Source organism: Ascidiimonas meishanensis (genome assembly GCF_037782385.1).
GTDB lineage: Bacteria > Bacteroidota > Bacteroidia > Flavobacteriales > Flavobacteriaceae > Ascidiimonas > Ascidiimonas meishanensis.
In genome coordinates, this window is record NZ_JBBEXD010000007.1 from 1 (window position 1) to 57671 (window position 57671).

Below are 57671 nucleotides of genomic sequence, written 5' to 3' on the forward strand. Positions count from 1 at the left end.
GATAATTTGATATTAATAATTGATACTAAAAGATGGAGGGTTATTGTAAGTCTGGGGGAACTTAGAATTAGTATACTTTGTTATAGTGTTATCTAAGCATATGGATTAAATTTTAAACTCCTTCTTGTTTATTTATTTATTATTCTTATTTAGTGTGCAGACCTTATTGCTACTGCGCAAGGTTTTCTATATGCGTATTATTTCCCATACCTCTATCAATAAAGTATTGGTATGCATTGAGCAATAAAGTCTTTCGAATGGCATATATGGAAGAATCATGCGAACTTCTGTTGGCTGAATTCTTATCGTTTAATACAGTTTTATTTGTCATTGGATTTTCTTTTAAGTAAGAACTTGTGTAATTCTTAGTCTAAAGATAATACAACAAAAAGCATGTTTTATAAACCATTGTTTTTAATGAATGAACTAATGTTTTGGGAAGTATATTACTATAAATATTGTTCATAAAAGTAGTGTAACTATTGTTCATAACACTAATTTACTTAGTTTAAACAACTGTATATCAGCAATTTGAATTACTTTTTTTATTTGTAGGAAAATTTACAATAGTATACATCATTTTCTTAGCGAACTTGGTGGTAAGCCAAATTCTTCAGTAAATGATTTGGTAAAATAACTTGGATTATTAAAACCTACTTCGTACGCAATTTCGGAAATACTCTTATTGGTACGTTCTAAAAGGTGCTTAGCTTTTTGAAGTCTGAGAGAGCGAATAAAAATGGAAGTAGATTTACCGGTGAGAGCTTTTATTTTATTGTGAAGTTGAGTGCGACTCATTTCCATATGTTCACATATATCGTTGATATTATCTAATTTTTTTGAATCTTTATTTAATACCAAAGTTTCTAATTTTTGTATAAAGTTATCTTCTTTACGTATTACTGTATTCTCTGATAATAATAGGGATGTTTGAGATTTATATCGCTCTTGGAGTAGTTTACGTTGTTGTACGAGTTTTTCTAGAATAATAAGCAGTTCTTCTTTGTTAAAAGGCTTAATGAGGTAGGCATCTGCACCTTTTTTATAGGCTTCAATTCTTGCATCATCATCTGGTTTAGCTGTTAAGATAACAATAGGAATATGGCTTGTTCTAGGATCGTTTTTTAAAATTTCTAATACTTTGTAACCATTAACACTAGGCATCATTAAATCACATAAAATAACATCTGGAACTTCTTCAATAGCTAAGTCAATTCCCTCCTGTCCATCTTGTGCAGTAAAAAGATGCCAAAGTTCATTTAAACAAGTAATAAGATATTTTAGAACGTCTTTATTGTCTTCTATAATTAACAATTGTAATGCTTCTTTGGTACTGGATAGTGATTTAGTATTAAAATCATCACCAATTTCTAAAGAGCTGTTCTGAATGATTTCTAATTCTTGTTTTGTATGAGATAGAACCGGAGCTAGAGGCGCATTATTTTGGATAGGTAAAGTAAGTGTAAAAATACTTCCTTGCGCTATTTTACTACTAACGGTGAGACTTCCTTTAAGTAAATGCACAAGTTCTTTTGTAACCGCAAGACCAATACCAACGCCATCTATATTAGTGTTATCATTGTTTTCTACTTTATAGAATCTATCAAAAATACGGGGTAGTTCTTGATTGGGAATTCCTTGACCAGAATCAACTACTCTAATTTGCAACTCATCTTTAAGTTCATCTACTTGTAAAAAGACATCCTCTCCTGGTTTACTGTATTTGATTGCGTTAGAAAGCAGATTAGAAAGAATCATTGAAAGCTTATTTACATCGTAATCCATGAATAACTCTTCCGTTATACAAACAAAATGTACTGTAATATCTTTGGTTTTTGCATACGTATCAAAACTCTCAGAAATATATTTTATGTAATCAATAATATTACCTTGAATAAGGTCAACATTCATTTTACCAATTTCTAGTTTTCTAAGTTCTAGTAATTGATTCACTAGATGGAGCATATTTTTGCTATTTCGGTCTATTAGATCAAAATACTCTTTATAATTTCCTTTTGTTTGTTCTCGTAATTCTTTATTCATGCCAGAAATGACAGTTAATGGTGTTCTAAACTCATGTGTAATATTAGTATACATAGTTCTTTTAGCTTCATCCAGTTCTTTTAAGCGTACTGTTTCTAATTGATTTATCCGATAGCGATAGCCAATATAAAGAAGACTGAGTGCAGCAATTATATAAAAACCATAAGCCCACCATGTACCCCACCATGGCGGTAATATGGTAATTTCTAGAGATTTTCCTTTCTCATTCCAGACACCATCATTGTTAGTTCCTTTAACCCGTAAAGTATAGTCTCCAGGGCTTAGATTAGTAAAAGTGATTTCATTTCTGGTACCAATTTCTACCCAGTTATTATTATAACCTTCTAGCCAGTATGCATATTTGTTTTTAGATGGATTTGTATAATCTAAGGCAGCCATTTTTACAGAAAAATCTCTTTCATTATACCTGAGGTCAAGACTATTTTTATAATTAACTCCTTGAATTTCAATAAAGTCTCCGTTAGTATTATATTTTTTAAATTCTATTAATACAATAGGAGGGACGTTTGAGTTATTTTTTATAGCATTTGGATCAAAAAAGTTTAGTCCAACCGGGCCTCCAAAATACATTAAACCAGCTATATTACTTTTAAATCCCGACTGAACATTAAATTCAGATTGCTGAAGTCCATCCTCAGATTGATAGTTCCAAAATATTTCATTTTTCACATCAAATTTAGAGATACCATCGTTTGTACTTACCCATAAATTTCCATCTTCATCTTCTAAAATCTTATAAATTGTGTTGCTAGGTAAACCACTTTCTAAATTATAGCGTTTAAAGGTATTTTCTGCCATATTATATTTAAATAACCCGCCAGTGGTACCTATCCAAAGAACATCGCGTTCGCTTTGAAAAAGGCAGGAAACCAATTTTGCATCAGGGTCAAAAATATTATTTGGTTCATAATTCACCTTAATGAAATTCCCTGTCTTCCGATCTAAACGATGCAATCCTTCTGCATAAAACCCTAACCAAAGATTATGGTTAAGATCTTCGTAAATGGCGCTAACAACAGGACCGGGAATGGATTTATCATTTTTCGGGTTATATGGATAGGTTGTATAAGTTTCGGTTTCAGGATTAAATGCCGTTAGTACTCCTATGGATGCTAACCAGATAATCCCATCATGAGCCTCTTTTACAATATGAAAAGAATTGGAGCCTGTCTGATTACTACTGTCTAGACGATTTGCAAAAACTTTAAATTTATTGGTTTTAGGATCCAAACGAATAAAGCCATTACTTCTGGTACCTAACCAAATATATCCTTTTTTGTCTTGAGTAATATGCTGTACTCTAAGGTCACTATTATTTATATTTAAATAATCTGATAATTCTTCAAAAGATGTTACAGTACCAGTTTTGGGATCTAACTTAATCAGGCCCATTTTGGTAGTGCTTATCCAAATAAAACCATCTTTATCTTCAATAGTAAAAGAAAAGGAATCAGTTCTTGGGTCATTTGGATTTTCAAAAAAATTACGCTTATATTTAAATGGATTCGAATTTATACTATAATGAATCAGACCATTTTCCCAGGTGCCCACCCAAAAAGACCCTGTATTATCTTGTAATAAAGTAAAAGCTTGATATTTGGTAAAATTATTTTTAACAATAGATTCATTATTTGGTAATTTCAATGCACCTGTATCTGGATCAAACATTACCAATCCATAAAACTCAGTTGCCAGCCAGATTTGACCAGACTTGCCATGATAAATAAATCTGGTATTGGGATTATTTTCATCTATATTGATATATGAGTTTTGAAAATAACGTTTTACGTCTCCTGTTTTAGGATTTATACTATTAATGGAATATCCACTAAATAAGCACCATAAAATACCATTTTGAGCTACGGTAACTTGATTAATATTGTTGGAGCTTAGGCTATTTGGGTTAGATTCTTCATTACTAAATAATTTTTCTATTTTTTTAGTAGTAGTATTTAATAGTTTGAGTCCTGTATTAGTAGCAAGCCATAAATTATCTTCATTATCACTAACTATATCATTCACTATAACAGGTTTGTCATTATTACCTATTGAAATCTGTTCAAAAATATCTTTTGAAGAATTGTAGAGCTCAAGCCCCTTTTGATGCCCAATCCAAATGCGATTAGCCTTGTCAATATATACGACCTTAATAGCATTAGAGCTAATTTGTGTCGTATCTTTTTCTCGTTGTATATACCGTTTAAATTTGTCGGTTCTGGGATCATATTTACAAACTCCTCCTGCAATGGTTGAAACCCATATATTTCCTTCTTGATCTTCAGCTAAATCACTAATAAAATTATTAGATAAAGAAGTTGAGTCCATAGGATTACTTCTAAATACTTTGAAAGAATTACCATCATACCTGTTGAGGCCTCCTTGTGTGCCTACCCAAATAAAACCATTACTATCCTGAACAATAGTACTAATTGTTATTTGTGACAATCCATCTTTTTTATCAAGTACCTTAAAGTTAGAAGTAAATTGTTGGCCTAAAACAGTAGAGGCCGTTAAAAATAAAAAAGCATAAAAGAGTATCTTTTTATTCATTTTTAGATGTTTTATTAATCCTAAAAAACATGGTTTGCTAAGTAAGATATTTCGGAAAAATAATCATTTTCTTAGAGAACTTTTATGAATTCCAAATTCTTCTGTAAAAGAATTGGTAAAATAGCTAGGATGGTTAAAACCAATTTATATAATTATTTGGCTATGAGTGCTTTACTAAAAGCTCTAAGTATTATTTAGTTGTAACATTATATATTTATTTTTTTTACTTTCATAAAATTTGATAAACTATACTTAGATGAAACGTAGTATAATATATGAAAAAATTAGCAAGAATCACTACTTTCTAAGTGAACTCGGAGGAATTCCAAATTCTTCTGTAAAAGACTTGGTAAAATAACTAGGATTGTTAAATCCAACCTCATAGGCAATTTCCGATATGCTTTTATGGCTATGTTCTAAGAGATACTTTCCTTTTCGAAGCCTTAATGATCTAACGAAAATAGAAGTTGACCTTCCGGTTAATGCTTTAATTTTATTGTGCAGCTGGGTTCTGCTCATGGCTAAATCTTTACATAGTTGGCTAACATTATAAGAACGTTTGGTGTCTTCATACAAAATTAGTTCTTCCAGTTTTTTCATAAAAATATCCTCTTTGCCTAGTGTTATACCGTCAGAAAAAATAAGGTCAGTTTGTGATTGATATCTTTGTTGTAATACTTTACGCTGGGCTACTAATTTTTCTAGAATAACATGCAATTCGTCTTTATTAAAAGGTTTAAGTAGGTAAGCATCTGCACCCTTTTTATATGCCTCTATCCTTGAATCATCGTCTGCTTTTGCCGTTAGAATCACAATAGGAATATGGCTGGTTCTGGTATCATTTTTTAGAATATCTAGTACTTTAAATCCGTCAACATTTGGCATCATTAAATCACATAGAATAATATCTGGCACTATTTTAAAAGCTTTGTCAATTCCTTCCTGTCCGTCTCTGGCAATATCAAGACTCCAAGTGTCTTTTAAACACATAGAAAGATAGTTTATAATAGCGGTATTGTCTTCAATTATCAGCAATTGTAAAGTATCTTCTGGTGAAGAGTCTATTATTTCTTTAGTGAGATCAATAGAATCTTTTTGAATACTTTCTAAGTCCATCTCTTGCAACTTTGGAGATTGAACCAGAGGATGCTTATTTTGAATTGGTAGGGTGAAGGTAAAAATGCTACCTAGTTTATTTTGACTACTTACGCTAATCTCGCCCTCTAGTAATTGTACCAATTCTTTGGTAACTGCAAGACCTATACCTACGCCATCAATATTATCATTTTTATTGCTTTGTACTTTATAGAATCTGTCAAAGATATAGGGTAATTCTTTTTCTGGGATGCCCTCTCCCGAGTCAACCACCCTAATTTGTAATTTATCTTCAATTTGATCAATTTGGAGGTAAATATCGCTATCGGGTTTACTGTGTTTTATAGCATTGGATAATAAGTTAGATAAAATCATTAATAACTTATCAGGATCGTAATCCATGTTTAATTCTTCTGAAATACATACAAAATGGAGCGAAATCCCTTTAGTTTTAGCATAGGTTTTAAACGTTTCAGCGATGTATTTTAAATATGCTATGATATTACCCTGAATATAATGAACCTTCATTTTACCAATTTCCAATTTTCTGAGTTCTAGCAATTGATTCACTAGATAAAGCATATTTTGGCTGCTACGGTCAATAAGGTCAAAATGCTCTTTATGCGCTCCTTGAGCATAGTTTCGCAATTCTTTATTAATACCAGTAATAACGGTTAATGGTGTTCTAAATTCATGCGTGATATTAGTATACATAGTTCGTTTTGCAGCATCTAATTCTTTAATTCGAATATTTTCTAACTGATTAATTCTGTATTTATACACTGCGTAAAATAGACTTAAAATTATGATAGCATAAAAGGAGTACGCCCACCAGGTAAGCCACCAAGGTGGGAGGATAATTATTTGTAAAGATTTTCCCTCTTGATTCCAAATACCATCATTATTAGATCCTTTCACTTTTAAGTTATAGCTTCCCGGACTAAGATTTGTAAAGGTGACCTCTCTTCGGGTACCAATTTCTACCCATTTGGTATTATAGCCTTCAAGCCAGTAAGCATACTTATTTTTGGCAGGGTTTGTATAATCTAATGCGGCAATTTCTATGGTAAAATCTCTTTCGTTATAAGGTAGCTTTAGATGATTGAGGAAATTTATGCCTGGTAAAGTTGTGAAGTCACCTTTAGCAGAATGTTTTTCAAAATTGGTGATTACTATTTTAGGAATATGGGGATTGTCATGTATCTTTTTAGGATCAAAAACATTAATACCTTTATTGCCGGGAAGATAAATAGAGCCGTTTTTTTTATTTATGGAAGCGGACATGGTTTTAAATATACTCTGCTTAAGACCATCGTTTTTGTCATAAACTTTAAATGTTTCGGTTTTCGGATTGAATTTTGCGAGACCTTGATTAGTCGGGATCCAAAAATAGCCTAAATCATCTTCTATAATTTGATGAATGGTGGTATCTGGTAAACCCTCATTTAAACCGTAATGGGTAGAAGTTTTTTCTTCAATATTGTATTTAAAAAGCCCCCCAAAAGTTCCAATCCATAGCATGTTTTTTTGATTTTGATAAATACAGCTAACCGCAGAAGCTTCTGTGTTATTAATTCCTTTTATCTCATAATTTATTTTAGTAAAGGTATGTGTGTTTTTATTTAATTTGTAGAGTCCAACATCTTCAAAGCCCACAAAAAGATTTTGATTTTGGTCTTCATGAATAGTACTTATTGAATAGCCTGGCAGCTTAGCATCAGGTTTAGCGGCTACCCAAAAATCATAAACATATTGGAGGGAGCCCCCTTTTTTTTGTGGTTTATACCCAGCTAGGCGTCCTTCAGTTAAAATCCAGATAATCCCATCTTTATCTTCTAATCCATTTTGAAACTTGATTCTTATTGGGTTACCTTCCCAATCCTGAATTTTAGCATTATCAAAATAGCTTTCTTTAGTTTTGATATCTAAAAATGCTAATTCTCCTTTAAGAAATAGCCAAATATTACCTTTTCTATCTTCAATTATGTACGTAATTGCTTTATCATCATCACCTTTGTAAAAGTTTGAAGACAAATTCTTAAAAGCCTCCCACTTACCAGTTTCTGGGTTGAGTTTTATCAAACCCTCACTTATATCTTCAAACCAAAGGTAGCCCTTGCTGTCCGTTAAAATTTTATTGGGTACAAAATCAGAATAATCGTTAGATTTAGTTGTTTTTTCTTTAAGATTATAGTAAAATTCAAAAGGTTTGCTTTTGGCACCAAAATATGTTAATCCATCATTATTACCCACCCAGAGCGATTCGGCATTATCTTCTAATAAGGTGGTAATGTTCTTTATGGGTGGATAATTCGTATATTCAAATTCAGGTTTTAATGCAGTTGTTTTTTTTGTTAAAATTTTTAGCCTTGAATCTGATGACAGCTTGCTTAGAATTTTTCCGGTTTTAGTTTTGAATATTAAATAATGGCTATCAAAGTTTTTGGAGAGATTTTTTTCATTGTTTTCAACCAATAAAGGTTTTTTATCTTTATCTACGTAGGCAATACCAGAACCGCCAGCAAACCAAATTTTACCTTCATTATCACAGACTACGCTTAATACTTCAGGGTAACTATAAATTAATTTATTCCCTTTGGGGTTAATTACATATGATTCTTCATTTTTCAATGTTTCAGGGTTAAAACATACCAGTCCTGCTTCTCCGGTTCCTAACCAAAGTTTACCATCTAAATCTTCTGCAATAGAACCGGTTCGGTACATTTTTTTATTATCGTTATTTTCTGGTGGGTGCAAAACTCTTTCAAACTGGTCTTTTTTTGGGTTGTAAAGATCAATACCTTTGCGGTGTCCTGCCCATATTCGTTGTTTGCTATCTATGAAAACAGTGAAAACAGTATTTTCACTTATTAGGGTTGAATCTGAGGGAGTTTGTGTGTATCGCTTAAAATTTTCTGTAAGTGGGTTAAATTTTGAAATACCTCCACCATCTATAGCCATCCAAAGTTGTCCTAAAGAGTCTTCAGCGATAGAGTTAACCCAATTGCCTGAAATTGATGTGGGATCTTCTGGTATATTTTTATATGAAACAAAATGGTATCCATCGTATTTAAGTAATCCCGTTGAGGTTCCTGTCCAGATAAAACCCTTGGTGTCCTGAAATATTGAGTAAACCTGCTGATCTAAAAGTTTTGTGTAGGTTTTGTAAACTTTTTGTTTTTCCACCAATTCTTGAGCTGTAACGGCCCAAAAATTTGTTAAAATAAATAGAAAGGCTAGTATTTTTTTAAACATTTTAAATTTCTCTTTAAAAGTAAAAACATAACAAGGCTTATTTGTAACGAATTTAAAAGATACTTTTTAAAAGCGAATTCTAAAATGGTTTACGGATATTTTAAAATAATTTTTTGTTAAAAAATAATATTTAGTTAACTCTTTGATAGTCTTGTAGCATTTTTAGAGTTATTCCGAAATATTTTGAACTCATTTCTATAAAGCATTGGTGGTCTTTGATTATTGTTTTAGCAGGCTTTTACGATAGTCCATTTTCACTACAGAATACGCTATATGTTCATTTAAACTTTAATTTCAGTGCTATCCATACAAACCAAAAAGTAGCGTTGAATTTTGATTTCACACACTATATTTTAAATAACAATTTACTAAAAATTATAATATTAGATTATATTTCAAATAGTATCATTTTCTTAAAGAACTTGGCGGTAAACCAAATTCTTCGGTAAAAGACTTGGTAAAATAACTAGGATTGTTAAATCCAACCTCGTAGGCAATTTCCGAAATGGTTTTATGGCTATGTTGTAAAAGATATTTTCCTTTTTGGAGCCGTAGAGATCTCACAAAAATAGAAGTAGATTTGCCTGTTAATGCTTTGATTTTATTATGCAGTTGGGTACGGCTCATCCCCAACTCTTCACATAATCGGCTAATATTGCTAGCGCTTTTTGGTTCATTGCTTAATACTAATTCTTCAAGTGTCTGTATAAAATTATCTTCTCTACCAAGTTTAATACCATCAGAAAAAATTAAATTACTTTGTGATTTGTACCTTTCTTGTAATAGTACTCGTTGTTCTACCAATTTTTTTAAAATAATAAGCAACTCTTCTTTATTAAATGGTTTGAGAAGATAGGAGTCTGCCCCCTTTTTATAGGCTTCTATTCTAGATTCATCATCTGCTTTTGCGGTTAGAATCACAATAGGAATATGGCTAGTTCGAGTGTCATTCTTTAGAATCTCCAACACCTTGAAACCATCAACATTTGGCATCATTAAATCGCATAGAATAATATCAGGCACCATCTCAAGAGCCTGGTCAATTCCTTGCTGTCCGTCTCTGGCAATAGCTAAGTTCCAGGACTCATCTAGGCAAGTAGAGAGATATTGAATAATATTTTTATTATCTTCTATGATTAACAATTGTAAGGCTTGCTTTGATTTACGAGTAATCTTATTAGTCTTGGGATTTAGTTTATTTTGATGACTAATTTGAATATTATCTGAGTTAAAATCTTGAATGCCCTTGGGAGTAATAATTTGCGCTTTATTTTGGATTGGTAAGGTAAATGTAAAAACACTTCCTTGCCCCATTTTACTACTTACTTTAATTTCACCATTGAGTAATTGAACTAATTCTTTAGTAACCGCCAAACCAATACCAACACCATCTATATTATCTTGTTGTTTATTTTGAACTTTGTAGAACCTGTCAAAAATATGGGGAAGTTCATTTTCTGGAATTCCTTTACCGGAATCTACTACTCTGATTTGTAAGTGGCCATTTAATTCATCAATTTGAAAGTAAATATCACTGCCCTTAGGGCTATATTTGATGGCATTAGAAAGTAAATTAGATAAGATCATCAATAATTTATCTGGATCATAATCCATTATTATTTCCTTTGCTATACATACAAAGTGAAGTGAAATATCATTTGTTTTTGCGTAAGATTCAAAGGTTTCTGAAATGTATTTAAGATAAGGAATAATATTATTCTGAATGTAATTAACTTCCATCCTTCCAATTTCAAGCTGTCTTAATTCCAGCAATTGATTTACCAAATGGAGCATGTTTTTACTACTACTCTCAACTAGATCAAAATATTCGCTATAATTTCCTTCGGTTTTTTCTCGGAGTTCTTTATTAACGCCAGATATGATAGTTAAAGGGGTTCTAAATTCATGAGTAATATTAGTGAACATGGTTTTTTTAGCTTCATTAAGCTCTTTTAGCCGAATAGTTTCCAGTTTATTTATTCTATAATGGTATATGATATATAGTATACCTAGGAACACTAAGATATACAAGGAATATGCCCACCACGTTCGCCACCATGGTGGAAGAATTGTAATTTGAAGAGATCTCCCTTTTTTGTTCCATATTCCATCATTGTTGGAGCCCTTTACTTTTAGCGTATAGCTTCCGGGACTTAGGTTAGTGAAGTTCACTTCTCTTTTGTTGCCCGTTTCCATCCAATTATTATTATACCCTTCTAACCAATAGGCATACTGGTTTTTGGTAGGGTTTGTATAATCTAAAGCAACTATTTTTACCGAAAAATCTCTTTCATTATAGGCAAGTTCAATTTGGTCTGCATAATTTATACCGGGAACATTAATAAGATCACCTTTAGTAGTGAACTTTTTAAATTCCGTTAACATTATAGGAGGTACATTCTTATTACTTTTTATAGCTTTTGGATCAAAAACATTTAGTCCTTTTGTACCACCAAAATACATCAATCCGGTAATAGAACTTTTATATCCAGCTCTAATATTATACTCAGATTGCTGGAGACCGTCTTCTGCAAAGTAGTTTTGAAATATACCAGTTTCAGGATTAAATTTTGAAATACCACTATTAGTACTCATCCAAAAATTTCCTTCATCATCATCCAATATATCATATATCAAATTATTTGCTAAACCACTTTCTGTATTGTACTCAATTGTTGAGTTTTCAGTTATATTATATTTAAATAGCCCTCTAATTGTTCCTATCCACAAAATACCTTTCTTATTTTGAAAAAGATAGGAGATTGGAGGGTCTTCAGAAATAGAATTACCTTTCGTTTTGTCATTAACTTTTGTGAAGCTACCTGTTTCTCTATTAAGCTTGTGTAGGCCTCCGGCAATAAATCCAATCCAAAGATTATGTTCAAAATCTTCGTAGATAGCACTCACCATATTGCCGGGTAAAGAATTAGCATCTTTAGCATTATAGGAGTAAAATTTCACCTCTTCTGTTTTTGGATCGAAGCATGTAAGGTTTCCGATGGAGCCTAGCCAAAGTTTCCCATCATGGGCTTCCATGATGATATGAAAAGAGTTGGATTTTAGTTCTGTCTGTCCATCTAGACTACTGAAGTAGGTTTTGAATTCCTTGGTTTTAGGATTTACCTTAATAAATCCAGAATTTCGTAATCCCATCCAAATATTTCCATTTATATCTTTTGCAAAATCATGAACCCTTAATTTTTCTATCCCTAAAGAGGTTTGAATCTCCTTAAATTCATCAATATTGCCTGATTTTGGATCTAGCCTAAATAAGCCTCTCTTATCGGTGCTTATCCATAAATAACCATAGTCGTCTTCAATAATATTTCTAAAAGAATCGGTTCTTTGGTCATATGGTGATTCAAAAAAGTTTGGTTTATATCCAAAAGAATTCGCATTTAGATCAAAATGTAAGATTCCATTTCCAATGGTGCCTACCCATAAAGAACCATTTCTGTCTTGAATAATTGTATTTGCTCGATATTCAGATTGAGGATCAATAATACTAGATTCATTATAAGGAGGTTGAATAGTTTTATTTTCTTTATCTAGCCTAACCAGTCCCTTCACCTCAGTTGCTAACCATGTATTACCAGATTTGTCATGATAAATATATCTAGTTTGTGGATCAATTACCGCCGAATTTTCATTGGTTTTTTGAAAATACCTTGTTATGATGCCACTTTCAGGGTTAATGCTATTTACAGAATATCTTGAAGCAATAATCCATACAAGACCATCTTGATCTAATGAAACTTTGGTAACCCTATTATTACTTATACTATTAGAATTGGAGGGGTTGTGTTGAAATATTTTTTCAACTTTCTTAGTTTGGGGATTTAAAAGTTTAAGTCCAGATGATGTTGCGAGCCAAATACCAGTATTTATACTGCTTGTTATAGCGTAAACATCATTAGATTTTTTAGGGTTACTTTCAATAGAAATATTTTCAAATGCATCTATGTTTTCGTTATAAAGATCAAGCCCATTTCTATGACCTGCCCAGATTCTATTTTGCGCATCAATATGAATGCTATAAACTACATTTTCGCTTATGCGAAAAGCCTCATTTGAGTCATACATGTATCTCTTAAACAGATTGGTGCGTGGATCATATTTACAAACCCCACCACCAAGAGTAGCAACCCAGATATTTCCTTTTTTATCTTCGGCAATACCATTTATTAGATCATTAGATAACGTGGTTGAGTCTTTGCTATTGCTCCGAAATATTAAAAATTCGTTTCCATCATAACGGTTGAGGCCACCCTGTGTTCCAATCCAAATAAAACCGTTGCTGTCTTCAAGTAACGTATTTACTCTTACTTGTGATAAGCCCTTTTCTGTGTCTATTTTCTTAAAATTAGACTTAAACTCTTGGGCAAATAGCTGATTTATAAGTAATAGTGGTAGTATGAACTTGAGTATGTTTATTTTCATAATAATAAAACATTTAATTCCCTTGAATATTTTTATAAACAGAAGTAAAATTATATTTGTACTATTTTCTTAAAGAACTTGGGGGCAATCCGAATTCTTCTGTAAAGGATTTGGTGAAATAACTGGGGTTATTAAACCCAACATCATATGCTATTTCTGAAATACCTTTATTAGTATGTTCTAAAAGATATTTTCCTTTTTGAAGTCGTAAAGATCTTACAAAAATAGAGGTAGACTTTCCAGTAAGCGCTTTTATCTTATGATGAAGCTGAGTTCTACTCATTCCTAAATTTACACATAATCCGTGTATACTATTTGAATCTTTTGAATCTTCACTGAATACAAGCGATTCTAATTTTTGAATAAAAAGATCTTCTTTGTGTATTTCTTTATTGTCAATAAATTTTAAAGATGTTTGCACTTTATAATGTTCCTGTAAAAGTTTACGTTGTTCTACCTGTTTCTCCAGAATTATTAATAATTCCTCTTTATTAAAAGGTTTAAGAAGATAAGAATCTGCCCCTTTTTTATATGCCTCAATTCTTGATTCATCATCAGCTTTTGCAGATAGAATTACTATAGGGATATGACTGGTTTTGATATCATTTTTTAAAACCTCCAAAACTTTAAAACCATCAACATTAGGCATCATCAAATCACATAAAATAATATCAGGGATGTTCTCAATTGCTTGGTCAATACCTTTTTGACCATCATTTGCTATTTCAAGATTCCATTTTAAACGAAGACAATTCATTAAATAATCTACAATATTTGGGTTGTCTTCAATTATTAAAAGATGCAATGCATTTTGAGATGCAGGTATAATCTTAGGCTTTTTAAAATTTTTCTGAATATTAAAATCTTCAAATACTTTTGTTTTTATGGCCAATTTGGTGCTCTCTATCGCTAATGGGGCATTTTTATGAATAGGAAGGATAAGTGTAAAAATACTTCCTTGTTCTATTTTACTACTAACATTAATTTCGCCTTGTAGTAATTCTACTAGTTCTTTGGTTACAGCAAGACCTATACCAACACCGTCTACATTGTCTTGGTCTTTATTTTGAATTTTGTAAAATCTATCAAAAATATGAGCTATTTGCTCTTCAGGAATTCCTTTGCCTGAATCTATTATTCTTATTTTAATTTGATTAGGGAGTTCGTCTATTTGAAAGTAAACATCACTTTCTGGCGGACTGTATTTGATAGCATTGGAAAGTAGATTAGAGAGGATCATTAAAATTTTATCAGGATCATAATCCATTACAATCTCCTCTGTGATGCAAACAAAATGCAGCGAAATGCCTTTTGTTTTGGCATAGGCTTGAAAAGTCTCCACAATATATTTGAGATAACTAATGATGTTATCTTGAATATAGTCTATTTTCATTTTGCCAATTTCAAGCTTTCTAAGCTCAAGTAATTGGTTCACCAATTGGAGCATATTTTTGCTACTTCGTTCAATAAGATCAAAATAGTGATTGTATTCGCCTTTAGTCTGTTCCCTTAGCTCTTTGTTTATTCCTGAAATAACAGTTAGTGGGGTTCTAAATTCATGCGTAATATTTGTATACATGGTTCTTTTGGCAATGTCTAATTCTTTTAGCCGTTTAGTTTCCAACTTATTTATTCTATAGGTATAGATGCCATATAACAGGCTTAGAAACGCAAATGCATATAAGGTATATGCCCACCATGTTCCCCACCATGGGGGTAGGATGATTATCTGTAAAGACTTTCCTGTCTCATTCCATATACCGTCATTATTAGATCCTTTCACCCTGAGTGTATAACTTCCAGGACTGAGGTTTGTAAACGTAACTTCACGTCTGGTTCCAATCTCTACCCAGTTGGTATTATAGCCTTCTAGCCAATACGCATAATGATTTTTTACTGGGTTGGTAAAATCTAAAGCAGCAATTTCTATGGTAAAATCCCGCTCATTAAAAGGAAGCTCAAGATCATTTAAATAATTAATGCCCGCTACAGTAGTAAACTCTCCTTTTGCATTGTGTTTTTCAAAATTGGTAAAACCAATCTTTGGAATATGTTGGTTGCTTTTTATTTTATAGGGATCAAAAACGGTAACTCCTCTTTTTCCTGTTAAGTATATAAGGTTTGAAAAATCGCTTTTAAAGGAGGCCTGCCAATAAAATGAATTTTGCCCTAGACCATCTTTTTTATTGTAATTTTTTAATGCTTCAGTTTTAGGAGTGAATTTAGTTAACCCCTTATTGGTTGTTAGCCAAAGATTACCTAATCCATCATCCAAAATATCTTTGATATATGGATCAGGCATATCACCATTAACACCGTATTGTATAGATGTTTTTGTATTTGTATTGTATTTAAATAAACCGCTTGCTGTGCCAATCCAAAGTATGTTTTTTTGGTTTTGATATAAACTTAAAACTTGTTTTGCATTGGTATTATTGAGTCCGGGTATTTCATAATTGATTTTTGTGAACTGATGTGTTTCAGTATCTAAAGTGTGTAATCCTTCATCTTCATAACCAACAAATAAATTCCCAGATAAATCTTCAAATACGATGTTTGTGTAATAACCAGGCATTGGGTGCGCACCGTTAAGATTCATTCCGTAATGCCTATAGTCTTGATCAATCCATCCCTTTTTACCTTGCCCTATTAAAAAGCCAGAGTTGACGGGTATCCATAGCACTCCATTTTTATCAAAAATTCCTCCTTGATAGTCGACCATGGCTGGGGATCCATTATTTTTGACAATAAATGAATCAAAAATTTGGTATTTGCCAGACTCTGGGTTTAAGGAAATAATCTGTCCGTGTAGAAATAACCAAATGTTACCATCACTATCCTCTGTGATATCATTTAAGGAACTACCAATTTCTTTTTTTATAAATTTTGAAGATACCTTAGGGTACGTTTTTTTCTCTCCATTTTTTGGATTAATAGACATGAGACCTTCGTCATGATCTTCAAACCAAATTCTGCCCTTGCTATCTTCAAAGAGAACATAATAGGATGATGGTAATTTTTTTGTAGTAGCCGTCTTTTTTTTAAAATTCGTGTAAAAAGAAAAAGGTTTTATATGGGCACCTGTATAAATAAGTTTATTACTTCCTAGCCAAAAAGATCCGGCATCATCTTCTAAGAAAGAAAGAATACTTATGCCCGTCTCAAGCTTTAGTTGTTGCTCTATTATAAAATTATTTAGAGAATCTTTTTTAATTTCCTTTAGGTTACCATTAAACACTTCATGAAAAAAAATCCTTCCAGAATTTGATTTAAACAGATGATATTTATTGCTAATGTTGTTTTTATGATCTTCAAGGGCATTTTTAAGCAGTACAACTTTTCCTTGAGAATTAGTATCTACATAGCCAACTCCGGAATTTCCAGAAAACCATAATACCCCATTATTAAAGACTACAGATTTTATACTTTCACCAGAATCACTATTTTCAATAGTTTCTTCAGATAGGGTGTGATATTTTTCTATTTGCATAGAGTGCGTATTGAACTTTACTGCTCCAGAACCATCAGTGGCTAGCCATAAATTCTGCTCTTGATCTTCACAGATGTTTAATGTCCAGTAAGCGTAGCGATTTTTTGGCAGCTTTGGTTCTAATACTCGTTCAAAACGGTCTTTTTCTGGATGGTAAAGATCTAATCCTTCCCAGTGACCTGCCCAAATTCTATTTTCACTATCAATAAAAATAGAACTTACATAATTATGACTAATAAGCGTAGAATCTGTTTCCTTTTGTAAATAAGACTGAAAGGTTTCGGATATAGGATTAAACTTAGATACCCCTCCACCTTCAGTAGCAACCCATATGTTTCCTTCTTTGTCTTCTGCGATCGCATTAATGCTATTATTAGAAAGACTAAGGCTATCATTTGGAAGATTAGTAAAGGAGACAAATTTATTGCCATCGTACTTATTTAAACCAGACTGGGTGCCTATCCAAATAAAACCTTTCTTATCTTGTAAGAGACCAGTTATATAATCTCCAGATAGACCATCTTCTTCACTAAATACAGTTTGATTTGTATTAAAGTTTTGGCTAATTGCGAAAAATATACCAAGTAAGAATAAAGTAAAGACCAATACTACCTTTTTCATACATGCTCTTTTAATAGATTAGAGATTAGGGCAATCTAAATACTTGAGAAAGATTTACTTTTAAAAATACCTTTTTTGTTTGAATTAAAAAACTAAACAAGCAGTGTTTAATGTTTTTTAAACATATAAGAGGATAAATGTTTGTAGAATCCTATGATTAATTATTGAAGAAATGTTCTTTCAAATATAAATAACGCTAGAGATGAAAAACTTGCTTCTGTAAATTCAAATTCTTTCTATGGGTGCAGGACGTTTTCTAAGTGGCTTAATTTCAAATACCAATTTTCTTTTATAATTGATAAGTGGTTTTTCTATAAACCAATAAGATAAGCTTGCTAATACAAATACGAAGAGGATAGGCAAGGCAAAATCAATAATAGTAACAGGTTGAGAGTCCAACTGATTTTTGGTGATGCCCCACCAAAAAAAGATTGGATAATGATATAAATAAATTCCGTAGCTTATTTTTCCAATAAATGCAATTGGCTTATTATTGAATAAGTCATTAAAGGAGCTTTTCCTGTTTTCCTGCAATAAAACAAATATGAATAACAATAGAGAACAAATAGAAAAAAAGAATAATAAAAGTGCTCTTTTGGGAATTAGAGATCCAAAAACACCTTCTACAGAAATAATTGCCAGAAGATAAAAGATTATTCCAGTAAATAGGATTAGATAATTTTTCTTTTGAGATTTGATATTTCTCACTTTGTATTCATGAAATGCAAGTAAAGAGCCCAATCCTAGAGAAAGTATTCTAAACTGCGTTCCCATATAAACCATACTGTCTGCAACCTTTTTCTCAAAACTAGAATAGACAAGTATTAAAGATGCTGTAACTATTAATACAATGATAGGTAAAGTATATTTTTTTAATTTTTCTAAGGAACAAAAATAGATCAGTAAGGGCCAGAGCAAATAATAATGCTCTTCAACTGCTAAAGACCATGTATGTTCCAAGGGATGTAGTATGTCGTGAAATGAAAAATAGTAATTAGATCCGTAGACGGCAAGGTACTCCATGCCTTTCCAAGAAAATAGAAAACCACATATTATAATGGCTAAATAATAAATAGGAAAGATTCGTAAAGCTCTTTTAATATAAAATGACTTCAAAGAGAATCTTTGTTCTTTTTTTTCTTTAATTATAATTCGGGTAATTAGAAAGCCACTTAAAATGAAGAAAATATCCACTCCAAGATAGCTCAACTTTAAACCATCAATCATGTGAAAAATAGCTAGACCTATTTCTGTATTTGATAACCTAGGCATATGAGCCAATACAATCATCAAAGCAGCATATCCTCTTAAGCCATCCAGAACACGAATCTTCATACTATTTAGTTTACTTAAAAGTGACTAACTTTTATTTAACGCCCAAATTAAATACTTTATTTAGTTAGTAAACATAAAATGAAATCTAAACTGCACTAACTTTTTTGATTTACCCCTATTTTTTTAAAGATAACTTTTATATAGTAACTAAAAGTTTTAAGAGAATGTTTAAAGTACTTTAAAAAAAGCCGGTATTTGTCTATTTATAAACTGCATGTAATAATTGTATTGCAATTTTAGATCAAAAAACATATCCCATATACGTTAACAAAAAATTGAATTGTTAAGATCAATGACAAATACCGACTAAGATCGGTCTACAAGCAATGATAAGGTACAATAACCATTGCTTGAAACCTTTGCTGAACCTTATAAACAGTTGTAAGATAGTAACTATAGGTAATAAATTGATGGTAATAGTAATAACCGATATATAATTACTAAAAGGTGGTTACATATTTTAATAAATGAAATTTGTTCTTTAGAAAGAACTTATTCCGTTTCATTTTATTTACAGAAATATCAAACCTAGAATAATGTTTAAACAATCAAAAAACATGTATTTGAATAGAATTCAAAAAATGAAAAAAGCGATATTTAAAAAAAGGTTATTTTAGATTTAGAAATCTGTAGAGCGAGTTGATTCTTCGTTTTGAAATTGGCAAGTATTTTTGAGTAGTCATTTTCAAGTAGTTTCCATCTTTTTTATGAATGTTCATAGCAAAATCCATATTTACAAGTAGGGAATGATGAATTCTGAAAAAGTTATTATTGTTTAATAATTTTTCATATTCTCCCAGATTCTTGCTCGCAATTTTAGAGGTTTTGTCTTTTAAATGAAAAACGGTATATCTTCCATCCGATTCTAAATAGACTAATTGATCAATCGATATTATTTCTACATCTTCCATAGAAGGTATTGCCAAAAACTTTAATGGAGCATTATTTTCGGGCAATTCATTTTTACTAGATGCTAATTTTCGTAATTCAATATTACGTTTCGCTTTTTTTAAAGCAAGCATTAAATCTTCTGCTTTGAGGGGTTTTAAAATATAATCTGTTGCCAGATGCTTAAACGCTTCAATAGCATATTCCCTATGAGAACTCGTTACAATAATTTCAACTTCATGCAAATTGGCCATTTTTTCAAGAATTCTAAACGAATTTTCGCCGTTTAGATTCATATCTAAGAAAATAATTTCGGGTTTAACTTCTTTCAGAAATTTTTTTGCCTCCTCAATAGATCTGGCAGTACCTATAACAGTGATTTCCTCAAAATATTGAGACAAAAGCAGTGTCAAAATATCAATATGATCCTGTTCATCTTCCACTATAAGCGCATCAAATCCTACCATATAAAATTATAAGTTTCTACAAAACCAAATATAACAAAATATTTAAAGCAAGGCTAAAACAGTGGTGCCTTTTCCAAGTATACTTTTTACCCTTATTTCTCCTTTATGAGTAGCGGCGAGTTCTTTACAAAGAATGAGGCCCAAACCTGAACCCGGTTCATTAGCAGTTCCTTGCTTTGACGTCATTTTAGTTAACTCGAAAAGGTTTTTCATAGCAGCTTTAGAGATGCCAATTCCATTGTCATCTACCTTGAAAACTAATAATGTTGAGAGTTTTTTTGCACTTATGTGTATGGTGCCATTTTGTGGAGTATATTTAATAGCATTATTTATTAGATTAGATAAAATAGATGTAACGATGTTTTTATCTAAACTTCCCGTTAGTTCTTTAGGGCATCTATTAATAAGTTTTATTCTTTTCTGTGCAGCCAGTTCTTCATAGATACTAATAGATTCATCTATAAGATTCTTTGCATTTAAGGTTTCTTTATTGACTGTAATACCTCCTTTTTGCAGAATAGCCCAAGACAATAGATTTTGAGTTAGTTGATAGTTCTTATGGGCGGCTTTATGTAAAGTGATAACATACTTTTTTATCTCGTCTAGGGTTAAACTATCAAAGTTATCAGTCAAAATATCTGCATAACCTAGCATAATGTTGTAAGGCCCTCTAAGGTCATGCGCAATAATAGAAAAAAAACGTTCTAAAGAAGAATTAGCAGCATTTAGTTTATTATTTAAATCTTTTTCAATGTCCAATGAACTGGCAATTTCATTACGTTGTTGATTTACTATTGAGTTAGTATGGCTCAATTCTAACGCAAATCTCTGATTTTTTTTATAGGCAACATAAATAAACATAGCCACAATGCATAGTGCGGCAAGAATAACCAGTAAAAACATACGTAAATTTTCTGCCCTTTCTAGTGAATATTGTTTTACTTTATTATCCTGTTTTAGCTTTTGATTTTCTTTAAGGTTGGTTTCTGATTTTTGTTCAGACTGTAACTCCAAGTCGTAATAAATAGTACTAGAGGTATAGGCAAGGCTATTATCAAGTACGGTGCTTTCTTCAATAAAAAATTTATGTAAATCTTGAGTTTCCTTTTTTGTGGAAGATAAATTTACCCAGCTATTTTCCAAATATGCAGAGTTCTTTATATAAGAAGCATGTAAAGAAGTATATATTAGTAAAAGGATTAATAAGATATTGTTTTTCATTTTTAAAGACAATTAACTTGGGGCACAGACCTTCAAAAGAAACTATTTTTTGTATTAAGAGTATGATGCCAATAATAGAGATTTAATATTTTTGACATACATAAGGCTTAATAATTTAAAAGCATACATGTCTTATGAGACTAACTTTTAAGAATTTTCATAACAAATAAATGTTGTTTTGCATACTACTCAACGGTGGTTGTTTTTCTTAACCAAGTGTTTTGAAATAGTGTTTTGTGTTTCATCATATAAAACTACATTTAAAAAATAATCAATATTATGCAGTGGTATCATTTAGGTATGGCTCGTACTCTTTTTTTAGTGATTTAATAACAATAGTAAGATGGTTTTCAACTGTTTTTGGTTTGATTTGCATAATTTCTGCAATCTCTTTAACCTTATAATTCATTATTCTTTTTAAATAAAATACTCTTTTCTGTCGTTCGGGCATTTTATCGATAGATTTCATAATTCTATCTTCTAGTAGAAAATCATTTCTTAAAGGGTTTGTTGGTACTTCACAATCCAGGGAATGATGTTTTATTTTATTCTTTTTTAGTTGATTGTAAGTGCTAAATTTAATCGCTTGATATAAGAATCCCAGTTTATTATTTATTTTGTCATCATCGTTCTGATATCTTGAATGAATAGAAACAAAAACATCCTGTGTAATATCTTGAGCCATATCTTCGTCTCTACATATCTTAAATGCATATTGTTTTAAAAGATCGTAATTGTCCAAAAAAAGTTCACAAATGTTCTTATTCTCCATTAACAGTTTTTTAATTGGAAATTTTCTGGTTGAAAAAGCCTCCAAGGGGATCAAACAAGTTTTAGACTAAGATATTAAAATTAAATATAATAGGGATAATTTAGTAAAATAAATGAATAGTAATAAGTGGGATTAAGTGTTGAGAGGATGGTCTAATATCTTAATAACTGAATTTTGAAAATTTTAATGGCTAAAAGCTTAGTTTATTTCATTTTTTAGAGAATATTACATCTTATTTATTTTAGATGTAGGCAACAAAAATATCAGGCTGTATTCCATGACTATTGGAAAGGTAATTGCATATGAGAAAACAAAGCTATAAATACAAACCTGATATTTAGTTATTATTATTATGACTAAATGGACGCAAATTCAATTTGTCAATTTTAGATATTCACATAAATTCTTGCTTCCCAAGGTCTTAATGAAATTGTTGAGTTTTCTATGTAAGTCTTAGTTTCTGAATAATTGGACATAATTAATTTATAATCTTGATAAATTACGGATAAGTTATGTGATATTTTTACATCAGACATATTAAGAATTACAAGATGTGTTTTACTCAAACCGGTTCTTGTATACGCAAACAGACTTGTGTGATCTGGAGCTATATCTTTGTAATTGCCATAGATTAAATCATCATTGTTTTTTCGAAGTGCTAACAATTCTCTATAAAAATGAAAAACAGACGTAGTATCTGTTAATTGGTTTTCTACATTTATTTCCTTATAGTTAGGGTTAATTATAAACCAACTTTTATTACCATTAGTGAAACCTGCTTGGCTATCTTTAGACCATTGCATGGGAGTTCTACTGTGATCTCTACCAGATTTATTTAGTTCTTCTATATACGTTTCAACTTTTACACCACTTTTAAGAATTTGTGGATAATTTCCTTTCACTTCTACATCATCAAATTCTTCAATAGATTGAAATTCATAGTTAGTCATACCTATTTCTTCTCCTTGATAAAGAAAAGGGGTCCCTTTTTGTGTCAAAGTTAACATCGCTAAAAGCTTTGCAGACAATACGCGGTATTGTGGGGAAGTACTTCCAAATTTGCTTACACTTCTAGGGTTATCGTGATTATTTAGAAAAACAGTTGGCCAATGGAAATCGTCACAAGATGCTTGTTGAGTAAATAATTTTTTAAATTCCGGCAAAGTCCATTCCTTTTGTTTCCAATTATCTCTGCCAACACGCACAATATCAAATATAAAGGCTAGATTAATTTCTTCGTTTCTTTCGTCTGTTATTTCCACAGCTAATGTATCACTTACTCCAAAAGCTTCACCAACCGTCATCACATCATATTTAGACAGCACCTCGGCATTCATTTCTTTTAAAAATTCATGTAATCTGGGGCCGGATGCATATACGGTTTCAGGATATTTTAATTGATAATCATTCATTTCAGGAAAGGATTGATCTTTAGAAATTAAAGTAATAACATCCATTCTAAATCCATCAACACCTTTATCAAGCCAAAATTTCATAATATCATACACTTCTTCTCTTAGCTTAGCGTTTTCCCAATTTAAGTCTGGCTGTTTTTTAGCAAAACAGTGTAAGTAGTATTCATTGGTGTTACTATCTTTTTCCCAAGCAGAGCCACCAAAAAAAGAAGGCCAATTATTAGGTGCTTCATGTTCATTTCCAGGTTGCCATATGTAGTAATCTCTATAAGGGTTGTTTTTAGATGATTTGCTATTCTTAAACCATTCATGTTCATCACTTGAATGGTTTACTACTAAATCAATAATAAGTTTGATATCATTTTTTTTAAGTATTTGTAGCATTTCATCAAAATCTTCCATGGTACCAAAAGCTTCCATCACTTTGCGATAATCACGAATGTCATAACCATTATCTGCATTTGGAGAATCATAGTGAGGACTCAACCAAACAATATCTATACCTAGCGTTTTTAGATAATCAATTTTGGAAATTATTCCTCTTAAATCTCCAATACCATCATCATTAGAATCTTTAAATGACCTAGGATAAATTTGGTATACTACTTGCTCTTTCCACCAAGTTTTTTTAATGTTTTTCATAGTTGTGATCATAAGATTTGATTGAACTCTATGCGTTCTCCATTTGGACCTAAAATATTGAAATATCTACAGCCGTTCTTCCAAAAAGGAAGGGAAACAGGTTCATTTTCGAGAATATTGAATTGTCGTTGTTTCAAATTATCAAATACATGGTCTACATCTTCTACATCAAACGCTATATGATCTATTGAACCAGCCGTACGTTTTTTTATTTCTGGCAATTCTGAATCTGGGAGTCTATAGATTTCAATTAGCACCTCACCACTCTTCATCATTACTACTTCTCCTTTTTCTCCATTATACTCAAAAGAAGAAGACATCACTTTTTCGAAACCAATACTTTTATAAAATTCCTTGGATTTTTCTAAGTCAATAGTAGGGATACCAACATGTTGTATCTTTTTGATTGCAATATTCATTTTATACTAAGATTTACAGAGTAGCTTTATATTTTATTGACTAAGACTAGTGTCTAAATCAACTTTTTTTGAAATGCGTAAACAAAGGATTGCAGCAATTACCCAGCAGACCCCGGCCAAGACTAATGTATTTCGTGGGTCTCCTTGCAATAAGCTGTCATAGAACAAGGGTAAAGATAGCATCATTAATATTTGAGGAATACAAACAAAAGTGTTAAGTAGCCCCATATAAACGCCCATTTTTTCTAGAGGAACACAAGCAGAAACTATAACATAAGGAAGGGTAGTTACCGCAGCAAATCCAATACCCATTAAAAAGCACAATACAAAAACTAAATTAATATCTCCGGCTATTTGCATTCCTAAAAACCCAATAGCACCTATAGCAAGACTAAAAGAATACGTTTTTCTGGAGCCAATACGTTTAATAATGGCAGGCATCAGAAAAGCTATAATCATAGGAGACACATTAAAAATAGAACTCGCAATTCCTCCCATAGATACTCCTTCGCTAAATCCCGAATAGCTGGAATCTGGAGCACCATAGATATGTCTGGCTATTGAAATTGATAAAAATTGCCACATAAGAGGCATCGCTGCCCAAACCAAAAGTTGGACCCACCATAGTTGTTTCATTACTAGCGGCATAGATTTGATGGCTTCAACTATTTCAGAAAACGAATGTAAAAAACCATTTCTTTCGGCTTTATTCCGCTTAAATTCTTCCAAATCTTCAGGAGGATATTCCTTTGTTGAATAGCCGGTCCATAAAATAGAACTTACTATTACAATTGCACCTAATATAAATGCATATTTAACGAAATCAGGAACGGTATTGATCTCAGCGGTGGTAGAAAAACCAAGTTTAGTCAATATAAAAGGTAAAAACCCAATAAATAAACCACCAATTCCCACAAAAAAGGTTTGCATAGAGAAACCAAGTGATTGTTGTCTTTTTGGTAAGATGTCTCCAACCATTGCTCTAAAGGATTCCATAGAAGAGTTAATTGAGGCATCTAAAATCCACATTAGACCAGCAGCCATCCAAACGGCAGAAGAATATGGCATGGCTACTAGTGCAATACCTGCAATAATAGCCCCAGCAGTAAAATATGGACGTCTGCGCCCCCATTTGCCCCAAGTGTTATCACCCATAGCCCCTATAATAGGTTGTACCACAAGCCCAGTAACTGGTCCAGCCAGCCATAATAAAGGTAGATTATGCTCATCTGCTCCAAGATACCTATAAATAGGACTCATATTTGCAAGTTGAAGCCCCATCCCAAATTGTATTCCCAAAAATCCAAAGCACATATTCCATATTTGAAAAAAGCTTAAGCTTGGTTTTTCTTCTGTAGCCATAAAATTGTATTTAAACGTTTAAACTGTTGATTCCTATTATTTATTTTTAGTAACTTGATTGATTCTATACTACAATTAATTCACCTTTCAGTATTTCTTGAATTGATTTTTGATTTGAATTGGTGATTTCAGATATTAAAAAATCTACCGCTTTTTTACCCATTTCCTCCAAAGGTTGTTTAAAATAAGATATAGATGCAGGGAAAATTTCATAGTATTCTACCTCATCAAATCCCATAATTTGAATCTTTTCTGGGACTTTTAATTTATTTTTGGTAGCGTATTTTAATCCAGAAAGGGTAAAAATATTGGTTGCAAATAGCAAAGCATCTATGTCAGGATTATCTTCTAATAATTCAGTTAGGGCTTTAGAAATGTTAGCGTCAATATCTGAGATACATACTTCTTTAATTTTACCATCTTTATTTAAGCCATTGGCTCGGCAAGCTTCTATAAAGCCTCGTTTTCTCTCCTGTAAATGGTAATAGCCTGTTTTTTGTGTAATAAATCCAATATTTTTCCTTCCATTCTCTATAAGTTTACTAACACAGGTAACAGTGGAATAATAATTATCATTTGCAACATAATTAAAAGAAAGCGAAGGAAAATATCTGTCAATTAATACATAAGGAATGCCTTGACTCTTTATGGCTTTAATTTCTTCAATGCATCCTTCACAAGGAACAATAATTAAACCTTCAACTTGATGTTGTGTAAACGTATCAATTAAATGCCTGAATTTTTCGAGGTCTTCATCCATACTGCCTATTAGTAAGATATAGTTTTGTGATCTTACATTGTCTTCAATAATGCGGGCAATTTGAGCAGAAAAGGGGTTTGCTAAATCTGCAAGAACAATTCCAATCGCTCCGCTTTTTTTAGTTTTCAAACCTTTGGCTAGCGGATTTGGACGATAATTAAGCTTTTTAGCTATAGCTCTTATCTTATGAGCAGTTTCTTTTTTAATTCTATCCGGATGTCTATTGTTTAATACATAAGAAACCAATGCAATAGATACTCCTGCATCTTTTGCAATATCACTAAGTTTTGGGTTTTTTCTAGGAGTCATATATATTAATTGATGCAAACATAGTAAAATTTATTTAAACGTTTAAACAACATTTACAGGTAATGATAATTTCATTATTAAAACAATACGGAGTCTCTAAAATTCAATTATTCTTTTACTCTTAAAGATCTTAACCCACACTCTTCTTATTAAATAATCAAGTCCTAATAGAATTAATTTGAAAGAATTTTTTATCAAATAAAAAGGTAAATAAACTCAAAGTAGGAAGGGTTTCACGCGAGATTACCGAGAATTGATTTCACACATTAAGTCTAAAAATTTACATTTTCTTTCTTTTTCAATTAGGGGTAAAATGATGGTTTTAGTACTTAACTACAAATGAAGCTTATTGAATAACAAAATAGGCGTCAAAATAAAATTTCGGTTACATAAAAGCGGGATAATTAAAATAATAAAAACAATTTAAAATAAGTAGTTATGGTAGGAGATATCGAAAATCAATTAGGTGCAGGGAGCGTTCCCGAGGTCACTGATGCTGTAAGGCGCATGTTTGAGCTGGAGAGGAGAATAATAGAAGCAAAATATCCAGGCGATGCTGAAAAAGTAGAGGCAACCTTGAATAGATATATTCAGAGATATCCAGAAATGGAAAAAAAGCTTAAAGAAGATATTTATGGAAAAGATGCATTCAATATAGAATTGGTAGTGCCTGATCTTATACACGAAGCACAATTGTCAGAATTTTTCGGAACTGTTTTAGATAAATATTCCAAATTCAGCACAGAGGCAATTGAGAAAGATTATATCAACACGCCCAAAGCTTGGTTTGAATCGAAGTCTAATAGAGCGCGTTTAGTATTGGCTGAAGCTACTAATTTTAATCTTAAAGAAATTGCAGCTGCAGTAATAAATGCGAGTCCGTTAGAACGGGTAGTAGCTGTAGGATTAGAGGTAGGAGAAAAGCAAGAGGCTTTTAAAGAAGCATTAATAGAAGAGTGGCAAATAAAATTTGAGGCTAAAGGAGATGAATACCAAGCTAAAGTAATGAATGCTTTAAGTGAAATCACTCAAAAACCTTTTACAGCAAATCTTGCAGACTATGACATACAAGATTTAATGGGACCTCATACTTTTACTAATAATCAAGATATCTCATTGGGAAATTTGAATCGGGAATTAGGAAGTAGTTTTCATTCAAAAATTGATGAAGTTATTTTGCTAGGGAACGAGAATAAGTTAGCAGCAGAGTTGCCAATCCTTTCAGAAAAGATTGGAGCACAGCAGTATTTAGCTTTAAAAGCTTCTGCTTTTTCACTTAGAAATAATTCTCCATTTTGGACTGCGCACCTGAGAGCCGAGCACGAACCTCTAAAAGTGCTTACCTCCTCCAAAAATCCAGAAGCTATCCTTTCTCCCGGAAAATTTGATATAAATCCAGATTTGGATCGAATTTTTAGAGAAATGGGGATTAAGCATGGATTAAAAGAGAAGGAAGTAAACTTTTTAAAGAACTTGTTTCTGGACAAAAGTTTGTACATGAATAACTTGAGTCCTCAACTGTATGCTACAACTATAACCAAAGCACAATCAGGTATCAATGGAAAAGGTGCCATTGTGGTAGGAGAAGCACTTCCTTGGGCCATAATAGGTAGAATTATAGCAACTGCATTAGGTGCACGATTTGCAGTAAATGCTACCATGATAGATACTGCCAATGATATGCATCAAGAGCAGCAAGAGCACAGACTAGGCTATAAAAATATGTTTACAGAACTAGTAGTAAGCGCTCAAAATAAAGGTAATGAACCAGAAGAATCATTTGAAGGTTCACTAGACCAACTTTTTTCTACCTATGCAATGACTGAAAAGTCTGACACAGTTTCGTTACTGGTAGATATAGCAGAAGATCAAAGAATTGTTGCTTTAAAGCATGCCAATTTAGGGAATCAGAAAAATGAATTCGGTATTAAACTTTTAAAGCCTCAGCCTTTAAATTTTGCATACGCTGTAATTGCAACAGGAGTAGGACTTGCAGCTAGTTTTTCGACGTTTAGTCCATCGGTAGCTTTTCCACTGGTTGGTACAGGAATGTTTGCAGGAGCTACCTCACTTTTAGCCAAATCTTTATTTGCGCAAAAAGATGCAAATGTTGAATTGGCGCATTGGCACAGAGCTTCTGCTACGGGTAGACAATTCTCCAAAAATGTTCAAGATGTAAGAGATCATCTGATAAAGGAAAAAACAGCAGGACTCATTCCTAGCGAAGCTCATGATGAAAAATTCGACCTCGTTAAATTGTTGGAAGAAACTCTTGTTAAACTAAGCGGGGAGGAGCTTGCAACATATGGAGATCGTTTGGAGGCTATTATAGAAAGTGAAAAAGCAAAAAGGGGTTCTTATGCCGAAGAAAAAACAGAAGAGCCAGGAGAGTACCAAGAAATGGAACCACTATTGGGACCTTCTTCTGAAAGAACTCCAGAAAAAACAGAAGAACCAGGAGAGTACCAAGAAATGGAACCACTATTGGGACCTTCTTCTGAAAGAACTCCTTCAATGTTAGAAGAAGTCCTTCCTGAACCTCGCACAGTGGCTGAAGTTACTGCTCCGGCATTAGAAGATACCTCCACAGAAGTAGGTATACCCGCTACTTTGAGATCTTCAAGGAGTGAAGGTGATCTTGCTACGTTAACGGAATTAGGCAAAGTACCTACTCCTGCAACTGGTTCTCCTAAAGTAACTTCAGAAACAGATAGAGCGAGAAGGTCAAAAACAACAAAACAAAAACCTTCCTTTAGTAATTAGAGTTTAACAAAACGAATTAAATAAAAACATAAATAATTTAAATTGACAAAAATGAGAAATAAAGCAGTTTATATTGCCACTAGTGCAATGACAGTTGGAGTTCAAGAAAGTAAAACAACTCCAGGAACTTTTGATGTAGCTTTAAAATCTGGAGGCGTTGCTCCAGGAATTGATAAAGCAGTTCCAAAAGAAGATGGATTTTTAAGAGCAGGTTGGCTAGGTATCGCAGAAAGTCCAGGTGATCCTCAAAAAGAACAGGGTATGAATGATGCTCTAAATCAATGGGGGCAACAAAATGGATTGGGCGCTAACGAACTAGAAATGTTATTTGTAAATCAAACTCGTTTCAAAAGTTTTTATACAGGTGCTACCAATGGAAAACTATGGCCTCTAATTCACAGTATGCCTGAAAGAGTAAGCCAGAGAGGTTCTTTTAATAGTCATAATGAGGTTAATAAAGCCTATACTGCAAAATTACTTGATAAAATAAATCAAGATATTGCGAATCCAGAGAAACCAGAAATTCAAAGTTATGATGATGTAGTGGTTTGGGCACATGATTACCATGTATTCTCTGTTCCAGGGATGTTAAAGGAAGCCATTGCTCAACAGGAAGGACCAGATGTGCCTACAGGAGAGATTAATGTCTCATTTTTTCACCATGAGCCATGGCCAAATATTGCACCAGGTAAAGCACCAGAAGGAGCAAATGATGGTAAAATCTATACAGGTCTTAAGGCAACTGAAGATGCTATGTTTAAGGAAATTCTAACCAATTTAATTGAAGCAGATACCTTGGGTTTTCATACACAAGATGACGCAGATAACTTTGTTAAAACTATTGAGAATTTTGGAGTGATAACAGATGCTCAGGAATTAAGTGAATTAAGAGATAAAACTTTTGCAAATCCAATAGGAATTCCTAAAGAAAGACTTAATCAGGAGCTGCATCATGGCGCAGATCATATTTACGAAGGTATCCCAGCTCAAGTTGGAGCAAATGAAAGTGCATTTTTAACAAATTTAAGGGAGGCAACAGCAAAAATTCCAGCAGATCATCCAGACCAAAGATTATTAGATGCTAAACAAAGGATTTCAGATCCTAATGTACCGCCTACCCTTCATGATTACCAAAGTGTGATGGAAGGTAAGTTTTTTGATCCTCACAAAATTCATATTGGTTCTGTGCAGCGATTTGATTATACCAAGGGAATTAGTGAATTTCTGGATGCTTACAAAGGCTTTTTACAACAAAAACAGGAAGAAACTGGGCAAAACCCTGGTCAGAAGTATCAGTTTAACTTAGTCACTGGAAGAGGGAGATCAAGCCCGATACCTGCTTACAATGAGTACCAAGAAGAAGTTGTTGCCAAAATTGAAGCACTAAATTCAGAATTTCCAGGAGCTGTACACCACTATCAGAATGGTATTAACAATGCAGAACTCCCGCTTTTTGGAGCTATGAATGATATAAAACTGGCGGCATCAATAAAGGATGGATATATCTTGTCTGTAGCCGAAATGATCAATGCAAGAGAACAGGTACTGGAAAGAGATGACGCTGAAGGACTTATAACCAATCTACCATCTGGTATCATTATTAGTAATGGTGCCGGTATTGCAGAAGATCTTGGAGGCTTGGAAAGAACCTCAAACTTAGCTACACTCTCAATTGTTGAACCAACACCCCCTGCCTTAGAAGCAGCCCTTGGTGCGCAAGTTGAAAGAATAGAAAGAATGAGAGAATTACGTCGGGATCATCCAGAAGTAATTCAGAATGTCCAAGACTTACGAAATATTTCTTCCCTTATCACTAATGCAGATACTGAATTTGGTCAAACAGCTTTTAACATGATCTCGGCTAGTATAAAACCAACGGGTCTGGCAGCTTTAGCGGCAAAACCTAGAATTAATAAATCTATTCAAAGAGCAAAAAGAAAAAAGACTCGTGAGGTAGAAGGAAAACGTGCAAAAGCAAAAATGGTAGGTATTTAAATAAATATTCATTTTAGTAAAATGAGTTAAGTTGATGGAAGAGTAAGGGCTGAACATACTGTTTAGGTATGTTCAGTACCGCACTCTCTTCAAATAAACGAGCTTAAAATAACTAACTAAAAGAAATTAAAATTTAATCTGAGATTAAAACCTAATAACACTAAAGAAATTATAGTATGAAAAAATCAGCTGAAGAATTTAACGCAACCCCCACAAAAAAGTGGGCTGTTACAGACAGCGATGGAACGATGACCCCTTTTGTTCCTTTGCAAATGATGCAAGAAGCAAAGCCATCTAAAGAATATTTAGAAAACCTTAGACAAGCAAGTTTTGCCAATCCAGAAATGGGGTTTATGATTCTTACCGGAAGAAAAAATGGTGAAGCAAATAACTTTTATGGAGAGGCTTTAAAACCTGATGAAGATGGGAGAAGACCAAAAATAGTAATTGCATCAGAAAATGGAGCATTTATGCAGTTTAAGCCTATTGAGTCAGATGAATTGATGATTCCTGCAACTACTGATGGAATGAATGAATTTGCAAAGCCTATGTCTGAAGAACTTAAAGAAAGAGTTAGAAGCATTATGTCTAATGCAGCAGGTTCCCATTATACAGAAGATAGTAATGATACTTCCGAAAGCAAGTGGATTAGAGCCGAAGTAAAGACCTATGGATTTACTGCACACTACCGTGAACCAAGTAACCCCGAAGAAAAAGCAGAATTCAATCAAGTAAAAGAACAGATTAAATCAGACTTTGAAGCATTGGGAAGGGAAACCGATTTGGAAGTGCATTTGGGAGCCACAAGTTCGTTTACCGTTGAGCAGGTTTCCAAAGGAACTACAATTGCAAAATTAGCAGACAACGATCCTCAAATTCAAGCACTTTTTCAATCTCAGGGTATTACCACAGCTAAGCCAGAGAAAATGAGTTATTCTGGTGATGATGTGGGAGACAGAGCTGCCCAAACAGAACTTAATAATAGGTTTAAAGAAGGTACATTAGAAGGTTATACATCAAGACCCAATAATTTCACACCTTTTGATCCAGCTGGTAGAGTGCCAAATGGTCCTAAAGAAACAGAAGTTCAAGATTCGTTGTATATTATTGGTAATAGTGAAATGCTTCCGCAAGAAATACACCGTTCTTATTTTATAGATCCACAAGTATTAGACACCTTAGATGGTCTTAGGCAAGATCTTTCCTCAAAAGGTTTACTTCCTTCGCAAAATGGAGATCAAACCCCACCAATTGTGCTTTTAACTTCAGGTGATATCCTGATTCAGGAACCAGAACGCCTTCCTCAAGAAGCACTGAATAGCCTTAAAGAATGGGATCGCGGTAAAGTTGTATTGATAGTAGATCAGGAAGGACCAGAAAGTGTCAAGCTAAAACAAATGCCGCAAGCTAATGAGAATATTGTAGCCGTTACTTCAAAAGGAGCTGTTTATACACAAGGGGCATACCTTGATTTACAGGGCGATTTAACAGCCGCAAAAAATAACAATCAAATTACTTCTGCCAGCCCAGAACGTTCAGCAGAGGTACAAGCGCTTAGAGCAATTCAATCTGTACTCATAACTAATGGAGTGCTTCAAAATATAGAAGCAAAACCCGCAGCACAACAGGAAGTACAAGAAGATTCAAAACCTGCAGCGCAACAACAAGTACAGCCAGCTGCTCAGGTAGTACAGCAGGAAGTACAGCCAGCAGCTCAAGTAGCGCAGGTGGCTTTGGTATCGAGCATCGGACAATTGGCTGCAATGCCAGTAGTTGAAGGAGGGCCTTCATCACGTACAAGAAGAAGCACTTCTCAAGAAAGAACACAGGCTGCTGCGTCAGCAGTTGAAGGAGGACCTTCTTCTCGTACCAGAAGAGCCAGTGCTCAACCAAGAAAACCGGCTACCAAGAGACATAAAGGTGCAAGGTTATAAAATTTGGTGTTAAAACATACACTTTATATTTTATCTATTCACCCGAGAATTTTGGATTATAAATAAATATGCCTCTGTAACTTAAAAATTACGGAGGTTAATTCATCATACTTTTCAAATTACCTCAAATTACAAAAGTTTTAAAATAAATTTTTCAAAAAGCACAACGCATACATCTATTCCCATAAACTTGTTTTGGATAAGGGGTACTTAGTAGTTGACTAATTCTTAAAAAGAAAAATTAGAAATTAATTGTTAATTCTGGGGGTATTTGCTCAAAAAAATTACATGTTGTCGAAAGGTTATTATGACAGCTTGAAACTATGCATAATGATAAGATTTGTTTACAAATATTAATCTTAAAAATTAGAAAAGATGAAATCAGAAACAGAAAACAGGAAGCTTACTCCTGAAGAATTTAATAAAACACCAGTAACAAAATTATTGGGTACAAATAGTGATGGAACGGTAGTTGCTGCCAATTCAGATCCAGCAATTCAGGTTCCACCAAGAGAGTTTGTAGAGCAAATGCGTGCATATAGTTTAGCAAACCCAGAAGCAGCGGTTGCCATTATCTCAGGTCGGGCAGATCCCTATTTAGAAGAACATTATGCAGCTGCTTTTACTCCAGATGAGGAAGGAAGGGTGCCTAAAATTCTTTTAATGTCGGAAAATGGGGCATTTTTACGAGCGTCAACTGATCCAGAGAACCTTCATGTACTTACAGAGCCCTTTACCCAAGAAGTTAAAGACAAGATTGTAGAAATCACAAAAACTGCTGCTGGAGAGTATTTTAGGGAAAGTGATCAGGGTCTAGACCCAAATGAGGTTTCTTTATGGTTAGACCCAAAAGAAACTACCTATGGAATTTTTCGTAGAACCCCGGTAGATGAAGGTAAAAGAGCTATCATGGATGGCATCTTAGATGAAATTAAAACAGGGTTAGAGCAGTTAGAACAGGAAAATCCGGGTCTTCACATTAACCTGGGAGCTGTAGATGCTTTTCTAGTTGAAAAAGTATCAAAAGGTATTACGGTCAATGAATTGTTGACAGGGCAGTTAACAGATAATTTGGAAACAGCGGGAATCACTGCTGGAACAATTACTCAAATGATGTATTCTGGAGATGATGTTACTGATATAGCAGCTCAGAATGAAGTAAACAAAGCACTTGAATCTGGTGCTTTAACAGCAGGATACACCACTAGAATTAATGACTATTCACCTAATTTTTCAGAAGATCAGGCAGATTTAATGACTAGAACTCCTCCAAAGAGTCCAAAGGATCCATCTGCACAAGACAGTTTTTATATACTTGGAGATAAAGATCATTCAGGACAGGATCAACACCGGTCTTACTTTCTGGATAATGAAGCATTTGAAAAGATGAATAGTATAAGACAAAACTTGTCGGAAATAGGATTGATGCCATCTCAAAGTGGAGATGCTCAAACACCTCCAATAGTTCTATTGACTAACGGTGATATTTTAATACAAGAACCAGAGCGTTATTCAAAGGAATCTTTAAACAAACTGAGGGATTGGGACAAGGTCAAAGTAGTTCTATTAGCTAATAGGTTAAATGCACTAAGTGTTTGGCAGAAGGAAATGGCTCTAAGTAGTGAGAATGTCGTCGCAATTACTTCAAAAGGGGCTGCTTATAGCAGGGGAGAATATCATGATTTAGATAGAAGTATTCCCCATTTTAAGTATGAAAACCAGATTATATCCTCTAATCCTGAACGTTCTGAAGATATCCAGGCTCTTCGTGTAATTCAGGCCTTATTGGTAAACAAGGAAATTATCAAAATACAAGAAATACCACCAATAGCACCACCGGAAACACAACAGGAAATCCAACCAATAGAACCAGTTGCTGCTGTTGCTGGTCTTGAACAATTTGCAAGGATGCCTGCCGCCACATTAGATGTGCCTCAGCAAAGAAGAAGATCTTCTCGTGTAGAAAATCAAGCTGCTTCTAAAAGATTAAAAAGCAATAAGATGTAAAGTACAGATCTGGAATGAGAAGGATGTATTTGTGAGCTAGAGGTACTTAGATTTAGTTCTATTCACAAAAGTTTGGTAAATTATCTTTAGCCACTTATATATTCTTCTCTTAAACTTAACTTTGATTGAATTAGATGTAATTCTAGAAACTGTGCTACCGAGTCTATAACGAGGTTTTATACTACTATTTTAATAGTCAAGTAAATAACCAATAAGTTATAGATTCGGTTTTTTATTACTATTAGTTTTTATAAAACACCCTAGTTAAGATTGTATAAATGTTCAGAGCTATTTTAACGTACAGATAAGAAATAGAAACTGTGAAAAATTCAGGAAATTACAATGGAAAAATCTTATACAGATAGCCAAAATGTTTAAATTAGGGAGAATAGTTGGACAAAAATATGTTCAATAATTACTGTAGGTCGTTCGTATTAGTTATAACAAGTGGATAGGTAGCCTTGGGTTATGAAGATTTTTCTTTTAAATTTTGTTTGAATATAGACTTCACTTCTTTTCTTTAGCGATGCTCTTTTTTGAAGTAGTTTTTAATTCTAAATGAAGCTTAAAACACTAGATCTTTTGGTAAAGTGTTGAACTCCTTTGATGTGTAAACTGATATTTGTCATAGGAAAAGGAGATTAGCTCTTATAAATTTATAACTATAATACATGAAGTTATGAAACCAAAAAAGAACCCTAAGCTAGATTTAAGTCGCAATAGCGGACTTTATTTTGTAATAGGCCTTAACATTATGTTGCTTATTACATGGAGAGCCCTAGAACTTAAAACGTACGATAGTACAGATGAGTTCATTAGCACCATTTCGGTGATTGAAGATATAAAAGAGGATATTCCTATAACCCAAACCATCAATACACCTCCACCACCACCACCAATGGCTGCACCAGAAGTTATCAAGATAGTAGAAGATATAGAAGAAATTGAAGAAACTATTATTGAGAGCACAGAAACCAATCAAGATGAAGTAATCTCTACTGCTATCGTTAATATGGATGAGGTAGAAGTTGGTGAAGAAGAAGAAGAAATTTCAGTGCCATTTTCTGTAATTGAAATAGTACCTATTTTTCCAGGTTGTGAAGGTGGTGATAACAAACAATTAAGAGACTGTTTCCAGCGTAAAATGCAGCAGCATGTCAAAGAAAATTTCAGGTATCCAGATATTGCCTTAGAATTAGGAATTACTGGAAGAGTATTTGTAATGTTTGAAATAAATTCTAAAGGGCATGTTACTAACATTCGTACTCGCGGACCAGATCGTACTTTAGAATCAGAAGCTTTAAGAATAATTAATGCTTTGCCCGTAATGACTCCTGGAAGACAAAGAGGCAAATCTGTAAAAGTACCTTACAGCATTCCTATAAATTTCGTTTTAAAGCAGAGTTAGTGATTATATTCGTGTAAAATGCCCCTGTAGCTTTAAAGCTACAGGGGCATTTTTATTGTAATCGTGTATTTTTAAAAAGATATTCTAATAAAAAATGTAATTAAAAATAAAGTATTTTAAAGATGTCTTACTTTTAAGCTTTAGAATAGATAGATGAATCTTTTAAAGTAAAAGTTATAGAATGGATTTAGCGGTTGGAATAGATATAGGAGGTACCAAGACAAAAATAGGACTGGTAAATAAAAATGGAGAATGTCTTGTACAGACTTTTTTTAGAACAAGAGATTACCAAGATTTAGAACTATTTCTAGATCAGATTGTCTCAACTATTCATCAATTAACTGAGGAATTATCTACAGAAGTAAACTTAATAGGCTGTGGTATTGGAGCGCCAAATGCTTCAGATAGAAATGGCACCATAGAACATGCTACCAATTTAGTTTGGAAAGGAATTGTACCTATTCTCAAAAAACTAAAAGAGCGTTTGCCTATACCTATGAAAATAATGAATGATGCCAGTGCAGCAGCTCTGGGTGAAATGCTTTTTGGAAATGCAAGAGGTATGAAAGATTTTATTGTGATAACTCTGGGTACTGGTTTTGGTGCAGGTATTGTTGCCAATGGTAAACTCATAAGCGGTTTTGATGGGTTTGCTGGAGAACTGGGGCATATTGATATGACTTTGGGAGATGGAAGACTTACAGGATTAGATATACGGGGAGGGCTTGAAGCATATGTTTCAGCTACTGGTTTAAAACGAACTATTATGTATATGCAATGCAAGTATATGGAAGAAAGTAGATTTCGTGATGTTGCTTATAATGACCTTCACGGAGAAGATATTACCAGAGCAGCAGAAGAAGGAGATACCCTTGCTATTAAAGCTTTTGATTATACCTCTAAAATTTTAGGTCTGGCATTAGCCAATTTTACTGCATTTACCCAACCAGAAGCATTCTTTTTACTGGGAGGTCTCGCCAACAGTGGTAAATGGATTTTTGAGGAAACCGAAAAACATATGAATGCGTCACTTCTAGAAGTCTACAAGGGTAAAGTAAAGCTTTTATCCTCAGGGATGCCTAACAAAACAGCAGCAATTTGCGGTGCCGCAGCGTTAATTTGGGAAGATTTAGTTTAGAAATATAAAATCAAAACTTTTACAAGTACCTTTTGAGAGATACATTTATAAAATCACGTAGAAATACCCATGTTTAGCGCATATTAGTTGTTTATCTTTAGGGAATCTCATAACCCTTAAGTAGATGAGCATTCCTGAAAATAAGTGTACTGATAAAAAAGAAAATGCTTCTAGCGTAAAATCTCAAAATTTTATTCAGAAAAAAGCGGTAGAATTCATAGATCAACGCCCAGAAAGTGAAAGGGTTGCCCAGCTGCAACAAGTGGCAAATCAACATACCGCTGCCCATCCTATTATCCAGCAGAAAACAAATAATACAGGCTTGCCAGACCATCTTAAATCAGGAATAGAACAGCTCTCAGGCATGGCTATGGACGATGTAAAAGTACACTACAATTCCCCAAAACCTGCACAACTACAAGCGCATGCCTATGCGCAAGGTACTCAGATACATGTAGCTTCGGGGCAGGAAAAACATGTACCTCATGAAGCCTGGCATGTAGTACAACAGAAGCAAGGCAGAGTGAAACCCACCAAACAGCTAAAAGGAAAAGTAGCTATTAATGATGATGCAGGCTTAGAAAAAGAAGCAGATGTAATGGGTGCTAAGGCAATGCAATTAAAAATGTTGACATCTCCAGAAAAAATACTGGAAAGGGGAAAGCCATTGTATTTTGGATCAAAAATACCACTTGCATATCAGCTTCAACCAAAAGTAATTCAGCGTGGACAGGGCAGTTCAAAAGTTGATGAAGATGCAATCCTAGAAAGAGAATACAAGCAAAAAGTGCTAGAGGCTACCGTAAAACTTAGCGGTAAACTGAATTTTGGTGCTTCCCCAGAAGGAAAATACGATAAGAAATATTGGAAACAAATTCCAGATAAAGATTATCTTTTGGCAATAGAAACTATCGTAAAGCCTTCTGTGGCAATTAAACACCTTATAAAAGCCCCTAAGGGATTATGGAGTTTTGATTGTGCAGAGTACATACAAGTTTGTAACCTTTATGCTACTATGGAAGTATACGGAGAAGAAATGGTCAACCAAAGAAGTCCCCTAGTGCTAAGGCAACACGGTTCAACCCCTTTTAAAAATGCAGGAGTAACTTTTGAAAGAACTAATGCTTCAGCCAAATTTGATGCGATATTTCAAAAAGCCGGGAATGCGGTAGGGGAAAACTTTATAACAGAAGATGCACTTTTGGGAGGTATTCCGACAGGTTGCAGGGTTTGTTTTAAGAACCCGGTTGCACCAGATACACCTTTCAGAAATGAAAATGCGATCTATTTAGGCGGTGGTAAGTATGCAGCACATCCTATGGGTAGTGGATTAACCGCTGCAAATATTGTAGACGAATTAGTGAGGTATAATGAAAGATCAGCACTGGGAGGTGAAGACCATGGAAGAGCACAAATATTTGTAAGTCAGGTAGAGCTTTATCCAAGTATTCCCATGGCAAAAGCTACTAAAGAAGCCCTTGGGATTGCTAAATATGAAAAATTCTTATAATTTATCGCGTAAAATCGTACTCATATTTTATAATAGGAGTTTTGTAATGAGTGAAAGTAGAGACAATGAAAACAAACAAACATAATAAGGAAAAGCAAGGTCAAAGTAAAAAGATACAAAATAATGCATTGCAAATGGCTTCTTCACAGCCTACACCTTTTATAGATAAAAGACCAGAGAGCAAACGTATAGCACAACTGCAACAAGTGGCAAATCAACATGCTGCCACCAATCCTATTATTCAACAGAAAACAAATAATACAGGCCTGCCAGATAATCTTAAGTCAGGAATAGAGCAGCTTTCTGGTATGGCTATGGACGATGTAAAAGTACACTACAATTCACCAAAACCGGCACAACTACAAGCGCATGCCTATGCGCAAGGTACTCAGATTCATGTAGCCTCGGGACAGGAAAAACATGTGCCACATGAAGCCTGGCATGTAGTGCAACAGAAGCAAGGCAGGGTGAAACCCACAAGGCAACTCAAAGAAAAAGTGGCCATAAATGATGATGCAGGCTTAGAAAAAGAAGCAGATATAATGGGCGCAAAAGCACTTCATACAATAAAAGAGATAGAAGAAAAACCGCGGCAGTCTAAAGCCATACAAACACAATTAGTAGCACAAAGAGTTCCTGCTTTTGCAGATGGACATTGGACAGATACTGATATTAACGCCACAGAATATGATACCTTTTTAGCATTAGCAACTGCAAATATGCCTACTTATGAAGGCTATGACGCAGCCCATTTAAAAGCCTTGTTTGTACTATTTAGAGAACATCTTACCCCCTTGCAGTTACAAGGGCTTATTAGCGATAATTTTAAAGCTACAATTACTGCCGTAAGAACCCGTGTAAATGTTCGTACTATAAGACTCCCCGGTGTTACTCAAGGCACCATAGATGCAAACATTAGAGATGCAAATACCATTCTTGCCAGATACAATATCAATGTTCACATTGCAGGAACTACAGTAATTACCCAAGAACAGCTTGGATTAGGACTACCAAGTCTGGATGCGGATGGAAAATTACCTAAAGATACAGAAGGAGAAGATGATTGGAATTTAATAGGACAGTTTATAGGAGGTAATGTATTACCTATGATTTGGGTGCCAGATTTTACGGGCCATGGCTGGTTCTCAAAACCAAGCGCTATTACAAAACAACTTGCTAAGGGTGTAAATGTAAGAACTATGGTGATCATGAGACCCGGGCAAACAGGGCAAACATTAGCACATGAAATGGGACACGCAATGGGAGGTATTCTGGGCCCCATACAACATGGGCAGCATGTAGATGATTTCAACAAACTCAATCTTATGCATAGTGATCCTATCATACATGCCATACATAAAAATCTGGCAAGAGAACAAATAGCTGCTTTTAAAGGAAGTCCGTTTGTAACACTAATAGGAGAATAATACATAATTACACTAGTTTTATGAAAAAGCACGATACCTATCTACCATCTAATCATAAAAAAAATACCCCACCAGCTATAGATACTTCAAAAAAGGAGAACACCACTGCTGCTTCTTTTCAAGATAAACGACCCGAAGCGGTGCGAGTACATCAATTACAGCAAATGGCAAATGATTCTGTAATGTCAGGCGGTACTATTCAAAGAATTCGTATTAAGTTAAAAGACGAAGATCACGCTTTAATGGCAGAGTTAAGGCAGACGGTAGTACCCAATCCTGGAGGGCAAGCAGTAGATAATCCTGCCGCTGCAGCTCATGCAGCACCTATAGGAGTTAATGAAAATATAATTCTGGAAGGTCATGGATATGAGGGTTTTTTCACCTCTAAAGTAGTAAGTCAAGGTGGCATAGATCCAGATCGCTTGGCACAAATCGCACATTCTGTACCTAAACCACCTTTGTGGACAGGCAAGATTATTTTATTAGGCTGTAAAACAGGAGATATTACCTCTAAAGTGTCTAAAGAGTATTTTAAAATTGCTAAAACGCAGGTAGAAGTTATAGGTACTAATACTAATATAAAAGTAGGGGCAAAGGCAGATGGTTCTCGTTTTGCAGGAGCAGAGTGGTCACATTTTCCTGTAGGTCAACGCCCAAATGACCTTGAATTTGTTACCGAACTTTTTGATATTAGCGGAGATTTTTTAAATACCGCACTTGATTTTGTAGATCTCATAATAGAGTTGGAAAATTATAGACAGAAAAAAGGCGCAGGGATCACCAAAAATTTACAAACTATAGAGCAACAAGGGCATAGGCTCATTACCATTGATGCAACTTCAACAGCAACAAAAATTCCGCATAAAAATTATAAGCTGGCAGAACGGCAACATCTCTATACCTTTTTTGATAACGTAGCCAAAGCAATTAGAGCAATTAGTTTCTTTCAATACCCAAATCAGGTAAAGCCCATTACTGGTAATCCTGCGGAAAAAATAGAAGTGAATCATGCTGCAGTGGAAAACGGGAAATTAACTAATGCGGTTGCTCCTGGGGTTCGTGAATTACAAGCTTATTATAGAGGTCTCAAATTAAAAGAAGTAGATTTTGGCAGCAAAGTAGGTACTACTCATAGCAAAATGGAAAGAACTAAAGAGAGTTTTTTTGGTGATACTTGGGAGGAAAGGGCATAGTTGAAAGAAGGAGCCAAGGCTTAGGATACAGACAAGTTTAGATCTAAATTGAACCATAAGATTCAAATAGCAGTGAATAAAACGCTAACAAAAAATAATCCTGTTAAAAGATCATTTTGTTCAATTTTAAGTAAAAAAGTAAATAATAAATAAACCCATAAAATTATGAAGAATACCAGAATTGCCATTTACTTAGGAAATTCACTCTACCCAACGGTAGGTAATAATCCAGATACAACTATTAAAATTTTACAAAACAGTCCGCTTACCAGTCCTATTTTATCACTACTCAATCAAAGTGCAGCCAACCCAGATCAGCTAGTGTATAATGATGGTGGAAACCCTGTTTTTAATACCCAAGGCGACTATATAGGTAGCAGTGAATGGGCCCATACCATTAAAAAGCTTCGTGGAGGAAATGTAAAAGAAGTATACCTTTCTTTTTCTACCAATGGTACAGAATACATGAGTAATCTAAGAGCAAGCAATCCTGTTGCGGCTCAAAAAATAGTAGATTATATCAAGAATAACCTTGGGTTTGATGGAATTGATTTAGACTATGAAGGAAGTGATTTTTCTTCTGGTGCTCCTATTTATGAATTGACAGATCTCGTTATAAAAAGCGGACTAAAATTAACAGCGGCTCCTTATACCGGAAAAGCGAATTGGAATGCCTGGGTGCAATATGTTATTAAGAACGGCGGCACTGTAAGTTGGCTTAACCTGCAATGTTATGCTGGCGGTAAATCTAATAATCCTGGTGATTGGTTGGATATTGGCGTACCTATTGTTGGGGGTAGTTGTAACAGCTGCGGACTTCCACAAACCACCTGTCGTCCTCAAGATATGCAAGCCTTGTTTACACTTTGGAGAACAGGTATTGGTAGCGTGCCTCCTAGTTGTTGGAATGGTACCCCAAATACAAAACCACAAGCCATTGGAGGAGGTTTTATCTGGGTGTATGCTTCGGTAAAAGACAATTATTCAGCATACATAAATGCAGTTGCCAAAGGACTAGGCATGTAACATTTTGTAAGAATTGAGAAGAACATTTTAATTCTTGATACCTCTAAATAGGATGCATATTAAATTTTCAGCATTAATAGGTATCAAGAATACTGTTTAAAATTGATTACAAGAGATTGTGAATTGAGTCTAGCAAATAAATGCCTGATTATAAGTCAACAGAACTAAGAAAATATTGGTAAAAGACAACACTTAGAAAAAAATGAATAGAGAAGCCATTAATAAGTCGGGAAAAAAAAGCCAATCTGTTACAAAAGAGTTGCTAACAAAAGAAATAGATAAAGGCGTTTCTTTTCAATTCAAAGACAAAAGACCCGAAACTGTCAAACAAAAAAGCATACAAGAGATCGCAAATAATCATTCTAAAGTAAACCAATTTAAATCTTTACAAGAAGTTGCAAATACCAGTTCACATACCCATTTGGTGATACAACAAAAACCTATGCAACCCAACTCTGGTAAAGTGATACAACGTTTAAGAGAAGGAGAACAATTACCTTCCTTACAAGATCAAACTGCCAAGCATCTTGAAAATAAAACATTCAATAGACACGATAATGCGCAAGGTTTTATAAAATCTACTGAAGGAGTTAGCATTAAAAGCACTTTAACCCCTGAACAAAAAATTAGTTTTACTCAAGATCTCAAAAAAACAGCCCTTTACAAAGTGGTTACAGGGCAATTGACTCCAGGATCGTTATTTTTACATCAACAAATAGGTCATAATACTGGGTTTAATACCGTAGACAATGAAGATGTTAGAAAGTATCAAGACGGGGAATACCTTCCTCCAGACCTCCATGGGCATTTAGAAGCAACAGATAAAGCGGTAAGTAGTGATGTAACCAAAGTTTCACGATGGGCAGACGGTAAGACTTTGCTAAGCAATGCCAGAGAAGAGGAAGAAGAAGCAGGTGGCTATCATGCCATGGGAGAGGATGGAGATTTTGATTTTAGAGCCAATTTGCAAAAGGCACAACAATTAATATCCACCTTTGTATCGCCATCAGTATTACGCACTGTTCCTGCTCCAAAAGTAGTAGTTCACAAGCAAATGGGGCGTGGAGATTCTTTTAGAGCCTATCAAGGAGGTACAGAAATACACATCGCTTCTAATGATACCCCAGAAGTTATTGTACATGAAGTAGGGCACTACTTAGAAGGTAATTTAGATAGCTCCCTATTTTTTGATGCAGCTGCATTAAGAGAAAAACGGCATGCTGAGGCAATAGGTAGGAGTTTGTTTGGAAGAAGAGCCGCTGGCAGAATTTCAGATCAAGAAGGAGAAACCAATGATGAAGGCAGAGGGCGGTATAAAGGAGACTATCCCGCAACGGGTGGGTACACTGCCAAGGTATATGAAGGTCTAGGAGCTACAGAGGTTGTATCAAGAACCTTAGAATATCTTTCAGAAGCAGGAAAAGCCCAAGAATTAATAGAAAACGATCCACAACAAGCCATGATTATCCTAAGACGCATTCGCCCAGATGATCCACAGATTCAAGCCATTGCCCAAAAATTTAAAGATTATTTGCCCAATAAGTAAATCGCTGGAAATATATTCTATACATTTATTATATGCCTTTTAAATGTAGAATAAAGGCATTCTAAAGGGGAAGGATAGGAATTAAAATAAAATTACCAACACAGCAAGAATTTTAAAAGAAAAGTATGAAAACCTATGCTGAAACCATACAAGAAAACAAAAGTCCATCTGTAACTAACAGAAATGCTACAAAAGGCAATAATAGCCAATCTACGCATCAATGCGAACCAAAGCTCGCTAGTTTTATTAGAATTCTCAAGGAAAAGATCAATCCTGTGATATCACTTCTACTTCACTGGTGGTGGCTTTATTAAACATTCAGGACAATTTCTAATAACTTCGCATCCAGCATCACAAGGGTTGCAGCAAATGGAAAATCCACCATTAATTGTTCGTTGTTCTAATTTGTTTAATATTCTTCCTAAGTTTACTAAATTTTTCATAATAAAAAGCTTTAATAATTATTTCAAATTGTTAAAATCTAATGGATTCACAACATGGCCAATATGTTTTCTCACAGCTTACCAAATTCCTGAAGCCTAGGGTATTTAACCCTATCGTAAGAAACCACCTGGGCACCAAATACGTTAGGAGCTTTACCTAATGGATCGAGATACTGATTTTGATTTTATAGTCATTGCCTATGCTTCGACAATATACTCAGGGCGGGTAATCTAAAAAGTTTATTAAATATTGAAAGACAAAATAAGATCTCAGGAACGCTATTTAAAGGCATAAAATGGGGCTTTTCTTTCTTAAAACCATTAAAACAAGAATTAGATGCTTTTTAAACCAAGATATACACAATTACGAATGATTAACTTTTTCTTATAGGTAAAAGTGAAAATACGTATTTTTATTCTAAATCTTTGGTAGTTTTGAGACAGCCTGATGTTGGCAAACATTTTAAAAAATGCATTAACTAATAAAAAGTCATCATTCACTCATTGTGAGTTTCAGACTAACTAAACAATGATTAGGTTTGTAAAAAAATAATCTGGATATAAAATGGATAGAAAGAAATTTATTATAACCTCTTCATTAACTGCTTTTGGGTTGTCAACTTTTGGTTCAATAATTAAAATGCCTGATGGAAAATTTAATGGAGATTGCGAAACTACTAATGACATATTAGGCCCTTTTTATAGGTCTGATGCTCCAATTCGTTCCAATTTAACTAGCGAGGGACTAATTGGAACAAGAATAGAACTAAAAGGTAAAGTTTATAAATCTGATTGTATTACTCCTCTTAACAATGCTTTAGTAGAAATTTGGCATTGCAATACGAAAGGTGAATATGATAATGAATCCAAGGATTTCAATCAAAGAGGTCGCTTAATGACTAACAATAAAGGGGAATATTCATTTTTAACAATATTACCTGGTAAATATATGAATGGAGAGCTTTACAGACCTGCTCATATTCATTATAGAGTAACTGAAGAGAATAGTAAAGAGCTAATATCGCAAATATACTTTAAAGGTGATCCTCATATAGAAAAAGATCCTTGGGCTTCCAAGAAAAATGCAGAGTTGAGAATTTTGGAAATTAGACCTGAAGATGTTAATGGAAATTTGACTTTAAATTTTGACATTTATTTGAAAGAAAAATAAAAGTTAGCCAACGTGATTAGTTGTTGTACAAGCCAATAATTTCTGATAAAAATTATCATTTTCAAGCCAACTGAGACTTTGGAACGAAGGGCTTTTTTATTTTAATTTATAATTTTATATAAGGGAAGGCTTCCTGCCCCACTTTTCACCTTATATTGAATGAATTTCAAGTATTTCTTTATGCTTGCCCTGAGCATTTTGTCGAAGGGTTATAGGCGATTTCGGACAGGTGCATGTATTTATTAGTTTGCTTAATACCAATGGTTACTTCCATAAACTCAGCACAGCTTGGTTTGCTTAAGCTCATAAATTGGTTTAAGGTTCCAAAAACAGGTTCTACCGTGCTTTGTCTTTTCCCTTTCATATATCGCTCACGCTCGCAAGTTTGTAACTTGTGAGCTATAAGAGAGAGGAAAGCACCTTTTAAAATTCAAAAACCTACAGATTCCCTTAATCCCGTAGGGCTACTTCCTTAAGCATTGCTATTTTTATTCCTGAAAAAAATCAACAAACTATTATAATAATTTTAAGTTATTTTTCTTACGTATTTTTACGTGAATCCGTTTTATGTAGTGTGAAAAACCATTGAATTTTGGTATGTTTGAATAAGTAATCTAGGGTAGTGCTAAACGTTTATAAATGTTTCTAAACCACTAAAAACGGATATAGCATTGATTTTAAATTGATTACTAGAGAAATGAACATAAGGGAACTCAACGCAATTGCTTTTATTTCAACATTCTAGCGAAGAAACACAACTCTAAAAAGAATTTCATATGCAGACACACGCAGATAAAAATCAGAAAAACAAAAGCCGATCATTATCAAGCGTGGTGGCTCAAAATAAGAGAAGTAGTGATTCCACTTTTCATTATCAGAATAATCGCCCTAAAGCGGTTTCTCAACAGAAACTACAAGTGATGGCAAATAATAGCCCTTTAGCAAAGCAAACGGCTCAATTGCAGGTAATGGCTAATAATTATGCAGCGCAACATCAACAACCTATACAAAAGAAAGAAAATAAAACAGGCATGCCTAATAACCTAAAATCTGGAATTGAAAATCTTTCTGGATATTCATTAGATGATGTAAAGGTGCATTATAATTCAAATAAACCTGCCCAGCTGCAAGCTCACGCCTATGCGCAGGGAACAGATATTCACTTGGGTTCGGGTCAGGAAAAACATTTGCCTCATGAAGCATGGCATGTGGTACAGCAAAAGCAGGGTAGAGTTAAACCCACCATGCAGATGAAGGGCAAAGTGAATATTAATGATGATGCTGGTTTAGAGCGGGAGGCAGACATGATGGGAGACAAGGCTGCTCAATTCAAAATGGACAATGATATACTACTTTCCAAAAGTTCTTTAGTAAGTAGAACTCCTTCGGCTAAAAAATATACTCAGTTAAAATCCAATGTGATACAATTAGCTACTCCGTTAAGTACAAATAGATTAAATGTGGTTGGTGAAAATCATCCTCAAACAAAAGCTAGATTAGCTCGTGAAAAGCAATACACTGCTGCACATGCTGGCTCTGCCAATTATTGGACAGAGTCTAGATTTAGGGACAGAGCTTTTTCTTTTTGGAGAGATTATTTAAGTGATATGCGTGCAACTGCAGATCCATTTGAAGTTCGTTTTAATAACTCACAGCAATTCCTTGCAGAAAATGCAGTGATCATAAAAAATCAAGGGGATGCTGGTACAAACACCCAACAAGCATTAAACAATTTAAACGTACAACAAAAATTTATTCATACTCTTTGGATCTATCTTTCCAATATGGATGCAGGCTTTTTAGAAGATAGATCTGACGGATTTGAAGTGCCAAGAGCTAGAAGAAACGAAATGTTAGGATATAGGCAACAAATAAAAAACATTGCTGTTACATGGCAAGCAGCAAGAGTTGCTTTGGCTCTTGCAATTCCTACGGCAGCTCCGGCCAATGTTTTCGCCGGTTGGTCAAATGGGGGTGTGGTGGTTACATCTGAGGCAAATGAAAGGGCAAATTACAAGAAAAGTATTGATGATCTTGGACAGCTAAATGTAGTAGCAAGGACTGCAGCCCAACTGAGTCAAGATAGATCTGCTGCTATGAATGTGGCTGCAAATAATCGGGCTACTGAGCTTGGGGTTTGGAAGGTAGGCGATGCTCATGCTGGGCATATGGAATTAGACCATCCAAGAAATTATAATCTCGTAAGACTGGCTGATTTCAATGCGGATTATGATACATGGAATCCATAGTTTTATAGGGTTTCTTTAGAATACTACATTCCCATTTTCACACTATTTTAATCTAACCGTCTTATTTTAGGGTGTTAATTTACTTTTTCACTCATTGACTTCGCTCTGGGTTCAGAAAATGAAATAAAAGAATCCTAAAGAAAGTCGGGAGCGCTTTTAGTTCATCTTATTTCTATTTTCTGTTAAGGAATTCATGAAGCTTTGATTTCCAGCGGTGTTTTTAGCCGAAAAAGAGTAAAACCGCATTCATTTTAGTCACCAATCTTTTTTTGCAAAAGAGTTCATGAATTGATATTTCTTTAAGACTTGAAGCTTTTTAATAGAAAATGCCTCATATACCCTAGAAAAAGAAAAAATCCTGTGGAAAACTAACTTTTTAATGTCTATCTCAAGCTTATAGGGAGTCTAAATAACGTCAGTTCGACATAATTAAGAATTAAAATCGAGTTCAAAGTTGTCTTTTTCCGCAGTATAACAAGGTTTTCCGTTAAGAATTTTCGAAGCCTTGGAGAAAATTTAGGAAAGCCTTGTGGTTTTGTCCACTTTATGGACAAAAATACCTTGGGAAAAGTGTCTTTTCTTTTGGTTCGTTTTCTTTGGACAAGCAAAGAAAATGAACGTAACGGTCTAAAAATAAGATTGTTAAACTAAAATAGTGTAAAAAAATTTAAATTATATTTTATGAAAGTTATATCGAACCCACGTTAAATAGACAAACCTGTAAAAGAAATTAAGAGTGATTAGTTAAAAACTTTCTTAATTCTTTCAAAAAAATATAATAAAAATCTTATATTCATTGCAATTTAATAGATCAAATTAAAGGAGTTACTTATGAACAAAAATAGGACCGATCTTGAACAAGAAGGATTGATACCGCAAGTGGTAGTGTTAAGAGTTTCTAATATGTTTATGATAAACTATAACTATTTGGTAATTGATAATACAAGTAGTACCTCCATAATCATAGATCCTGCTTGGGATATGGATAAAATTGAGCAGGCTATTGCTGAAAGCCAAACTCGCTTGCAAGGTATTTTACTAACCCACTCACATTTTGATCATTTGCATCTAGCAAAACCCTTGGCAGCTAAGTATAACTGTCCTATCTGGATGTCTCATGAAGAGATAGCGATCTCCAATTTTAGGGCTCCACAATTGCAAGCGATAGGTGTAAAACCTTGGTGGGTAGGACGCTTAAAAATAAAACCTTTACTTACCCCAGGGCATACCCCAGGAAGCATGTGTTACCTTATTGGGAATAATTTGTTTAGTGGAGACACCCTATTTGCCGAAGGTTGTGGTCTCTGTTCTGATGTTGCTGCGGCTCATACGATGTTTGAAAGTCTCAAACATATTGGAGATAATGTAAAACCAAACACCCGTATCTTTCCAGGACATATGTATGGAAAGCCTCCGGGTCAAGAATTTTCTTTTGTTTTTAAAAATAACATCTATTTACAACTTAAAAATAAACATGACTTTGCCTCCTACCGATTGAGAAAAGGACAGGATAGTTCTAAGTTTTTTGCATTTTCGTAAGGCCACTAACTACTGCTTGTTTTGAATATTTACACACTTAAATAGTGTGAGCTATATAGCATTAAAAAGATAAAACTAGTTCAATGATTATATGCAAATTTATTTTTTAAAGAAAATCTACTGTCAATAAAATGATATACAAGAGGAGCAGAAAAGATAGTATTGAAATAGTAGATTCTACTTTAGCCACCTATAAGTTTATAAATTGTGTGTACTGAGCGTAGGCATAGAAAATTTTGGAATGCTTTACTAGCAATAAAATTAAAGACTTAGCCTTGGTAAAACCAAAGGAAAGCCCTTATGATAAATCACTTAGCTATAAATAAACAGTTTGAGAAAAATATACTGCAAGATAAAACGATAATTAATTTTAAATAACAAACTATAGCTAAATCAAGTGGTATGAAAAATGCACCAAGTACAACAGGAAACAAATCTGGAGGAGGTTCAAAACGTTCTTCAAGCTTTATATAATTATAACCAAATATTAACTTAATCTACAAGTACCATGAAACAAACTATTTTAGTAGTATCATTTTTCCTTTTAAGTGTCACTTTTTGTTTTTCACAACAAAATAGAGGTCGTATTCAAATTCAGGGAAGTAAATTAGAAAAATCAGAAGCCTGGTCTACAAAAGATTCCTATACAAAAAAAGAAGCCCTAAAAGATTTAGCTGCCCTTTGGAAGAGCTTGTCTACAAGAGAGCAAAGAGATAGGGAAGCTGCTTATAAAGAAGCGCAAACATACATTAAAAGAGCACCTAAAGAAGGCTATTGTATTACAGGAGCCAAACTTGCAAAAGAGTTTAAGGATAAAAATAGAAAAGATTCTAAGGCAAGAATAGATATTGAAATTAAATTGGGATGCGCATTTACAGATAAATAAAAACGCAAACCATTTTTTTTAAAAGGACTTTAAGCATGCTTGAAGTCCTTTTACTATTTTCTCAAATAGGTTTACATGTCAGTTTTACATACATAAGAATTAAAAATCCAGTTTAAAATTGTCTTTTCTTTTGGTTCGTTTCTGAACCCAGAGTGGCGTCGCAGGGTGGGCAACCAAAGAAAATGAATGTAAGTAACTTAAATGCAATATTTTTACTAATTAAAAGACCTTATGTAAGATTAAAATAGACAACTGAAATTAGACGGAAAACGCTTTAAATACCTTTTAAAATTCAAAGGCCTACGGATTCCCGTAAGGCTACTGCCTTAAACCCCTCTATTTTTATTCCTGAAAAAAATCAACCAACCATTAAATAATTTTTACGCTATTTTTCTTACGTGTTATTACGTGAATCCGTTTTAGGTAGTGTGAAAAACCATTGGTTTTTGGTATGTTTGAATGAGTAATCTAGGGTAGTGCTAAGCGTTTATAAATGTTTACAAACACTTACAAACGACTAAGAACGGCTATAGCATTAATTTTAAGTTGATTACGAAAAATAAATATATGAAAAATAAACGCAATTGCGTTTACTAACTAGTTGGCAAACAGTTCAGGAAACGCAACCAGAATGAGAAAATGGGAATTAAAGAATATTTAGATAATAATTTGAACAAATATTATATCGGAATTCTGAATAAGAACGGATTTGAATTGACTGAATCTGATATTAGCGGAATGGGTGGAATTTATCGCTTTAAAAATAGTTGGCTGAATTTTGACGTTGTAAATGACAGAGGAATAATTGAAACTCGAATTTCCTCACTCTTCTCTGAAAATTTTTATGACTTGGACTTGATAAATGCATTTTTAAGTCGGAGAAATAAAACAGATTTGGAAAAACCAAAGTTTGGAAAATCTGACTTATCAAAACGACTGAATTTAGAGCAAGAAAGTGAATTGTTTGAAAATAATCTGACTGAATTAAAAACTATGTTTAGCGAACTGAATTATAAAAAAACTGAATCGGAATTAAATAAAATCGGAAATGAACGCGCGAAATTATTATTCGGATAAAAAAACCGATTTGCCAACAATGGCTATAAGTAATTGCTTGTTCTCGCCTTCTTCTGAAAATCCTCGCGGATTTTCAGTTTGGGGTGTACTTGCAAAGTAAAGTGCTAACCCACGCAACTACTCATAGCCGGAGACGTTAGGGGCAATTGACCGAACCCAATTACTGTAAAAAATGCCCATTTATCAACCAAGAAATAACGCAACTAAGAAAAGTCAAATTCTTGAAAGAAGAATATTTGAATTTTTACAGTTACGCAATCTAGAGAAGAAGAATGAAAAACACTTAAAATTAGCCGAGAAAGTTAGACAAGCTCAACTCAATTATTTAAAGGCAAGACTTTCTTTGTCTAAGACATTTTCATCTGAAAATGAACCCGACCTTGATTTGATTAATAAGGTGAAAAAAGAAATTACTGAATGGGAATCGCTTTCCTATGATGAGATTATTGGATTCTGTTTAACACATTCTAGATAAAATTAATAGCACTTAACAAATGAAACTTACTTCTGGAGACATTTTTAAAATTCCAACTGGAATTGGGTTTGGTTTTTTACAATTTATCGAAATTGACTCAATGGGAATTGAATACATAAGAGTTTTGGATCAAATTTCTGAAAATGGGACAATAACGCAATTTGAAATTGATAAAACAGAAAGATGGTGTATTGGATTCCCACTTAGGGCTGCGTCCCGAAAAAAGATTGTGGAGAGAATAGGAACTTTTAATATCCCTTCAAATTTCAAACCTTCGGATTCTGTAAGAAGTGAGCATATAATTGGAGATAAATTCCTAGGTTGGTTCATAATTAATAGAAAGACCCTGAAAAGAAAGTTTAAAAAGAAATTGAGCAAAAAACAACTGAAGTTATCTCCGCACGGAATTATGAATGACACTCTAATTATTGAAAGATTAGAGGAAAATTGGAATTTAGCCGAATGGAAATAAAAGCACATAACAACGGCTATAATTCATTGTGGCGGAATTTCCCTCCGGAAACTCCTACCTTTATACCAACGCTTGGTTTTCGCGGAATAGTCCTTGCGGACAATTCCACAACGAAACCATAGCCCAACCGTTAGGCACAACACGAAAAAAAAACCGTAAATTGAACAAACAACCTACCAAATCTAAAAAACGAATTGACTTATTAGATATATATCGTGGGTTTGCAATTCTTGGTATTTTTGTTGTGAACATAGTCATAATGAATTCGACTTTTCTCAATCAAGACGAATTTGCAAAACAATGGACTTCCAATGTCGACAAAATATCTGAGAAAATTCTGCAACTCTTTTTTTACACTAAGTTCTTCCCAATTTTTTCTCTACTTTTTGGATTGGGAATCTCAATGCAAGCTCTAAAATTATTTGACAAAAATCAACTTTCATTTTCATTCTTTGCTCGAAGAATGTTTATACTTTTTTTAATTGGCGTTTTCCATATTGTTTTTTTATGGTCTGGCGACGTTTTGAACTTATATGCAATCATTGGACTTTTCACCACACTGATGATTAAAAAATCAAATAAATTAATCCTTACGCTATCCGTATTTTTTTTATTTTTTCCATTTTACGACCAACTTTTTGAATATGTTTTTAATCTAATCAATTTTAAACCTGAAAGCTATTTAAAAGATTACACTGGAGCATCAGTCAACGAAATAATCCGAAATGGCACTTATCGGCAGGGTATTATATTGAGACTTTTGGAATATCTCACAAATGTCCCTATGCTTTTTGGATTCTTAGCCCCAGTGGCAATTTCAATGTTTTTATTAGGTCTTTATCTTGGTAAAAACAAAGTTTACGAATCATTAGACTTATTCATTAATAAAGTGAGAAAACCGATATTACTTATTGCTGTTTTGACTAACATTTATAGAGTAATATTTCTATTTATTCTTGTAAAGCACGAGGTTTTTTCATCTGAAATTTATCGAGAAATATTTATCAAACTGATGGTACTTTGTGATGTTGCAATGGGCTTATTTTATCTTTGGCTAATTGGCTGGATTTATTTCAATAGAAATATGAAAAAAATTTTATTGCCTTTGAAATATGCTGGCAGAATGGCTCTTACAAATTACATTATGCAAAGTTTTATTGGCTTGATTATATTTTCATCTATAGGCTTTAGCTTTTATGAGTCTTTAAGTCCATCAAAGACATTAATGACAGCTTTTTTTGTCTTCATATTCCAAATTATATTAAGTAAAATATGGTTATCTTACTTTCGATTTGGACCATTTGAGTGGGTCTGGCGATGTTTAACATATAAAGAACTATTACCGATAAAGAAAAAAAATACTGTGCCTAACACCGGTAACCGTTGCACAAGCCAATAATTGATGATAAAGTTAATCATTTCAAGCCCTTCAGAAGGGCTTTTTTATTTTAGTTTATCATTTTATGAAAGGCAAGGTTCCACACCCTACTTTTCACCTTATTTTGAGTAAATTTTAAATATTTTTTCAAATTACCCGTCCTGAGCATTTCGTCGAAGGGTAGGCGATTGCAGATAGCTGCATACATTTATTTGCTTGCCTTATGCCAATGGTTACTTCGGTAAACTCAGTACAAGCTTGATCTTTCTTAGCCCCATAAACTGGGTTAAGGTGCCAAAAACGGGTTTTACCTTGCTTTGTCGTTTCCCTTTCATAGATGACTCACTCTCTAAAGCTTACAACGTATGCCCTATAGGCGTAGGCAAAGAAAATGAACGGAAGTAACTTAAATGTAATATTTTTAATAATTCAAGGACCTTATTTAACCTGAGTTCGATGTAAAAAGAACTACTTTTTCTATGGATTTTTTCTTTTCCCCGCGCCGCCTGGCTGCTTCACTAAAAACAGCTACTAGCTGTTTTCTTTACATTCGCCCCTGTGCGAGCAAAGAAAATGAAATTAATAATCTAAAAATAAGATGGTTAGATTAAAATTATATTTTATAAAGGTTATATCGTATTCATGTTTATATTTTCAGAAGAAATTAAGTAATTGTAAAAAAAATTAGTGCACCTCTGTGATTTTTTTAAAACAATAGCTACTAATAGAATAAAGCAAGTTTTGTATGCGTACGAAAGATGAATTTGTAAAACTCATCAAAGAACATGAAGGGGTTATTTTTAAAATAACTACCGTGTATACAGATAATAGGGTAGACCAACAAGACCTCTATCAAGATATCGTATACCAGTTATGGAAGTATTTTGATTCTTTCCGGAACGAATCAAAATTTAGTACCTGGATGTATCGGGTAGCATTAAATACCGCCATTACTCGTATAAAAAAAGAAAAAAGAAGAGGTAAGAATGTAGAGATAGACCAGATAAATAGTATAGAGACAGCAGCACCAAATCCGCTATTAGAAGAACGCCTTAAACTCATGTATGCGCAAATTAGAAAATTGAATGATCTTGATAAAGGCTTGGTGCTACTTCTATTAGAAGGTAAAAGTTATCAGGAAATCGCGGAGATCTCTGGTATTTCCGCGAGTAATGTAGGCACCCGTTTATCGCGCATCAAACAAAAACTGAAATCTAACATCTCAAAAACAATACACTAATGGATTTAGATGAAATGAAAGAAGTTTGGGCAGAACTGTCCCAACAAGCAGAGCAACAAAAGAAGTTAAACACACAAATGATAGAAAAAATGACAGAGCTACAATACAAAAACCGAATTAACAAAATAATTATTCCTGAACTTATTGGAGGCGTTGTATGTGCCGCCATCGTAATTTTTATAGTAGTAAACTTTCAAAAATTAGAGCACTGGTATCTTATAATGGCCGCTATTGTATCTATAGCCATTCTTACTGTGTTACCTATTTTATCTTTTAGATCTTTAAAAAACCTGTATAATATTTCCCCTGTAGTAAACAATTACAAAGAAGTACTTATTAAATACAACAAAGGAAAAAGACAGGTTAAGTTTGTACAAAAGCTAAGTATCTACCTAAGTTTTATTCTCATGTTTGCCTTAATGCCGGTATCTTTGAAATTATTTTCTAATAAAGACCTCTCACAGCTCCACTATGAAAAATTACTATGGGCAGCACCGCTAGGGATTTTATTTGTAGTGCTAATGACCCGCTGGGTGTTTAAGTACTATAAAAATGTAATAAAAGGAACAGATACTTTATTGGCAGAATTAGAGAAGGAATCGTAAAAACGATAAACTAGCAAATAAGTTTGTAATTTTGCAGCCTTTCAATTTCAATAAATGGCTCTTTGTACCCAAAATACAGATCAGGCGGCAGCTCTTTTAAACGAAGGAAAGCTAGTAGCTATTCCCACAGAAACCGTATATGGGCTAGCAGCAAAAGCAAGCTTACCGGAAGCGGTTAAGCAGATCTTTAAGGTGAAAAACAGACCCGCGAATAACCCGCTAATTCTGCATTTTCCTAATCTGGAGGCAGCCCTTCCCTATATTAAAACGCCTAAAGAGGAAGTTTTACAACTTAGCCAAACCTTTTGGCCGGGGCCGCTCACCTTACTATTAGAAAAATCAGACTTAGTACCAGAGGTGGTGACAGCGGGTTCTACAAGAGTCGCTATACGAGTTCCATCACATCCACTTACCCTAGAATTACTAGAGAAGCTAGATGCGCCTCTAGCCGCACCAAGTGCCAACCCATCTGGTTACATAAGTCCTACCATGGCATTACACGTAGAAAAACAATTAGGAGAAAAGATTCCTATGATATTAGATGGAGGTGCCTGTAAACGAGGCATTGAATCTACTATTTTAGGATGGGACCAGTTTGATGTACCTACTATTTATAGAATGGGAAGCATTACCCCAGAAGCCATTGCAAATTGCATAGGAAAAACACCCATATTATTGAATTCTGAAAGCAAAAAAATAGAAGCTCCGGGGATGCTTTCTAAACATTATGCACCCAAAACACCTACTTTAATTACGAATAACGTTGAAGAAGTTATTTTAAGGCATCAAAATAAAAAAATAGGACTTATTAGGAGTATTCCCAATAAAAAAAACAAGTGGGTTTTTAAAGAAATAATCCTCTCTGAAACTGGAAACTTTGAAGAAATAGCCAGTAACTTATATTCCAAGATGCATGAGATGGATGCTGTGCAAGCAGACCTTCTCATTATAGAAATGGTTCCAGAAGAGGGTGTAGGCATTGCCATAAACGATAGGTTACGCAGAGCTGCTTCTCTAAATTAAAGGCTAGTGAAATCTGGTTGAAAATAAAATAATCTTGGAGAAAAGAATTTGTAGAATTGGG

The 57671-nt window shown here is 33.7% G+C and carries 37 protein-coding genes and 2 pseudogenes; 24 read left to right on the forward strand and 15 right to left on the reverse strand.

Going from position 1 to position 57671, the window contains the following annotated elements; all coding sequences use genetic code 11:
* Positions 1-169: 169 nt before the first annotated feature.
* The 13 genes from WBG07_RS13565 to WBG07_RS13625 all read right to left on the reverse strand — a co-directional run bounded on the left by WBG07_RS13565 (position 170) and on the right by WBG07_RS13625 (position 27105).
* Complete coding sequence (locus WBG07_RS13565) at positions 170-331, reverse strand: hypothetical protein (RefSeq protein WP_340202060.1); 162 nt, start codon at positions 329-331, stop codon at positions 170-172.
* A 245-nt stretch (positions 332-576) separates the two neighbouring features.
* On the reverse strand, positions 577-4614 hold the full coding sequence (locus tag WBG07_RS13570; protein WP_340202061.1) for a two-component regulator propeller domain-containing protein: 4038 nt from the start codon (positions 4612-4614) through the stop codon (positions 577-579).
* A 297-nt stretch (positions 4615-4911) separates the two neighbouring features.
* Positions 4912-8964 carry a hybrid sensor histidine kinase/response regulator transcription factor gene (locus WBG07_RS13575; protein WP_340202062.1) on the reverse strand — a complete coding sequence of 1351 codons (4053 nt, stop codon included), beginning with the start codon at positions 8962-8964 and terminating at the stop codon, positions 4912-4914.
* A 405-nt stretch (positions 8965-9369) separates the two neighbouring features.
* On the reverse strand, positions 9370-13404 hold the full coding sequence (locus WBG07_RS13580) for a two-component regulator propeller domain-containing protein (protein WP_340202063.1): 4035 nt from the start codon (positions 13402-13404) through the stop codon (positions 9370-9372).
* A gap of 61 nt (positions 13405-13465) precedes the next feature.
* On the reverse strand, positions 13466-17515 hold the full coding sequence (locus WBG07_RS13585; protein WP_340202064.1) for a two-component regulator propeller domain-containing protein: 4050 nt from the start codon (positions 17513-17515) through the stop codon (positions 13466-13468).
* Positions 17516-17740: 225 nt separating this feature from the next.
* Positions 17741-18850 carry an acyltransferase family protein gene (locus WBG07_RS13590; protein WP_340202065.1) on the reverse strand — a complete coding sequence of 370 codons (1110 nt, stop codon included), beginning with the start codon at positions 18848-18850 and terminating at the stop codon, positions 17741-17743.
* Between the two features lie 608 nt (positions 18851-19458).
* Positions 19459-20205, reverse strand: a complete 747-nt coding sequence (locus tag WBG07_RS13595) for a LytR/AlgR family response regulator transcription factor (RefSeq protein WP_340202066.1) — start codon at positions 20203-20205, stop codon at positions 19459-19461.
* Positions 20206-20247: 42 nt separating this feature from the next.
* Entirely contained in the window at positions 20248-21426 is a 1179-nt protein-coding gene (locus tag WBG07_RS13600) for a sensor histidine kinase (protein ID WP_340202067.1), read from the reverse strand.
* A 277-nt stretch (positions 21427-21703) separates the two neighbouring features.
* Entirely contained in the window at positions 21704-22198 is a 495-nt protein-coding gene (locus WBG07_RS13605) for an RNA polymerase sigma factor (protein ID WP_340202068.1), read from the reverse strand.
* Positions 22199-22584: 386 nt separating this feature from the next.
* Complete coding sequence (locus WBG07_RS13610) at positions 22585-24255, reverse strand: alpha-glucosidase (protein WP_340202069.1); 1671 nt, start codon at positions 24253-24255, stop codon at positions 22585-22587.
* An 8-nt stretch (positions 24256-24263) separates the two neighbouring features.
* The gene (locus WBG07_RS13615) at positions 24264-24674 is read right to left on the reverse strand and encodes a VOC family protein (RefSeq protein ID WP_340202071.1); all 411 of its coding nucleotides are present in this window, start codon (positions 24672-24674) and stop codon (positions 24264-24266) included.
* Between the two features lie 33 nt (positions 24675-24707).
* Complete coding sequence (locus WBG07_RS13620) at positions 24708-26036, reverse strand: MFS transporter (RefSeq protein WP_340202072.1); 1329 nt, start codon at positions 26034-26036, stop codon at positions 24708-24710.
* A 64-nt stretch (positions 26037-26100) separates the two neighbouring features.
* Positions 26101-27105 carry a LacI family DNA-binding transcriptional regulator gene (locus WBG07_RS13625; protein ID WP_340202073.1) on the reverse strand — a complete coding sequence of 335 codons (1005 nt, stop codon included), beginning with the start codon at positions 27103-27105 and terminating at the stop codon, positions 26101-26103.
* A 438-nt stretch (positions 27106-27543) separates the two neighbouring features.
* Between WBG07_RS13625 and WBG07_RS13630 the strand changes: the two genes are divergently transcribed.
* From WBG07_RS13630 to WBG07_RS13690, 14 genes are all read left to right on the forward strand, one after another.
* Positions 27544-29868 (forward strand): hypothetical protein, encoded by a 2325-nt coding sequence (locus WBG07_RS13630; protein WP_340202074.1) that lies wholly within the window; start codon positions 27544-27546, stop codon positions 29866-29868.
* A gap of 51 nt (positions 29869-29919) precedes the next feature.
* A complete protein-coding gene (locus WBG07_RS13635) occupies positions 29920-31863 on the forward strand; it encodes a trehalose-6-phosphate synthase (protein ID WP_340202075.1) in 1944 nt (647 codons plus the stop codon).
* A 176-nt stretch (positions 31864-32039) separates the two neighbouring features.
* Complete coding sequence (locus tag WBG07_RS13640; RefSeq protein WP_340202076.1) at positions 32040-33797, forward strand: HAD family hydrolase; 1758 nt, start codon at positions 32040-32042, stop codon at positions 33795-33797.
* Between the two features lie 375 nt (positions 33798-34172).
* On the forward strand, positions 34173-35804 hold the full coding sequence (locus WBG07_RS13645; protein ID WP_340202077.1) for an HAD family hydrolase: 1632 nt from the start codon (positions 34173-34175) through the stop codon (positions 35802-35804).
* A 679-nt stretch (positions 35805-36483) separates the two neighbouring features.
* Positions 36484-37212 (forward strand): energy transducer TonB, encoded by a 729-nt coding sequence (locus tag WBG07_RS13650; RefSeq protein ID WP_340202078.1) that lies wholly within the window; start codon positions 36484-36486, stop codon positions 37210-37212.
* Positions 37213-37393: 181 nt separating this feature from the next.
* Positions 37394-38350, forward strand: coding sequence for an ROK family protein (locus WBG07_RS13655; protein ID WP_340202079.1), 957 nt, complete (start codon positions 37394-37396; stop codon positions 38348-38350).
* A gap of 124 nt (positions 38351-38474) precedes the next feature.
* A complete protein-coding gene (locus WBG07_RS13660; protein WP_340202080.1) occupies positions 38475-39860 on the forward strand; it encodes an eCIS core domain-containing protein in 1386 nt (461 codons plus the stop codon).
* Between the two features lie 65 nt (positions 39861-39925).
* Positions 39926-41287, forward strand: coding sequence for an eCIS core domain-containing protein (locus WBG07_RS13665; RefSeq protein ID WP_340202081.1), 1362 nt, complete (start codon positions 39926-39928; stop codon positions 41285-41287).
* Between the two features lie 20 nt (positions 41288-41307).
* Entirely contained in the window at positions 41308-42480 is a 1173-nt protein-coding gene (locus tag WBG07_RS13670) for a hypothetical protein (protein WP_340202082.1), read from the forward strand.
* A 165-nt stretch (positions 42481-42645) separates the two neighbouring features.
* Positions 42646-43506, forward strand: coding sequence for a glycoside hydrolase family 18 protein (locus tag WBG07_RS13675; protein ID WP_340202083.1), 861 nt, complete (start codon positions 42646-42648; stop codon positions 43504-43506).
* Between the two features lie 202 nt (positions 43507-43708).
* On the forward strand, positions 43709-45052 hold the full coding sequence (locus tag WBG07_RS13680) for a hypothetical protein (protein WP_340202084.1): 1344 nt from the start codon (positions 43709-43711) through the stop codon (positions 45050-45052).
* A gap of 125 nt (positions 45053-45177) precedes the next feature.
* The gene (locus WBG07_RS13685) at positions 45178-45366 is read left to right on the forward strand and encodes a hypothetical protein (RefSeq protein WP_340202085.1); all 189 of its coding nucleotides are present in this window, start codon (positions 45178-45180) and stop codon (positions 45364-45366) included.
* A gap of 170 nt (positions 45367-45536) precedes the next feature.
* Positions 45537-45656, forward strand: coding sequence for a DUF4372 domain-containing protein (locus WBG07_RS19485; protein ID WP_413788827.1), 120 nt, complete (start codon positions 45537-45539; stop codon positions 45654-45656).
* A gap of 404 nt (positions 45657-46060) precedes the next feature.
* Positions 46061-46666, forward strand: coding sequence for a dioxygenase family protein (locus tag WBG07_RS13690; protein WP_340202086.1), 606 nt, complete (start codon positions 46061-46063; stop codon positions 46664-46666).
* Positions 46667-46791: 125 nt separating this feature from the next.
* On the opposite strand, the pseudogene WBG07_RS19510 reads toward WBG07_RS13690, so the two are convergent.
* Positions 46792-47036 (reverse strand): annotated as a pseudogene (locus WBG07_RS19510) (hypothetical protein); the annotation flags it as partial.
* A 406-nt stretch (positions 47037-47442) separates the two neighbouring features.
* Here WBG07_RS19510 and WBG07_RS13695 point away from each other — a divergent pair.
* The 7 genes from WBG07_RS13695 to WBG07_RS13725 all read left to right on the forward strand — a co-directional run bounded on the left by WBG07_RS13695 (position 47443) and on the right by WBG07_RS13725 (position 54763).
* Positions 47443-48915, forward strand: coding sequence for an eCIS core domain-containing protein (locus WBG07_RS13695; RefSeq protein WP_340202087.1), 1473 nt, complete (start codon positions 47443-47445; stop codon positions 48913-48915).
* A gap of 831 nt (positions 48916-49746) precedes the next feature.
* Positions 49747-50454: an MBL fold metallo-hydrolase gene (locus WBG07_RS13700; RefSeq protein ID WP_340202088.1), complete on the forward strand. Its 708-nt coding sequence runs from the start codon at positions 49747-49749 to the stop codon at positions 50452-50454.
* A 508-nt stretch (positions 50455-50962) separates the two neighbouring features.
* Positions 50963-51340 carry a hypothetical protein gene (locus WBG07_RS13705; protein WP_340202089.1) on the forward strand — a complete coding sequence of 126 codons (378 nt, stop codon included), beginning with the start codon at positions 50963-50965 and terminating at the stop codon, positions 51338-51340.
* Positions 51341-51979: 639 nt separating this feature from the next.
* Positions 51980-52417, forward strand: a complete 438-nt coding sequence (locus tag WBG07_RS13710) for a hypothetical protein (protein ID WP_340202090.1) — start codon at positions 51980-51982, stop codon at positions 52415-52417.
* Positions 52418-52589: 172 nt separating this feature from the next.
* On the forward strand, positions 52590-52892 hold the full coding sequence (locus tag WBG07_RS13715; RefSeq protein WP_340202091.1) for a hypothetical protein: 303 nt from the start codon (positions 52590-52592) through the stop codon (positions 52890-52892).
* A gap of 19 nt (positions 52893-52911) precedes the next feature.
* A complete protein-coding gene (locus tag WBG07_RS13720) occupies positions 52912-53364 on the forward strand; it encodes a hypothetical protein (RefSeq protein ID WP_340202092.1) in 453 nt (150 codons plus the stop codon).
* A gap of 160 nt (positions 53365-53524) precedes the next feature.
* Positions 53525-54763, forward strand: a complete 1239-nt coding sequence (locus WBG07_RS13725; RefSeq protein WP_340202093.1) for a DUF418 domain-containing protein — start codon at positions 53525-53527, stop codon at positions 54761-54763.
* 73 nt (positions 54764-54836) lie between these two features.
* On the opposite strand, the pseudogene WBG07_RS19515 reads toward WBG07_RS13725, so the two are convergent.
* Positions 54837-55077, reverse strand: a pseudogene (locus WBG07_RS19515) (hypothetical protein); the annotation flags it as partial.
* A gap of 410 nt (positions 55078-55487) precedes the next feature.
* Between WBG07_RS19515 and WBG07_RS13730 the strand changes: the two are divergent.
* The 3 genes from WBG07_RS13730 to WBG07_RS13740 are packed head-to-tail and all read left to right on the forward strand — an operon-like array spanning position 55488 to position 57610.
* Complete coding sequence (locus WBG07_RS13730; protein WP_340202094.1) at positions 55488-55982, forward strand: RNA polymerase sigma factor; 495 nt, start codon at positions 55488-55490, stop codon at positions 55980-55982.
* Positions 55982-56587, forward strand: coding sequence for a hypothetical protein (locus WBG07_RS13735; RefSeq protein ID WP_340202095.1), 606 nt, complete (start codon positions 55982-55984; stop codon positions 56585-56587). Before WBG07_RS13730 ends, WBG07_RS13735 begins: the two co-directional genes overlap by 1 nt.
* A 54-nt stretch (positions 56588-56641) precedes the next feature.
* Positions 56642-57610 carry an L-threonylcarbamoyladenylate synthase gene (locus WBG07_RS13740; RefSeq protein ID WP_340202096.1) on the forward strand — a complete coding sequence of 323 codons (969 nt, stop codon included), beginning with the start codon at positions 56642-56644 and terminating at the stop codon, positions 57608-57610.
* Positions 57611-57671: the final 61 nt, after the last annotated feature.

Coding starts and splice junctions, on each gene's coding strand:
- WBG07_RS13565 (WP_340202060.1), bottom strand. CDS start 331: ATGACAAATAAAACTGTATTAAACGATAAGAATTCAGCCAACAGAAGT.
- WBG07_RS13570 (WP_340202061.1), bottom strand. CDS start 4,614: ATGAATAAAAAGATACTCTTTTATGCTTTTTTATTTTTAACGGCCTCT.
- WBG07_RS13575 (WP_340202062.1), bottom strand. CDS start 8,964: ATGTTTAAAAAAATACTAGCCTTTCTATTTATTTTAACAAATTTTTGG.
- WBG07_RS13580 (WP_340202063.1), bottom strand. CDS start 13,404: ATGAAAATAAACATACTCAAGTTCATACTACCACTATTACTTATAAAT.
- WBG07_RS13585 (WP_340202064.1), bottom strand. CDS start 17,515: ATGAAAAAGGTAGTATTGGTCTTTACTTTATTCTTACTTGGTATATTT.
- WBG07_RS13590 (WP_340202065.1), bottom strand. CDS start 18,850: ATGAAGATTCGTGTTCTGGATGGCTTAAGAGGATATGCTGCTTTGATG.
- WBG07_RS13595 (WP_340202066.1), bottom strand. CDS start 20,205: ATGGTAGGATTTGATGCGCTTATAGTGGAAGATGAACAGGATCATATT.
- WBG07_RS13600 (WP_340202067.1), bottom strand. CDS start 21,426: ATGAAAAACAATATCTTATTAATCCTTTTACTAATATATACTTCTTTA.
- WBG07_RS13605 (WP_340202068.1), bottom strand. CDS start 22,198: ATGGAGAATAAGAACATTTGTGAACTTTTTTTGGACAATTACGATCTT.
- WBG07_RS13610 (WP_340202069.1), bottom strand. CDS start 24,255: ATGAAAAACATTAAAAAAACTTGGTGGAAAGAGCAAGTAGTATACCAA.
- WBG07_RS13615 (WP_340202071.1), bottom strand. CDS start 24,674: ATGAATATTGCAATCAAAAAGATACAACATGTTGGTATCCCTACTATT.
- WBG07_RS13620 (WP_340202072.1), bottom strand. CDS start 26,036: ATGGCTACAGAAGAAAAACCAAGCTTAAGCTTTTTTCAAATATGGAAT.
- WBG07_RS13625 (WP_340202073.1), bottom strand. CDS start 27,105: ATGACTCCTAGAAAAAACCCAAAACTTAGTGATATTGCAAAAGATGCA.
- WBG07_RS13630 (WP_340202074.1), top strand. CDS start 27,544: ATGGTAGGAGATATCGAAAATCAATTAGGTGCAGGGAGCGTTCCCGAG.
- WBG07_RS13635 (WP_340202075.1), top strand. CDS start 29,920: ATGAGAAATAAAGCAGTTTATATTGCCACTAGTGCAATGACAGTTGGA.
- WBG07_RS13640 (WP_340202076.1), top strand. CDS start 32,040: ATGAAAAAATCAGCTGAAGAATTTAACGCAACCCCCACAAAAAAGTGG.
- WBG07_RS13645 (WP_340202077.1), top strand. CDS start 34,173: ATGAAATCAGAAACAGAAAACAGGAAGCTTACTCCTGAAGAATTTAAT.
- WBG07_RS13650 (WP_340202078.1), top strand. CDS start 36,484: ATGAAACCAAAAAAGAACCCTAAGCTAGATTTAAGTCGCAATAGCGGA.
- WBG07_RS13655 (WP_340202079.1), top strand. CDS start 37,394: ATGGATTTAGCGGTTGGAATAGATATAGGAGGTACCAAGACAAAAATA.
- WBG07_RS13660 (WP_340202080.1), top strand. CDS start 38,475: ATGAGCATTCCTGAAAATAAGTGTACTGATAAAAAAGAAAATGCTTCT.
- WBG07_RS13665 (WP_340202081.1), top strand. CDS start 39,926: ATGAAAACAAACAAACATAATAAGGAAAAGCAAGGTCAAAGTAAAAAG.
- WBG07_RS13670 (WP_340202082.1), top strand. CDS start 41,308: ATGAAAAAGCACGATACCTATCTACCATCTAATCATAAAAAAAATACC.
- WBG07_RS13675 (WP_340202083.1), top strand. CDS start 42,646: ATGAAGAATACCAGAATTGCCATTTACTTAGGAAATTCACTCTACCCA.
- WBG07_RS13680 (WP_340202084.1), top strand. CDS start 43,709: ATGAATAGAGAAGCCATTAATAAGTCGGGAAAAAAAAGCCAATCTGTT.
- WBG07_RS13685 (WP_340202085.1), top strand. CDS start 45,178: ATGAAAACCTATGCTGAAACCATACAAGAAAACAAAAGTCCATCTGTA.
- WBG07_RS19485 (WP_413788827.1), top strand. CDS start 45,537: ATGGATTCACAACATGGCCAATATGTTTTCTCACAGCTTACCAAATTC.
- WBG07_RS13690 (WP_340202086.1), top strand. CDS start 46,061: ATGGATAGAAAGAAATTTATTATAACCTCTTCATTAACTGCTTTTGGG.
- WBG07_RS13695 (WP_340202087.1), top strand. CDS start 47,443: ATGCAGACACACGCAGATAAAAATCAGAAAAACAAAAGCCGATCATTA.
- WBG07_RS13700 (WP_340202088.1), top strand. CDS start 49,747: ATGAACAAAAATAGGACCGATCTTGAACAAGAAGGATTGATACCGCAA.
- WBG07_RS13705 (WP_340202089.1), top strand. CDS start 50,963: ATGAAACAAACTATTTTAGTAGTATCATTTTTCCTTTTAAGTGTCACT.
- WBG07_RS13710 (WP_340202090.1), top strand. CDS start 51,980: ATGGGAATTAAAGAATATTTAGATAATAATTTGAACAAATATTATATC.
- WBG07_RS13715 (WP_340202091.1), top strand. CDS start 52,590: ATGCCCATTTATCAACCAAGAAATAACGCAACTAAGAAAAGTCAAATT.
- WBG07_RS13720 (WP_340202092.1), top strand. CDS start 52,912: ATGAAACTTACTTCTGGAGACATTTTTAAAATTCCAACTGGAATTGGG.
- WBG07_RS13730 (WP_340202094.1), top strand. CDS start 55,488: ATGCGTACGAAAGATGAATTTGTAAAACTCATCAAAGAACATGAAGGG.
- WBG07_RS13735 (WP_340202095.1), top strand. CDS start 55,982: ATGGATTTAGATGAAATGAAAGAAGTTTGGGCAGAACTGTCCCAACAA.
- WBG07_RS13740 (WP_340202096.1), top strand. CDS start 56,642: ATGGCTCTTTGTACCCAAAATACAGATCAGGCGGCAGCTCTTTTAAAC.